The following is a 56,383-nucleotide window of genomic DNA, read 5'->3' as shown; positions in this document are numbered from 1 at the left end:
TGCGGGTCGAAAAAGAGCCTGGCGAACGGCATTCCAATGGCCAATATTCTCTTCCCGACTTCAATCCTGGGGATCATGGTGCTGCCGCTGATGATCTTCCATCAGATTCAGCTCATGGTGTGCGCAGTGCTGGCGAGGCGCTATAAGCGCCAGGCCGAAGCATTGCAGGCGCAGGAAAAAACCGCGCCTCCGAAGCTTAACGCGGACGCTTAAGGGGCTGGACCAGACCGGTCAGCCCCTCTGTTTTAATCAACAGGGTTAATGCCATCAGTTCGCCGAGATGCCCGGCAGGAAATTGATCCTTACGGGCAAACCACAGCAGATACTCTTCCGGCACATCAATTAATCGACGGCCTTTGTACTTGCCAAACGGCATTTCCGTATTGGCAATTTCAATAAGCTGCTCTTTATCCACGCGACTCTCCGAGCAGGCGCAGCATTTCGTCTTCATCGATTACCGCAATTCCCAGCTCCTGCGCTTTAGCGAGCTTAGAACCCGCAGCCTCCCCGGCGATAACCAGGTCGGTTTTCTTCGACACGCTGCCCGCAACCTTCGCGCCCAGCGCAACCAGCTGCGCTTTCGCATCATCACGAGAGAGCTGGCTCAGGCTACCGGTCAGAACAATCGTTTTTCCGGCGAACGGGCTATCAATCTCTTCAGCATTGACCACCACCGGCGCAGGCCAGCGGACGCCCTCTTTACGCAGCTGAGCGATAACTTCGCGGTTGCTCTCTTCGGCAAAGAAATTACGCACGTGCGTGGCGACGACAATCCCGACATCCGGCACTTTTTGCAGATCGTCAATCGAGGCCTGCTCAAGCGCCTCAATAGTGCCAAAGTGGGCCGCTAAACCGGCTGCCGTCGCCTCACCCACTTCACGGATCCCCAGCGCATAAAGAAAACGAGCGAAGGTGGTCTCTTTTGACTTCTCCAGGGCATCCACGATGTTCTGCGCTGATTTTGGCCCCATGCGATCGAGCCCGGTGAGTTTACCCGGCGTCAGCTGAAAGAGATCGGCTGGCGTGTGCACATACTCTTTTTCTACCAGCTGATCGATGATTTTATCGCCCATACCATCGACGTCCAGAGCGCGACGGGAGACAAAATGCTTGAGCGACTCTTTGCGCTGCGCGCCGCAGATCAATCCGCCGGTACAGCGCGTTACCACTTCGCCTTCAACGCGTTCGACGTCGGAGTGGCATACCGGACAATGGGTTGGGAACACGATTTCCCGCGTCTCTTCCGGGCGTTCTGAGAGCACAACGTTCACGACCTGGGGAATCACATCTCCGGCACGACGAATAACTACCTTATCGCCGATGCGCAGTCCCAGGCGCTCGATTTCATCGGCATTGTGGAGGGTCGCGTTGCTGACCAGTACTCCGGCGACGTGTACCGGCTCAAGACGCGCAACCGGCGTGATGGCGCCGGTTCGCCCGACCTGAAACTCAACGTCGCGCACGAAAGTCATCTGCTCCTGCGCCGGAAACTTAAACGCCACCGCCCAGCGCGGCGCGCGTGCTACGAAGCCAAGCTGTTCCTGTAACGCAAGCGAATCGACTTTGATCACCACTCCGTCGATATCAAATCCCAGATTCGGTCGATCTTCTTCCACCTTGCGATAGTAAGTAAGCACTTCCTCTGGCGTATGGCAGAGTTTTACGCGCTCGCTGACCGGCAGCCCCCAGAACTTAAACTGCTGCAAGCGTGCAGAGTGGCTGGCCGGCAGCTCGCCGCCTTCCAGCACGCCCACGCCATAGCAAAAGAAAGTGAGCGGACGCTTCGCGGTAATCCGCGGATCGAGCTGACGTAAAGAACCTGCTGCGGCGTTACGCGGGTTAGCAAAGACTTTCCCCCCGGTTCGCCGGGCCTCTTCATTAATTTTTTCGAACCCTGCCTGCGGCAGAAACACCTCTCCGCGAACCTCAAGCCGCTGCGGAATATTGTCGCCGCGTAGCTTCAGGGGGATCGCGCGGATGGTACGCACGTTGCAGGTAATATCTTCACCGGTCGTTCCATCTCCGCGGGTCGCCGCCTGTACCAGCAAGCCGTTCTCATAGAGGATACTGACCGCCAGGCCATCCAGCTTGAGCTCGCAGCAGTAGGTAAGATCATCACTATTTTTCAGACGGTCCTGCACCCGCTTGTTAAACGCGAGGAAACTCTCCTCATCAAAGACGTTATCGAGCGACAGCATCGGAACTTCATGGCGGATCTGGCTAAAGGAGGCTAGCGGTGCGGCGCCGACGCGCTGGGTGGGCGAGTCTGGGGTGATCAGCTCCGGGTGCTGAGCTTCCAGCTCGCGCAGTTCACGCATTAACCGGTCGTATTCCGCATCAGGAATTTCCGGCGTATCCATGACGTGGTAGAGATATTCATGATGGCGAAGCGTGGTTCGCAGTTCAGTCAGTTTTTGTTCGTTCGATTCCATATCACACCATCAATGATAAAAAACCCCCGACGGGCGGGGGTTCAGGATAAGTAGATTAAACGCAAAAAGCGGGATCAGGCGTTCGCCTCTTTTACTTCACGAATGCGATCCTGATATTCACGCAGTTTTTGCGGCGTCATCATACGACGCTGGTCGTCCAGCACCACGCCACCGACTTCATCGGCGATGTACTGCGCGGACTGCAGCATCAGCTTAAAGTTTTGCAGTTCATCGCCAAAGGACGGAACCTGCATAAAGATAGTCACCCCAGGGGTCATCATATCCGCCATGCTGTCCGGATTAAAGGTGCCAGGTTTGACCATATTCGCCAGACTGAAAAGCACCTGGCCGCTACCGTCCGGGCTCAGGTGACGATGGAAAATATTCATATCGCCAAATTTGAAGCCCGCCTGCTGGATACTGTTGATGAGCAGCTCGCCGTTAAGCTGCGAGCCATGATGCGCGGCGACGTTCATCACGATGACCGTCTCCTTGCGCTCTTTAGGCTGCGGCGCTGCCGGCTGCGGCTCAGGGGCCGGAGGTTCAGGCGTCGGCTGCGGCTGCGGAGCGGCAACAGGCTGCTGTTGAACCGGCTGCTGCACATGCTGCTGTGGCTGCGGCGATTGCTGTGGCTGCGTTTGCGGCGGCTGCTGGGGCTGCACGGGCTGTGTCACCGGCTGCTGCGTCGGCGCGGCATAATGCGGTTGCTGAACCGGAGCCTGAGGGTGAACCGGCTGCTGATGCGGCTGCTGCGCTGCACGGGCAGGCTCTTCCGGGCGCACAGGCTGCTGCGCCTGACGCTCATAAGGAGGCTGATACTGGTGCTGCGGCGGCTGACGAGGTGCTTCATGCTCCCCATGAACGCCGTTCGGCGCATGACTCACCCGATGAACCCGGACTTCACCAACGCCTTCAACATCGTCATCAAAGTCGTCGCCTTCCGACTCTTCATCGTCGCGAGACTTCATACGTTTCAGTGGGCGATCGCGAAACATCGAGGAACGTTCTTTACGGCTGGTCCAAAAACCGTGCACCAGTAAAGCGATTATGGCGATCGCGCCAACAATGATTAATATCAGACGCAAATCCTGCATCATTATATTCTCTGTTGTTCTAACACCTTGCCACCACGGCAAACATTTACTCACTAAGAGTATTTGCCGATTACATCAAGTGCAAGTGCGTCTGGGGCTTTCACTACATAAAGATGAACTAAATCGTGCTTTTTGCTGTTTTTTCGAACATTTCCTAACTGGTTATTGTCGGCTAACCCGATAAAATAGCCCGACATTCAGCCTGGATGTTAAAAAAGGAGTATCACCTGACTATGGTTTCATCATCCGTAACGACCCCGCGCAGTGGCGTCTACTATTTTTCGCAGGGTTGGAAGCTGATCGGGCTGCCGGGGATCCGTCGATACGTCTTCCTCCCTCTACTCGTCAACATCGTGCTGATGGGTGGCGCATTCTGGTGGTTGTTCACGCGACTGGATAGCTGGATCCCTTCTTTGATGAGCCATGTTCCTGAATGGCTGCAATGGCTTAACTATCTGCTGTGGCCCATCGTCGTCATTTCTATTCTGCTGGTGTTCGGCTACTTCTTCTCGACTATCGCCAACTGGATTGCCGCGCCCTTTAGCGGCCTTCTGGCCGAGCAGCTTGAGGCGCGTCTGACTGGCGCGACGCCGCCGGACGTCGGAATTTTCGGTATCCTGAAAGATGTGCCGCGCATCATGAAGCGCGAGTGGCAGAAGTTTGCCTGGTATCTGCCGCGGGCGATCGTCCTTTTGCTTCTCTATTTTATTCCCGGTTTCGGCCAGACCGTCGCCCCGGTGCTGTGGTTCCTGTTCAGCGCCTGGATGCTGGCGATTCAATACTGCGATTATCCTTTTGATAACCATAAAGTGCCGTTTAAAACCATGCGCCAGGCGCTACGCACCCGCAAAGTCACCAACATGCAGTTTGGCGCTCTGACCAGCCTGTTTACCATGATCCCGGTGCTCAACCTCGTGATCCTGCCCGTCGCAATTTGCGGCGCGACGGCGATGTGGGTTGATTGCTACCGTGACAAACACGCGATGTGGAAATAGCGCTATCTTGTTCGGAGCGGCTTATGCCGCTCCTTATTACTTCTGGCTTGCCATTATTTCCCTTCCGAATATAGATATGCTAAATCCTTACTTCCGCATATTCTTTAAGCGGGTATGCTGAAGCCGTACTCCCAAATTTCATACAGTTAAGGACAGGCCATGAGTAAGATTTTTGAAGACAACTCCCTGACTATCGGCCATACGCCGCTGGTACGACTGAACCGCATCGGTAACGGGCGCATCCTGGCAAAGGTAGAATCACGTAACCCGAGCTTTAGCGTAAAATGCCGTATCGGTGCCAATATGATTTGGGATGCCGAAAAACGCGGCGTGCTGAAACCCGGCGTTGAGCTGGTAGAACCTACCAGCGGTAATACTGGTATCGCGCTGGCCTACGTGGCGGCGGCGCGCGGTTACAAATTGACGCTGACGATGCCCGAGACGATGAGCATCGAACGCCGTAAACTGCTGAAGGCGCTGGGTGCCAATCTGGTTCTGACCGAAGGCGCAAAAGGCATGAAGGGCGCCATCCAGAAGGCCGAAGAGATCGTCGCCAGCAATCCGGAGAAATTCCTGCTGCTGCAGCAGTTTAGCAACCCGGCCAACCCGGAAATTCACGAAAAAACCACCGGCCCGGAAATCTGGGAAGATACTGATGGTCAGGTCGATGTCTTTATCTCCGGCGTCGGTACCGGCGGTACGCTGACCGGCGTGAGCCGCTATATCAAAGGCACCAAAGGTAAAAAAGATCTGATTACCGTTGCCGTAGAACCTACCGATTCCCCGGTTATCGCCCAGGCGCTGGCAGGCGAAGAGCTTAAGCCCGGCCCGCATAAAATTCAGGGTATTGGCGCAGGCTTCATTCCCGGCAACCTGGATTTGAAACTGGTTGATAAAGTGGTAGCGATCACCAACGAGGAGGCGATCTCCACCGCACGCCGTCTGATGGAAGAGGAAGGCATTCTGGCTGGTATCTCTTCCGGCGCCGCCGTTGCCGCTGCGCTGAAGCTGCAGGAGGATGAATCCTTTACCAACAAGAATATTGTGGTTATCCTACCCTCTTCAGGTGAGCGCTATTTAAGCACTGCATTGTTTGCGGATCTGTTCACAGAGAAAGAACTGCAACAGTAATGCCAGCTTGTTAATATCGTGTAAAAAAGCACCTTTTCAGGTGCTTTTTTGTGGCGTACATCAAACTTTTACCCCTCCTGGCATTGATTCACTTCGTTGGGTCTGGTATTTAACCAGCACATTTATTTCGATGCGCGAAATTATTCCGATTGGGATTTCCATAAGCTGAATCGATTTTATGATTTGGTTCAAGTCTTCCTTTAGCGGCATAATGTTTAATGACGTGGTAGACGTTAACGGCCTGAAGGTTTCCACAGCGATTCTCAGCTGCTGGTGCCGAAGCCGGACACGTAATGCCGGCGCTAACGATACAGGCTAAAGTTTGGCCGTTAGGCTAAACTTTAGGTCCACAACACTAAACCTATAAGTTGGGGAAATATAATGTTCCAGCAAGAAGTTACTATTACCGCTCCGAACGGTCTGCACACCCGCCCTGCTGCTCAGTTTGTTAAAGAAGCAAAAGGCTTCACTTCTGAGATCACTGTAACCTCCAACGGCAAAAGCGCCAGCGCCAAAAGCCTGTTCAAACTGCAGACTCTGGGCCTGACCCAGGGTACCGTTGTAACTCTCTCTGCCGAAGGCGAAGATGAGCAAAAAGCAGTTGAGCATCTGGTTAAACTGATGGCTGAACTCGAGTAAGTTCACGGGTTCTTTTTAATATCAGTCACAAGTAAGGTAGGGTTATGATTTCAGGCATTTTAGCATCCCCGGGTATCGCTTTCGGCAAGGCTCTTCTGCTGAAAGAAGATGAAATTGTCATCGACCGGAAGAAAATTTCTGCCGATAAGGTTGATCAGGAAGTTGAACGTTTTCTGAACGGCCGCACCAAGGCCTCCGCCCAGCTGGAGGTCATCAAAACCAAAGCTGGTGAAACTTTCGGTGAAGAAAAAGAAGCCATCTTCGAAGGGCACATCATGCTGCTGGAAGATGAGGAGCTTGAGCAGGAAATCATAGCCCTGATTAAAGATAAGCACATGACTGCCGATGCGGCAGCCAATGAAGTTATCGAAGGTCAGGCTACTGCCCTGGAAGAACTGGACGATGAATACCTGAAAGAGCGTGCTGCTGACGTACGCGACATCGGTAAGCGCCTGCTGCGCAACATTCTCGGCCTGGCCATCATCGATCTTAGCGCAATTCAGGATGAAGTTATCCTGGTTGCCGCAGACCTCACCCCGTCTGAAACCGCACAGTTGAACCTGAACAAGGTGCTGGGCTTTATCACCGACGCGGGCGGCCGTACTTCCCACACCTCCATCATGGCGCGTTCTCTGGAACTGCCGGCCATCGTGGGCACCGGTAGCGTCACAAGCCAGGTGAAAAACGGCGATTATCTGATTCTCGACGCTGTAAATAACCAGGTTCTGGTTAACCCGAGCGACCAGCAGATCGAAGAGCTGCGTAACCTGCAGGCTCAGGTTGCTGAAGAGAAAGCTGAACTGGCTAAGCTGAAAGACCTGCCGGCAATTACGCTGGACGGCCATCAGGTTGAAGTTTGCGCCAATATCGGTACCGTACGCGACGTTGAAGGTGCCGAGCGTAACGGCGCAGAAGGCGTTGGTTTATATCGTACTGAATTCCTGTTCATGGACCGTGATTCGCTGCCAACTGAAGAAGAACAGTTCGCGGCTTATAAAGCGGTTGCCGAAGCATGCGGCTCTCAGGCCGTTATTGTTCGTACCATGGACATCGGCGGCGACAAAGAGCTGCCGTACATGAACTTCCCGAAAGAAGAGAACCCGTTCCTCGGCTGGCGCGCCGTGCGTATCGCCATGGATCGCAAAGAAATTCTGCGCGACCAGGTACGTGCCATCCTGCGCGCCTCTGCTTTCGGTAAACTGCGCATCATGTTCCCGATGATCATCTCTGTTGAAGAAGTGCGTGCACTGAAAAAAGAGATCGAAATCTACAAGCAGGAACTGCGCGACGAAGGTAAAGCATTTGACGAAGCAATCGAGATTGGCGTAATGGTGGAAACCCCTGCCGCTGCGACTATTGCACGTCACTTAGCCAAAGAAGTTGATTTCTTTAGTATCGGTACCAATGATTTAACGCAGTATACTCTGGCAGTTGACCGTGGTAATGATATGATTTCACATCTTTACCAGCCAATGTCCCCGTCTGTGCTGACGCTGATTAAGCAAGTTATTGATGCTTCTCATGCTGAAGGCAAATGGACCGGCATGTGCGGTGAGCTTGCGGGCGATGAACGTGCTACACTTCTGTTGCTGGGTATGGGTCTGGACGAGTTCTCTATGAGCGCCATTTCCATCCCGCGCATTAAGAAGATTATTCGTAACACGAACTTCGAAGATGCGAAGGTATTAGCAGAGCAGGCTCTTGCTCAACCGACAACGGACGAGTTAATGACGCTGGTTAACAAGTTCATTGAAGAAAAAACAATCTGCTAATTCACGAGATGCGCGGCCCAAATTACTGCTTAGGAGAAGATCATGGGTTTGTTCGATAAATTGAAATCTCTGGTTTCTGATGACAAAAAAGACACCGGAACTATTGAGATTGTTGCCCCGCTCTCTGGCGAGATCGTCAACATCGAAGACGTGCCGGATGTAGTGTTTGCGGAAAAAATTGTGGGTGATGGCATTGCTATCAAACCTACTGGCAACAAAATGGTTGCGCCGGTAGATGGTACCATCGGTAAAATTTTTGAAACCAACCATGCGTTTTCAATCGAATCTGATAGCGGCATCGAGCTGTTCGTTCACTTCGGTATTGATACCGTTGAACTGAAAGGCGAAGGCTTCAAACGTATCGCTGAAGAAGGCCAGCGTGTGAAAGTCGGCGACCCGGTTATCGAATTCGATCTGCCGCTGCTGGAAGAGAAAGCCAAGTCTACCCTGACTCCGGTTGTTATCTCTAACATGGACGAGATCAAAGAGCTGATCAAACTGTCCGGTAGCGTAACCGTGGGTGAAACTCCGGTTATCCGCATCAAGAAGTAATTCTTGCCGCAGAAGAATGGCGCCTCTCAGGGCGCCATTTTTTTATCTCGCCGCTTTGAATGGCCGATAGCACTTCTCCCGCGAAAGTATTTTCATCCCCTCAGGGCCGCTTTCCAGAATCCGCTTCTCGCTGTCAGAAACCTGTAAATCACACTGATATCCGCCAACGGCGCCAAATAGCGACCCCACTTCGCAAACATCCTCCAGCGCTTCGCTGCCGGTCGTCTCAAAATGGCCGACGACTCTTCCCTGCTGACGAACCACTAAACGATAGCTCTTCATATCCCCTCCCCTGACGGCGGAAGAATAAGCTCGTCGCAGCCCTGTTCATCGGTCCAGGTCATTACCGCCAGCACCCGCTGCGCGGCGGCATGAGCGGCATCACCCAGCGGTATTCCGCACACCAGGCCGCTCGCCAGCTCGGCGCAAAAAAGATCGCCCGTTCCCTTAAGGTCGGTTTCTACGCGCGGATGTTCGATCACCTCGACCGACTCTGCGCTAACCACCAGCACGTTGATCGTGGCGCTATCCGCTCCCGGCGCGCTGGTAATAACGACCCATTTCAACGAATCAGAGAGCAGGCTGCGGGCGGCGATAATCGCCTCCTGCTGATTATGGCAAGGCAGTCCGCTTAGCGTCTCCAGCTCAAACAGATTAGGCGTGATTCCCTGCGCCAAGGGGAGCAAATGAGTACGATAGGCTTCCGGAATCTCGGCCTTAACATAAATACCGCTATCCACATCGCCAATGACGGGATCAACGAGAATACACAGCTCGGGATGATGCTCGCGAATGCGCTGCAGCCATTGCGCAAGGCGCTTAATCTGCACCGCGCTTCCCATATAGCCGGTCGTGACCGCCCGCAACTCGCGCAGGGCGTCACGCTCCTCCAGCGCCTTTAAATAACCGGCAAACCACTCTTCCGGGATGACGCCGCCATAGTAGGTGTCATAGTGCGGAGTATTGCTGAACAGCACCGTCGGTACCGCGATAACCCGCAGGCCGTGCTGCTTTATCGCCGGTATCGCAATACTGTTTCCTACGCTGCCGTAGACCACCTGCGACTGCACGGCCACGATATCGACCTGTAGTGCCCGACTTTTATCGTTGAAGAGCACCGATTGTATTTCATCCTGCTGGCCCATCCTTTCTCCCCCCGCTGGACAGCGGGTCATACTCTGATTATCATTCGTCCTATGCTAAATTTCATTTTGTCATAGGTCAATAATGATCGTTGGAAAAACTGCCAGTGAGATCTTCGATAATATCCGCCATCTGGTGCAAAGCGGCGTACTCAAACCTGGCGATGTTTTGCCGCCGGTACGCGAACTGGCTGGCAAGCTGTCGGTTAACCGCAATACGGTCGCCGCCGCCTATAAGCGACTGGTGACCTCCGGTCTGGCCATTAGCCAGGGGCGTAACGGTACGGCCATTAAGACGCATAATACGCTTCCCGCCCTTGAAGGTGGCGATCCCTCTTCGCCGCTAAAAGATATCTCCAGCGGCAACCCCGATCCCACGCGCCTGGCGAACGTCAAAAACTACCTCAGCGCTATCGCCGCCGCTCCACGCCTGTACGGCGATGCGGCGGTTGACCCACGGCTGGCCGCGTGGGCCCATGCCTGGATGAGCAAAGATTCAGGCGTGGACGCGGAGATTAACCTCGCCAGCGGCGCTATTGATGCGCTCGAACGTCTGCTGTGCGCCCTGCTGCTGCCGGGCGATAGCGTGGCTATCGAAGATCCCTGCTTTCTCAGCAGCATTAATATGCTGCGCTATGCCGGCTTTACCCCCTCGCCGGTGCCGGTCGACGCTGAAGGCATGCAGCCTGATGCCCTTGAGGAGGCGCTGCGCAACGGCGCCCGGGCGGTGATCATCACCCCGCGAGCGCATAATCCGACGGGCTGTAGCCTTAGCGAGCCCCGCGCCCGGGCGATACGCGATATCCTGGCCCGCTATCCGCAGGTTCTGGTGATTATTGATGACCATTTCGCCCTGCTCTCCTCAACGCCCTGGCACTCTCCGCTGGCCGCCGAAAGCCGGCGCTGGGCGCTGGTACGCTCGCTGTCGAAAACCCTTGGGCCGGACATGCGTCTGGCTATCGTTGCCAGCGATTGCGAAACGTCGGCGGCGCTGCGCCTGAGGCTTAATTCCGGTAGCCAGTGGGTCAGCCATCTGCTGCAGGATCTGGTCATCGCCTGCCTTAACGATGACGCATTTATGGCATCGCTGACGGAGAGTCGTCGCCACTATCGTCGGCAACATGAAAAGCTGATCGCCGCGCTCGCTCGCTGCGGAATAACCTACCTGACGCCAGGAGACGGCCTGAACTTTTGGTTTCCGCTGGAGGAACCAAGCCAGCCGGTAGCGCTTCGCCTGGCGCATGCTGGCTGGCTGGTCCGCGAAGGCGAAACGTTCGGAATTCGCGCCCCTTCACACGGGCTGCGGCTGTCACTTGCTACGCTCAGCGATGAAGAAATTAATAAGCTCGCCAGTGACTTATGTCAGATATTACAACAACAGTGACGGGAGTTAACGCTCTGCAGATCCACTTTATCGTCCATGAAGTCTTTGAAGCGCCGGGAGCTTATCTGCACTGGGCGCAGGCGCGCGGTTACGATACCAGCTGGTCGCGGGTTTATGCCGGGGATGCGCTACCGGAAAATGCTAACGCCTTTGATATGCTGGTAGTGCTGGGCGGCCCGCAATCTCCGCGTACCACCCTAGCCGAATGCCCATATTTTGATACCCACGCCGAGCAGCGTTTGATTGCGCAGGCCATTGCCGCCGGGCGGATCGTGGTGGGGATTTGTCTCGGTTCGCAGCTTATCGGCGAAGCGCTGGGCGCGCCGGTCATGCAAAGTCCGGAAAAAGAGATTGGCCACTTTCCGATAACGCTCACCACCGCCGGCCTGCAGGACGGCAAACTGGCCCATTTTGGCCCGTCGCTGGTCGTGGGCCACTGGCATAACGATATGCCTGGCCTGACGCCGGAAGCGGAGGTGCTGGCCTCCAGCGAAGGCTGCCCGCGGCAAATTGTGAAATATCGCGATCGGGTTTATGGCTTCCAGTGCCATATGGAATTTGACGCTGAGGTCATCGAACTGCTGATCGCCCATTCACAGCAGGAGCTCAGCGCCGCCAGAGGCAGACGCTTCATCCGCAGCGAACAGGAGATGCGCGCCTGGGATTACCGCGAAATGAATCAGAAGCTGTGGACATTCCTTGATAAGCTGACGGAAAAGTAAGCAAAATGCTTTTATTAAAGCCCGATAATTTAAGGATCGCCTGAAATGCACAATCCCAATCCGCAGCTTAAAGCCGCCATTGAAGCCTGCGATCGCGCTATCTCCCAGGAAGATTACGCGACGTTGATGGAGTATTACGCCGCCGACGCCGCGCTGGTGGTCAAACCGGGCATGGTCGTCAAGGGGAAAGAAAATATCCGTAAAGCGTTTATCGCCATTGCCGACTATTTCCAGCACCGGCTGGTGGTAACGCAGGGGAAAATGGAGATTATTGAAGGCGGCGGCAATGCGCTGGTGATCATGGAGACCCGGCTGGATATCCCGACAGCGGAAGCCGGGATAACTCAGGTTACGCGCCGCGCAACCTACGTCTTTCGGCAGCAGGGCGAGCGCTGGCTGTGTACCGTTGATAACTCTTACGGTACGGATCTGCTCGACGCGCCCGAAGTTTAAATTCCCGCGCCCTGGGTAAAGTGCTCTTCGCCAAATACGCCGGTCGAAAGGTAGCGATCGCCGCGATCGCAAACGATCGCTACCACTACCGCGCCAGGATTTTCACGGGCAATGCGTAGCGCGCCCGCCACCGCGCCGCCTGAACTCACGCCGCAGAAAATCCCTTCCTGCACCGCCAGCATCCGCATGGTGTTTTCCGCGTCCTGTTGATGAATATCCAGCACCGCATCCACCAGCTGCGCATTAAAAATCCCCGGCATATATTCGGCAGGCCAGCGGCGAATGCCGGGAATACTGCTGCCCTCTTCCGGCTGCAGCCCCACGATGCTCACCGCTTTAGCCTGTTCGCGCAGAAAGCGGGAAACGCCGGTAATGGTGCCGGTGGTGCCCATGCTGGAGACAAAATGGGTTATCCGCCCTTCTGTCTGCCGCCAGATTTCCGGTCCGGTAGTGGTGTAGTGGGCATAGGGATTATCCGGATTGTTGAACTGGTCCAGCAGCTTGCCTTCACCGCGCTGGGCCATCGCCAGCGCCAGATCGCGAGCCCCTTCCATTCCCTGCTCTTTGGTGACCAGGATCAGCTCCGCCCCATAGGCGCGCATGGCCGCACGTCGCTCCTGGCTCATATTATCTGGCATCAGCAGCTTCATCTGATAGCCTTTAAGCGCGGCGATCATCGCCAGCGCAATGCCGGTATTGCCGCTGGTTGCTTCAATCAATACATCGCCGGGCTTAATTTCGCCGCGCTTTTCCGCTTCGACAATCATCGAAAGCGCGGCGCGATCTTTTACCGAACCGGCCGGGTTATTCCCTTCCAGTTTAACCCAGATTTCGCTGCCGTTATCTGGTCCCAGACGCTGTAGCTTCACCAGAGGCGTGTTGCCGATTGTTTGTTCTAATGTATTCACGGTTTTGCCCAATAAAAAGGCCGGGAAGCGTTTACCCGGCCTGCAAACATCCCCGGATGGCGACGCAAGCGTCTTATCCGGGCTACCCAATCCTGCCGTTGCGAAAACGGCGATAAACATGCGGATTAAGCTATCAGGCCGATTCGGCCAGAGCAAGCTCCTCGCGCGGCTCAATACGCTCACGACCGTTGTACAGGCGGGCATTCTGCAAGCCGACAAACAGGCGTTCCCCGCGATACGGCGCCTCTTCGCCCTGATACACCACGGTGAGCGGTTCGTCATACCACCCGAGAGGCTGCACAACTAATTGGGTGTAGTGGCCTTTCGGGCTCGCTTCCAGCACCTGTACCGGCAACGGTGAATCCAGGCTGGTGCGCCGGCTGATATCCACTTCCCACGGCCGCAGGAACAGATCCACCGGCCCCTGATACGCCGGGGTATAGCCTAACGGCCAGCGATGCGCGCCCACGTGAAACTGTCCGCCGCGAATGGTGCCTTTCAGGCGGTTCACTTCGCCCATAAATTCCAGTACAAAGCGGGTTGCCGGCTCGCGCCATACCCGATCGGGCGCATCCGCCTGTTCAATATTGCCCTGGCTCATCACCACCACGCGATCCGCGACTTCGGTCGCCTCTTCCTGATCGTGGGTAACGAATACGCTGGTAAACTTTAGCTCTTCATGCAGCTGACGCAGCCAGCGTCTCAGTTCTTTACGTACCTGGGCATCCAGCGCGCCGAAGGGCTCATCCAGCAGCAGAATTTGCGGTTCGACCGCCAGCGCGCGCGCTAACGCGACGCGCTGCTTCTGTCCGCCGGAAAGCTGGGCCGGATAGCGATCGGCCAGATGCGCCAGCTGAACCATCTCCAGCAGTTTGGTAACTTTCGCTTTGATCCCGGCGGCATTTGGCCGTTCACGCTTAGGCAGCACCGTCAGGCCGAAGGCAATGTTGTCGAACACCGTCATATGACGAAACAACGCATAGTGCTGAAAAACAAAGCCAACTTTACGGTCGCGAGCGTGCACCCGGCTGACGTCGGTACCGTGAAAACGAATGTGCCCGCTGGACTGATTCTCCAGCCCGGCAATGATGCGCAGCAGCGTGGTTTTCCCGGAGCCTGACGGCCCCAACAGCGCGACCATCTGTCCGGAAGGGATATCCAGTGAGATATCATTCAGCACCTGGGTGCGACCAAAAGACTTCTTAATATTGGCAATCTCAATGCTCATGATTTCCCTCCAGTTGCGCGCGTTTTTCCTGATTGGCCAAACGCCATTGCACCATACTCTTCAAAAACAGGGTCAAAATAGCCATTAACGTCAGCAGAGCCGCGGCGGTAAACGAACCAACGGTATTGTAGTCCTGCTCCAGTAGTTCTATTTGCAGCGGCAGCGACAAGGTTTCGCCGCGGATAGAGCCGGAAACAACCGATACGGCGCCGAATTCGCCGATCGCGCGGGCGTTAGTCAGCACCACGCCATACAGCAGCGCCCAGCGGATGTTTGGCAGCGTCACCCGACGGAACATCTGCCAGCCCGACGCGCCGAGCAGAATCGCCGCTTCATCCTCATTACTGCCCTGGCTCATCATCACCGGCACCAGCTCGCGAACCACAAACGGACAGGTCACAAAAATGGTCGCCAGCACCATACCGGGCCAGGCAAACATAATCTGTAGGTTATGCTCATCCAGCCAGCCGCCAAGCGGGCCATTAGAGCCATAAAACAGCAGATAAACCAGCCCCGCCACCACCGGCGAGACGGCAAACGGAATATCCAGCAACGTCAGCAGCAGCTGGCGGCCGGGAAAGTTAAAACGCGTCACCAGCCATGCCAGCAGCGTGCCAAACACCAGATTCACCGGCACGGTAATTAAGGCGATCATCACCGTCAGCCAGATGGCGTGCAGCATGTCCGGATCGGCCAGGTTATGCAGCACCGGCATCAGACCTTTGCTGAAAGCCTGCACGAAGATATAGACCATCGGTACAATCAGGATAAAGGCGGAAACCAGCATCCCGATACCGATCAAAAACCATTTCCCCCAGTTAATGCGGGGGGCGTCATAACGCTTTAATTGAGCAACGATCGCCATTAATGACCTACCACGCGTCGACCAAAGCGACTTTGCAGGGTGTTGATTGAGAACAGCAGCAGTAACGATGCCGCGAGGATCACCGAAGCAATCGCGCTGGCGGCAGGGTAATCAAACTCCTGCAAACGAATAAAAATCATCAGCGAGGTCACTTCCGTTTTCCACGCGATGTTACCGGCGATAAAAATAACCGCGCCGAACTCTCCCAGGCTGCGGGTAAACGACAGCGCGACGCCGGCCATCAGCGCAGGTGAAAGCTCCGGCAGCACCACTTTGCGAAAGCTCTGCCAGCGCGTCGCGCCCAGGGTTTCCGCCGCCTCTTCATATTCCGGCCCCAGCTCTTCCAGTACCGGCTGCACCGTACGAACCACAAACGGAATACTGGTAAAGGCCATCGCCACGGCGATACCCAGCCAGGTATAGGTCACTTTAATATCAAGCTTCGCCAGCCATTCACCGTAAAAGCCGTTGACGGAGAACAGCGAGGCCAGCGTCAGGCCCGCCACCGCCGTCGGTAGCGCAAACGGCAGATCCATCAGCGCGTCCAGCAACGTGCGCCCCGGAAAGCGGTAGCGCGTGAGGATCCACGCCATCAGCAGGCCAAATACGCCGTTAAAGATCGACGCCACAAAGGCCGACAGCAGGGTGACTTTATAAGCGGCTACCACCTGCGGGTTGCTGATCACATCCCAGTATTGACTCCAGGTCATTTCCGCGAGCTGCATCACCAGCGCGCTCAGCGGCAGCAGCAGAATTAAGCACACGAACAGCAGGCTGGTGCCGAGGCTCAGGGTAAAGCCCGGCAGCACGCGCTTTGAGGCAACAGCAAACATTACTTACGCCCCGCCGCCAGCAGTTTGTCCAGCTCACCGCCGCTGGCAAAGTGGGTTTTCATCACTTCCGGCCAGGAGCCAAACTGGTCCTCCACGCGGAACAGCTCGGTCTGCGGGAATTTATCTTTCAGCGAATCCATCACCTTCGGGTTGTTCACGCGATAGTAATAGTCGGTGATGATCGTCTGCGCCTGCGGGCTGTAGAGCCAGTTCAGATAGGCTTTCGCCGCTTTCTCCGTTCCGTTAGCCTGAACGTTTTTATCTACCCAGGCCACCGGGAATTCGGCCAGGATATTGGTCTTCGGGATAACCACTTCAAATCCCTGATCTTCGTACTGTTTACGGATGTTGTTCACTTCCGATTCGAAGCTGATCAGCACATCGCCCAGACCGCGCTCGGCGAAGGTCGTGGTAGCCCCGCGACCGCCGGTATCAAACACTTCGACGTTTTTCAGGAACTGGGTCATGAACTGCTCGGTTTTCGCTTTATCGCCGCCGTCAGCCTTGTCCGCCGCGCCCCACGCCGCTAAATAAGTGTAACGCGCGTTGCCGGAGGTTTTTGGGTTCGGGAAAATCAGCTTCACGTCGGAACGCACGAGGTCATTCCAGTCGTGGATATTCTTCGGGTTGCCTTTACGCACCAGGAAGCCCATGGTGGAGTAAAACGGCGAGCTGTTATTCGGCAGACGGCTTTGCCAGTCGGCGGGAATCAGTTTGCCTTTGTCGTGCAGAATCTGTACGTCGGTCACCTGATTGTAGGTCACCACGTCGGCCTTAAGCCCCTGCAGAATCGCCAGCGCCTGTTTTGATGACCCGGCATGAGATTGTTTAATCGTCAGCTTATCGCCGCCGTTATCTTTCGCCCACTGCTGTTCAAACTGCGGGTTAAGGGCGGCAAACAGCTCGCGGGAAACATCGTAGGAGCTGTTCAGCAGTTCCGTCGCCTGCGCCTGCGCAACCAGCAGCACAGAAGCAGCCAGCGCCAGATATCCTTTTTTCAGTGATTTAACGGCCATTGCGCACCCTTATCAATATGATGATTTTCTGCTGATCATCATATTTATAACGGCTATGAAAGGAGTAACGGTTTTATATACCGTTTGGCGATTTGGAAGTCGAAAAGAGAATAAGAGAATGGCAAAGCTTATCTGAATCACGCATCCATAACCGGAAAACGGGCGACGCTTGCCGACCGCGCCGAACGGTTCCCTCTCCCTGCGGGGAGAGGGTGAGGAGGAGATCTTACAGCGCCAGCAGCCTATCCAGGGACGGCGCGAAGTAGTATCCGCCGGTCACCGGTTTGGTAAAACGCAGCATCGCGTCGCGCTTACCGTCGGTATCACCGAACATACTCAGCAGCTGCTGTTCAATATTGTGCAGACGCGCGCAGTAGGCGCAAAAGTAGAGGCCGTGAGTACCGCTGGCGGTACCGTAAGGCAGGCTCTGACGCACAATCTTCAACCCTTTCCCTTCTTCTTTTAAATCCACGCGGCTCAGGTGAGAGGTTTCCGGACGAGCATCGCCGTCAATCTCTTCGTTGGCCTCTTTGGTACGGCCGATCATCATCTCCTGATCGGGAACGCTCATGCGGTTAAGCTGCTTGAGGTTGTGCTCCCAGCGTTGCACGAATACGTAGCTGCCGCCCGCATCCACGCCATCCTGAATCACCGCCACTTCACGACGAGTCTCTTCCCCCGCCGGGTTTTCGGTACCGTCAACAAAACCGCTGAGGTCGCGCTCTTCAATCCAGCGGAAGCCGTGAATCTCCTCTTTGACCTCAATCGCGGCGCCAAAAGCGGACATGGCCGCCTGAGCGACGGAGAAGTTCAGCTCATGCTGCGCGGACAGGATATGAATCAGCACATCATATTGGGTCGACGGAGCCAGACCTTTACCGTAGCCCGGGAACGCTTTTAACTCTTCGGCCCCTACGCCGCCGCTCAGATGGCGCCAGACGTGATGACCGAAAGCGACAACTGCTCCCAGCTTAGCTTCCGGATATTTTGTCTGAAAGGTGGCTAACTTATCGGCAAACACTCTGCTGGCTTCGCGCAGTGCGTCCACATCGCCTTTGACATTCGCTTCAATCCAAATCGCCGCACGGCAATGTTCCGGCAAAATGCCGCTCTGAACCTGAGACATCGCTCCTCCTGAAATAGTACAGCCACAACGCTGTGGCTTTTAAGGCGCTATTGTACCCGCTTTTTCAGGACGTCGAATCACTTCAGATCAAATTAGCGACGCCAGATAATTTTGCTCACCTTCCAGTTTTTCAGCGTGTCATCCGAAGGCATTAACTCCTCAGGGCCGCTCCAGTTACCGGTAAAGGCATAGCTAATATGCTGGCTGCCCTCGGCCTTACACTCCACCACCGCACCGTTATCGTTGCTGCCTTTCTGACAGTTGCCAAACGCTTTGCTGTAAATATCGCTAAACGGGGTCCCGATTTTCACGCCGCTGGCGGCTTTGATGTTGCTATCCCGCACGTCGATACGGCTAATAGTCCCGCTCTCGCCGTTAATGGTCAGCGCAACCTTGTCATCTTTTAACGCTTCGAAGTAGCGCACAATATTGCCGTTAGCCGTTTTCATGCCGCTGCGCAGGCGGTAGCTGCTGCCGAGCGCATCGCCGATCGCCTGCTCGTTCAGCGGCGTTGTCGCCGTCAGGTTGCCTACGCCCTGTTCGGTTACTTGCGTAGAGGAACCAAACCAGTTCCACGGATAAGCCGACGACCAGTTAACCGAGCTCATCGTCGAGCAGCCGGTTAACGCCAGCGGTAATGCGCAGAGAAGTAAACGTCGCGATTTCATGACTCAGTCCTTTCTGATTAATTCAACGCAAGTTGGAGTGCGCGATCGGCAAAAAGTGCCGTTAAACCTGCTCTTCGCGAAAACAGGCTTTCAACCGACGGTTGCTTAACAGCCACCAGAGCGCATAAAGATCCGCCGCCAGCAGGGAGATGGTCACCGCCGAGGGCGATTCTCCGCTCAGCCACAGCAGCGGCTGCCAGACCAGCAGCAGGCTCTGAGAAAGCACCAGAAGCCAGCGCATCATCGGCCAGAGGCGAGGAAAACGCTGACGATGACCGCTGATGAGAAATGCCAGTACCGCCGGGATGCCGGGCAGCAATCCCAGCCAAAAATTATCGTGATCCGGATAAAACAGATTCAGCAGCGCGTCACCCTGCTGCCGCGACGCGCCGGCCATCAGAAACAGCACCCACGTCCGCGCCTGAAGCAGCAGCACGCACCAAAAAAGGAACGGCAAGCGCAGGCGGCCGTGGGTATCAAAATCGGCGGGGATAAACTCAGTATTCTTCATCTTCAATTAAGCGTTTGCCGAGGCAAAGCACGTCCGAATGCTCATAGCCAAGGCGTTCGTACATCCCCTGAACCACATCATTATCTTCGCGGATCATAATGTTTATTTTCGGGCAGCCGCGGGCAATCAGCTTTTTCTCCAGCCGATTAAGCAGCGCGTTAGCAATACCGCGACCGCGATATTCCGGATGCACGCCGAGATAATAAGCAGAGCCGCGGTGACCGTCGTAACCGCCCATCACCGTACCAACCACTTCACCGTTAACTTCGGCCACCAGAAACAGGCTGGCGTCGTGGTTCAGCTTACGCTCAATATCCATTTCCGGATCGTTCCATGGCCGCAGGAGATCGCAGCGCTCCCACAGGGTAATAACCTCTTCGAAATCTTGTTGGCGAAAAACGCGTATCTCCATGGTATTGCCCACCATTAACGGTTAAAAACAGAGATTATGGCGCGATTGTGCCCGCTAGCCAATATCAGGCGCAATGAGCCGCAAAAAATGGCATAATATGACTTTGTCATGTATTGAAATGAAAAGTAAAACAATTCTTATTTTGAATGGTCGTATCAAAAAACACGATACGATATAACATTAGTCACCACTTGTTTGCAATTCAGGCCGAATGAGCACTTTTAAACCATTAAAAATACTTGCTTCGCGCCGCCAGGTGCTGAAAGCCGGGCTGGCAGCAATGACGCTTTCAGGGATCGCCTCTCAGGCCAGCGCGAAAGAACAACAGCCATTGAAAACATCCAATGGGCACAGCAAACCCGTAGCGAAGAAAAAAGGCGCCAGGCGCGTCGTGATGCTCGACCCGGGCCATGGCGGTATTGATACCGGCGCTATCGGCCATAACGGTTCAAAAGAGAAGCACGTCGTGCTGGCTATCGCCAAAAACGTGCGCAGCATCCTGCGCAACAACGGTATCGATGCGCGTCTTACGCGCAGCGGCGATACCTTTATTCCACTCTATGACCGCGTGGAGATCGCCCATAAGCACGGCGCCGATCTCTTTATGTCGATTCACGCCGATGGCTTCACCAACCCGAGCGCCGCCGGCGCCTCCGTTTTCGCCCTCTCCAACCGCGGCGCCAGTAGCGCCATGGCGAAGTATCTCTCGGATCGCGAAAACCGGGCGGATGAAGTGGCCGGCAAGAAAACGACCGATAAAGACCATCTGTTGCAGCAAGTGCTGTTCGATCTGGTGCAAACGGACACCATCAAGAACAGCCTGACGCTCGGCTCACATATCCTGAAAAAGATTAAGCCGGTGCATAAGCTGCACAGCCGCAATACCGAACAGGCTGCGTTCGTCGTACTGAAGTCGCCATCAATTCCGTCGGTGCTGGTGGAGACGTCGTTTATTACCAACCCGAACGAAGAAAAACTGCTGGGCACCACCGCGTTCCGGCAGAAAATCGCCACGGCAATAGCCAACGGCATTATCAGCTATTTCCACTGGTTCGATAACCAGAAAGCCCACTCGAAGAGACGTTAATGAAACCCGACGCGTACCAGGTAAAAGCTTTCCTTCTTCAGCTCCAGGATGATATCTGCCAAAAGCTTAGCGCCGTTGACGGTAGCGAATTTATCGAGGATAGCTGGCAGCGGGAAGGCGGCGGCGGCGGACGCAGCCGGGTGCTGCGCAATGGCGGTATCTTTGAGCAGGCTGGCGTGAATTTTTCCCACGTGCACGGTGATGCAATGCCGGCTTCCGCAACCGCGCATCGTCCTGAACTGGCAGGCCGCAGCTTCGAAGCGATGGGCGTCTCGCTGGTCGTACACCCACGCAGCCCGTACATCCCTACCAGCCACGCCAACGTGCGCTTTTTTATCGCGGAAAAAGCGGGTGCCGATCCGGTATGGTGGTTCGGCGGCGGCTTTGATTTAACCCCCTACTACGGTTTTGAAGAAGATGCCGTTCACTGGCATCGTACCGCCCGCGATCTTTGCCAGCCCTTCGGTGAAGAGGTTTATCCGCGCTATAAAAAGTGGTGTGACGACTACTTTTTCCTCAAGCATCGTAACGAGCAGCGCGGCATCGGCGGTCTGTTTTTCGATGATTTGAATACCCCGAACTTTGACCATTGTTTCGACTTTATGCAGGCGGTGGGCAACGGCTTCACCGAGGCGTATCTGCCGATTGTCGAGCGGCGTAAAGAGAGAGTCTGGGGCGAGCGCGAGCGCGATTTCCAGCTCTACCGTCGCGGGCGCTACGTGGAGTTCAACCTGGTGTGGGATCGCGGTACCCTGTTTGGTCTGCAAACCGGCGGCCGTACCGAGTCCATTCTGATGTCGATGCCGCCGCTGGTGCGCTGGGAATACGACTACCGGCCGGAAGCGGGCAGCCCGGAGGCCGCGCTAAGCGAGTTTATTCAGGTACGTGATTGGGTTTAAAGTTGCCAGATGGTGCGATCCGTAGGCCAGATACGGCGCTGTTTTGCCTGATGGCGCTACGCTTATCAGGCCTACGATGACGGCACGATTCGCCAGCCGGTAAATAACGCGTAATCAAACCCACTGCCGCATCCGCTGATGCAGCGTCAACGACGGTTTCTCGGCGAACAGTTGTTGATAATCGGTGGCGAACTGGCCCAGATGCCAAAAGCCCCACTGCATCGCGGCATCTTTCACCGTTGCGCTCTGCGACCACGGGCTAATCAGCTCCCGGCGCACCGCGTTCAAACGAATGCGCTTCAGCCAGGCGTTCGGCCCGATCCCCAGAATCGCGTGAAAGGCATTTTGCAGCGTGCGGCGGCTAACGTGCAGCTGCTGACACAGATCGAGAACCGTCAGCGGCTCCGACATATTCTCCAGCACGTACTCCCGCGCCCGGGAAAGCAGCCGCCGGTAGCTCTGATGGCTGATGCTCTCGGCGGTGACCATCGGCTGCGCCTCCTCCAGCATCGCCCCCATCGCCAGCAGGAGATTATCGCCCAATACCTTGCGCACAGCGGGCTGATGAAGGTTTTCCGGATTCTCGCTAAACGTCGCCAGCGCCTGCTGCACAAAGCCCCATAGCGCTGCCTTGTGCTCCTCTTTGACCTTCAGCGCCGACTGGTTACGCAGCATATGCAGCACCCGCTCCGGGTGATGCAGGAAGCTGGCCTGACGGGAAATGACATCCTCTGAGATAACCACTCCCAGAATGGTGTAATCATCCGGCGTGCTGAGTTCGAACTCGGTGCCGCCGGGTCGGGTGGCGATCTCGGCGCTGCCGAGACACTGCGATCCTATAAACCCCTGCTCGCCGCGGGTTGTCGGGATGCCGAACCAAAAAGAGTTCGGCCATACCAGGCAGGACTGACGCAGCGCCAGACCGGTATACTCGCGAAAAACCTGGATATCATCGAGCAGGATTTCGGTAAATTCACCGTGAAATTTCCCCGGATGCAGCTGATCGTAAATCTGCTGCCAGGCGGTAATCGTCAGGGCATGTTCATAGACATCGGTGGTCCGCCGCTGGTGGACGTTATCCACCTCGACCATCGGCGTCAATTTAACGTCTTCGGGTAATGCTTCATGATAAAGATGGTGCAGGCTGGCCGGTGTTTTCTTTTTCATGATCTTATCAACCGGGAGCGCTCTCGCGTTCCCGGCACCTCCGACTGGTTAATTTTTTAGACGATAGCGACTACTGCGTTTACGCAACGATCCGGTAGAAAACAGCTGTTCCAGCGCCTTTCTGGCTTCGTCAAGCGACCAGCCAAAATGGGCGGCCACCTCCCCTGCCGTCATTCCCTGACGCGTCGATGCCAGTAGCGCCAGTAAAGGCTCAGAGGACTCCGCTATCACCGGTGGCTGCGGGGCTTCCGGCTGCGGCTGAAAGCCGCCGATCAGCCGCTGGGTGTCCTCTTCCGGGCGTCCTATCTCCCGACGGCTAACAACGCGCCCCGTACGCTGCGCCGCAGCGCTTCCGGCATCCAGTGCCGCCCGGCACGCCGCCAGGTCGCCTTCCACCACGAGGGTTAACCTGCCGGGGTCGAGAACCTCATGGCTGAGCAGCCGCACGTTGGCCGCCTTCAGCATCGCATCCGCCGCATCAACGGCGGCGACCATGCCGTCAACTTCCAGTAATCCCAGGGCGTTGATCATCGCTTCCCCCTTACGCGCGCTGGATTGGATGACGGGCAATATCCAGAACGGCATCGGTAAAGGCATTGCAGGCGGCCTTACAGGCGGCCTGGCTCCCCGTCAAGAAGGCGGCCGAATAGTTGGTTTCCGACGGCGGCGGCACGTAGGTCACCAGCTGCACGTCGGCCGATTTCATCGCCGCGTCAATGCCGAAAGTGGCCTCCAGCGGCGGCGCCACCAGATAGGCGATCGGATCGCCCAGCGCGATGCCTGAAGAAGACGAGAGATAAGAGCCGGTACGCGACACCACGTGCGCCAGGAACGCCGTATCTTCGGCATCGTTGGCCCACTGAAACGCCGCTCCGCTTTCGATATGCGCCATCATCGCGTCCAGGCCAGCGCGAACTTCCGCCGGGTTCGGGCCGCCCAGCATAATCAGCACTTCCCCTGCGGTTGGCGACGGGCCGTGAGCTGCGCCAGCGTAGAGGGAGCGACCGTAAACCACTTCAACCATCGCCTGTTTTGTCGCTTCGTCAGCGGCAATATAGGTCACATCATCCGAATCCGCCGTGATAAGTCCGAGGCTACGTATATGCGGCGGTAATTTAAGCTCGCGGGCAAAGCCGTCATTTACCGAAGCAATCACGCGCATGGCCGTCACCGAAGGGCGAATTAAATCTAATGCAGGCATGATGCCTCCTTAACGAGTCATATTGATGCCGGAAGCTTTCTGCTCCAGCATGCGTTTGGCCAAATCGACGATCACCGCTGCAGCTTCTACCGGCGGCGTGCCGCCCTGGTGAATATTGGAAATACAGGTCCGGTCCGCTTCGACGGTGGTTGCCACGCGCGGCGAATACACGGCGTAACAGGAGAGGCTCTCGGACTGCCCCAGCCCGGGACGCTCGCCTACCAGCAGGATGACCACCTTCGCGCCGAGGATTTCGCCAATCTGATCTTCAATTTTGACCCGTCCGTAGCGGACGAAGAACGGCGTACCGACCTTCAGCCCGGCCTGCTTCAGCCCCGACAGCAGCGGCGGCAGGATCTCTTCATAGTTGACGGTAATCGCGTCCGTAGAGAGGCCATCGGATACCACCACCTGAACGTCAGGATTCGCCACGCACTGCGCCTTCAGCGCGTCAATCGCTTCCGGACTCAGGCGACGGCCCATATCCGGGCGCGTAAGGTAGAGGTTCTTGTCGCTAATCTCGGAACGCACCTCGAGCAATCCCTGGTTTTTCACCCACTCTTCCGGAACCTCTTTCAGCACCGTATCCTTAGAGCGCGAATGGTCGGCGAGGAAGCGCAGCAGCGCGAGGGTGCGCGGACGCGGGCCGGCGCGGCCGGTGCAAACGCGCGCCGCCGTGCTGCGTTTCAGTTCGGCCAGCACTTCCGCGCGATGCGGCTGCTGCACGCCAATCCAGCCTTTAGCCTCTGGCGATCCTAAATCCAGCGCGCAGCTCTCCGCCGCGACCTCACACTGGCTCGCGCACTTCGTCGCCGCAGCCTGAGGCGCCGCTGCGGCCGTCTGCGGTTGTCCCATTGACGCCATCACGCTACGTACAATTTCTTCAATCTGCTTTTGATCCATCATGTGTCATCCCCGCGTCATCAAAAGAACAGTGACGGATCGCCCGCCCGTTGGGTCAGACGACCGTTTGCCATAATGCCCATGGTTTCCAGCCAGCGTTCGAACTCCGGAGACGGCCGTAGATTCAGCAGCTGACGGACGGTGGCGGTATCGTGAAACGCGGTGGTCTGATAGTTGAGCATGATGTCGTCGCCGAGCGGCATGCCCATGATGTAGTTGCAACCGGCGGTGGCGAGCAGAATCATCAGGTTCTCATTGAGATTCTGATCGGCGTCAGCATGGTTGGTGTAGCAGCAGTCGCAGCCCATCGAGATGCCGCTCAGCTTGCCCATAAAGTGATCTTCGAGACCGGCGCGAATAATCTGCCGGTCGTTATAGAGGTACTCCGGCCCGATAAAGCCCACCACCGTATTGACGAGGAACGGATCGTAGTGCCGCGCCAGGCCATAGTTGCGCGCCTCCATCGTCACCTGATCGGCGCCGAAGTTCGCGCCAGCCGACAGCGCCGAGCCCTGCCCAGTTTCAAAGTAGAGGCAGTTTTCTCCGGCGATACGGTTGAACTCGGCGCCGACCGCCCGCGCTTCATCGAGCATCGCCAGCTCCACGCCGAACTCTTTTAACCCCTTTTCGCTGCCGCAGATGCTCTGGAAAATAAGCCCTCCCGGCGCGCCGCGGCGGATCGCTTCAATCTGGGTAGTAACGTGCGCCAGCACGCAGCCCTGAGTCGGGATATTAAACTTGTCGATAACGCCGTAGACGGTATCGAGGACGCGGGTCAGGTTCTCCACGTCATCGGTCACCGGGTTAACGCCGATCACCGCATCGCCCGCGCCGAACGAGAGCCCTTCGTAGATTTGCGCCGCAATGCTCTGCACGTCATCGCGGGTATCGTTCGGCTGCAGGCGACAGCTAAAGGTGCCCGGCAGGCCGATGGTGGTGTTGGCTTTTTTAATCACCGGCATTTTCTTTGCGCCGTAAATCAGGTCGGCGTTGGAACAGACCTTCGCCACCGCCGCCACCACTTCTGAGGTCAGCCCTTTGCGCACAAACGCAATATCGTCGCTGGTGACTTCATCGTTGAGCACGTATTCGCGCAGGTCGCTGATGGTCCAGTTTTTAATCCGCTGATAAGCGGTTTCGTTGACATCGTCCTGAATCAGGCGCGTCACGCAGTCCTCTTCATAAGGAATCACCGGGCTATTACGAATATCGGCGACCGTCATATCGGAGAGCACCTGCTTCGCCGCTACGCGCTGCTGCGAACTTTCTGCCGCCACGCCCGCCAGCACATCCCCCGAACGCAGTTCGTTGGCTTTAGCCAGCACCTCTTTTACATCCTTAAACTGATAAACATTGCCGAACAATGTGGTCTTTAATTTCATAAGTCGTTCCCTCAGGAAGGAAATGCGAGTGATTTCACCGTCACCGGCACAACCGATCCGCCAAAAAGAGGCGTACCAATGTCGATATAGTCCCCCGCCCGTACGCTCACCTCATCGATGACCGCCAGCGGGAGTTGTTGCAGCTGCGGGCGCAGCAGCATGCCCAGCGCTTTGCCAAAGTCCTGCTCGGCCACCACCAGCAGGGGATGCGGATTGGGAAAGCGCGCGACAAAAGCCAGTAGCGCGTCAATCACCACCAGTAGGGCGGCGTAGCGCACCGGCAACGAAGCAGGAAGCGCCAGCACGTAAGCATCCGATCCCGGATCCAGATCGAGCTGCAGCAGCGCCTGCTGCCAGGCGCTCAGCAGATCGGATTCATCAAGCGGGATCGCCACCGGCAGATTGCGCAGCGGGAGCTGAACCCCTTCCAGCCAGATGGTGCTGCCGGAAAGGGAGAGCGTATGCGCGCCGGCGCCAATCACCGTGGCGCGCACGGTTTGCGCCGGAAACTGCACGTTCATCTCCCGCAGCCGCGGATGCTCGTGCAGCGCCGTGGCCAGCAGCGGTCCGATATCCGCAAAACAGAACGGGTCGGCAGGCTGGTTGCGGTAGCACTCGCCCACTCCGCCGGAAAGGGTAATCACCTCGGGTACCGCGCCTGCGGGCAGCAGGCCGGTTTGCATCAGCCGTTGCGCCAGCGGAGAGAGCGTGCCGTCGATAACTTCGACGATCAGATCCGCCATCCGACGCGCTACCTGCGCTAACTGCGAAGCACTCAACGCGCGCGCATCGGCGCCTGCGCCAAAAACCTCATCGACGATCATTTGCCCCGGCTGATGGGCATAAACCACGCGTCCCTGGCCGTCGGTCTCCAGCAAGCGTCCGCCAACGTTCAGGCAGGCGGTGGCGCTGACTTTTCCCGCTTCAAATAGCGCGTAATTTGAGGTACCGCCGCCGATATCAATGTTCAGCACCCGGCACATCCGCTGTTCAGAAAGGGTTTGCGCCCCGGCGCCGTGACCGGCAATCACCGATTCCAGATGCGGCCCGGCGCTGGCCACCACAAAGTCACCCAGCGACTGCGAGAGCGCCATCACCGCCGCCCTTGCGTTGCGGGTTTTCGCGCTTTCGCCTGTGATAATGATCGCCCCGGAGTCCACCGATTCTGGGGCAACCTCTGCGGCCTGATACTGCGCCAGAATCAGCGCCTTGAGTTCGTCCTCCTTCAGACCGCCCTGTTTATCAACCGGGGTAAAGAAGACCGGGCTTTGCCAGCTAATTTCGCGTTTGATGAATTCGTAGCGCGGCACCTGCGACACCGCCGCACGGTTAACCAGCTCAAGGCGGGAGAAGATCACCTGAGTGGTGGTGGTGCCGATATCGATGCCGACGCTCAGCAGCTGGCGAGTTTTCACGATTGCGCCTCCGCTTCGGTGGTCGCCGCCGCCGGTGCGTTTTCATCTTTCGGCACCAGCAGCATCGCCACGCCAATGGCGGTAACGCCGCCGATCAGCTTGCCGACGATCATCGGGAAGATCATGGCGTTCATGTTGGCGGCGGCGAAGCCTAAATGGTCGCCCAGCGCGAAAGCGGCGGAGACGGAGAACGCGCAGTTAATGACTTTGCCGCGAGTATCCATCTGTTTCATCATGCCGAACATCGGGATGTTGTTGGCCAGCGTCGCCACCATGCCTCCGGCGGCCATGTTATTGATTTTCAGCAGATTACCGACACGCATCAGCGGCTTTTCAAACCAGCGGGTCAGCAGCAGCACCATCGGATAAGCGCCGAGCAGCACGCAGGATATCGAGCCAATGACTTCAATGGCGCGCATCACCTCGCCGGGCTGGTCGCCGGGAGCCATAAAGATCGGATCAAGCCCCGGGATCAGATCCCAGCCCAGCAGGAACTTGATGACCGCTGCCGCCAGGCCGATGGTGATCAGCGCCACCAGAAATTTGGCGAAGATCTGGAAGCCGTTGATCATTTTTTCCGGAATAAACTTCAGCCCCAGTGCGACCAGCACCGCGACGATAAGCACTGGGATCATATTCATCAGGATCAGCGCGAAGGTAAACTCTACCGGCTGACCGTTAATCTCCACGCCGGAGTACATGGCCACCAGGCCGCCGGCGATACAGCCAATCGGAATCGTAACGATCCCGGCCAGCACGCCCAGCGCCAGGTAGCGGCGGTCAGAGGGTTCGATGATGCCGAGCGCGACCGGAATGGAGAACACCAGCGTCGGCCCCATCATCGCCCCGAGGATCAGGCCGGAATAGAGCCACGCCGCCACGTCGCCGCCCGCCAGCTCTTTGGCGAGGAAGAAACCGCCCATATCGCAGGCCAGTAGCGTGCCGGCAAACATCGACGGGTTCGCGCCGAGCATTTCATACAGCGGAATAATCACCGGCCCGAGCAGGTGCGCCAGTACCGGCGCCAGCGCGGTCATCCCGACCATCGCCAGGCCCAGCGCCCCCATCGCCATAAACCCCTCTTCGAACTGGCCGCCGGAGCCCTCAATGCTTTTACCAAACTTGCCGAGAAAGCGCGCCGAGCCGCCAAACTGCGACAGGATCCTGTCCACGGCGGCAATCAGCATAAAGAACATCATGATGTACATGATGATTTCGTTAATTCCCATAGCCCTTACTCCCTGTCATTCGTTATGTGTAAAGACGTCCCATGGGCATACAACCAACGCCAGGACGGTAGCCCGGACAGACGCGCAGCGTCGCCTCCGGGATAATCAGCCGGGGTTAACGCCGCATCAGTGCGCCGCCGCGTATAGATCGATAATCTGCTCCCGGCTGGCGGTGCGTGGATTAGTGCGCAGACAAATGTCCTCCTGCGCCGCCTGCGCCCATGCGCTGAAATGTTCGGCCATCGCGCCGGCATCCGAGAGTCGTTTGCTCAGACCCACTTCAGCAATCAGCTCGCGTACGGCGGCGATAGCCTCACGATCGTCGGTTTTCTTGCCGGTTAACGCCCGACCGATTTGGCTGAAACGCTCGCGGCGCACCATACGGTTAAACGCCATCACCGTCGGCAGCAGCATGGCGTTGGCCTGGCCGTGCGGAATATGCAGCGCTGCGCCAGGCTGATGCGCCATCGCATGACATAAGCCCAGACCCGCGCTGGAAAAGGCCATCCCCGCCATACAGGAAGCCAGCAGCATACTTTCGCGCGCGGCAAGATCCTGGCCGTAGCCAACGGCCTTCGGCAGCGACCGGCCGATCATCGCTATCGCGCCAATCGCCAGGCTGTCGGTGAAGGGCGTCGCGTTGAGCGCGCTGTATGCCTCAACGGCGTGGGTCAGCGCGTCAATCCCGGTCATTGCCGTCACCTGTGGCGGAACGCCTTCGGTCAGGGCGGCGTCGAGAATCGCCACGTCCGGCATGAGCGAGGCATGGGCCAGCACTTGCTTACGCCCGCTGACTGCATCGATAATCACCGTCACGTTGGTGGTTTCCGAGCCGGTTCCGGCGGTGGTCGGCACCGCAATCAGCGGCAGACGCGGGCGCAGTACGCTGCTTTCCGTCATCGCGCTTAACGTCTGCTCCGGGTTGGTGACTAACAGCGCGACCGCTTTCGCCGCGTCCAGCACCGAACCGCCGCCAAAGGCCACCACGCCGTCGCACTTCGACTCGCGCAGCTGCGCCACCGCCGCGCAGACGTCGGTAATGCACGGTTCTCCCGGCGGACAGGGCCAGACGGTCATCGTCACCCCTTTCATTGCCAGGCTGCGAGCAAGCCCGGCGGTCATTCCCGCCTGATGCAGGAAACTATCGACCATCACCAGCAGATGGCTTAGGCCCCTCGCTTGCGCCTCCTGTCCGCAGGCGCTCAGCGCGCCGAGGCCGCACAGCGTTACCGGCGGCACGCTGAAGGTTTTCACCCGCTGCAGATTCAGGGTATCGAACGCCTGAAAGAGCGCCGTCTGCAGTTCAGCTTGCATAGATTCCCTCCGCTTTCTCTCTCCCGCTGCTGGCTATCGCCAGCGGGGTCATAAACAGGCTGTGCTGCGGTAAATGCACCCGTAATTCCGGGAAGCGTTTGCGAAACAACGCGTCCACGCCCGGCTGCATACAGGAGCCGCCCGCCAGCCATAAATCGGCAATGCCATGTCCTTCAATATGGTGAGCAACGATCTCCGCCATTTTTTCGTACACCGGCTTCACCACCGGCCAGATCTTCTGCGCGTTGCTGCGCTTGTACTGCTCCGCCTCTTCCAGCGGGATGCGACGATTTCCGGCGAGGGTCAGAGAGATATGGTGGCCACCGGTCGCTTCATCGGCGGAGTAGGTCACCAGACCCTGCTTAACGATGGCGATGCCGGTGGTACCGCCGCCAATATCCACCACGCCGGCGTTATCAAGCTGCAGCAGATCCGCCACCGCGGTCGGTTCATCCAGCACGTGGCTAACTTCCAGGCCGGCAGATTCGAGTACGTTGATCGAAATACGCGGGTCGGTACCCGGCGGAAAAGAGGTCGCCGCATGGGTGAAGCGGCAGCCGAGCTGCTGTTCAAGAACGTCGAGATGGCGGCGCACGAGGGTAACGGCGCCGAAGAAATCCCAGACGATGCCGTCGCGCACGACGTCAGCCCAGTCCAGGCACACTGCAACCGGCTGGCCATCGCCATCGACCACCATCGACACGACATCGCAGGTGCCTAAATCCACGCCCAGCCACAGCGGCGAACCGCTGTTCGCAGGCGTCTGGTTACACAGGGCCGCGGCTTTTTGTAGCCTGGGAGTGAGCCAACGTTGTTCGTCGTGCGCCATCTCTTTCACTCCTTATACGATGCGGAACGCATCCACCAGCACGCAGCGACGCAGACGGACAAAGGTACGTGCGCTGGTCACCCCCTCCCCGGTCGGCGTGGTGATGGTCATGGTGGTCCAGCCCTCTCCCCCCAGTCCGAGCCCAGCAATGCACGGCCCGTTTTTGACGAAAATGCTGGTATCAATGGCATTGGCCATCTGATTCATGTTGTCGATATTGCGCGAGTGCATCGCCGCCGTATGGTGGCAGCCGCCTTCCAGCTGCACCGCCAGCGCAATAGCGTCATCGACGCTGGCCACCCGTACGACAGGGAGTACCGGCATCATCAGTTCAGTCACGGCAAACGGATGGCTGGCCGGCGTTTCAACAAACAGCAGGCGCGTCTGCGGCGGAACGCTCAGGCCGATGGCGGCGGCAATCTTGCTCGCGTCACGTCCCACCCAGTCACGGCTGACCGTACCTTTGCCGCGCTCATCGATATTCTTCAGCAGCACCGGCTGAAGCTGCTCGGCCTGGGCCGCGCTGAGCTTCACCGCCTGCTGGCCTTCCATCAGGCGCATCAGCTCGTCGGCGACGCTATCGACGACAATCAGCACCTTTTCGTCAGCGCAGATAATGTTGTTATCAAACGAGGCGCCTTTGACGATGGACTGCGCGGCGCGCGCCAGATCGGCCGTTTCGTCGACCACTACCGGCGGGTTACCGGCCCCGGCGGCAATCAGACGTTTATTGGTATGCTTGCGTGCGGACTCCACCACCGCTTCGCCGCCGGTGACCACCAGCAGACCAATGCCGGGGTACTTAAACAGCCGCTGGGCCGTTTCGATATCCGGGTTCGCCACGGTGACCAGCAGATTGGCCGGACCGCCCGCGGCAATTACCGCCTGGTTGAGCAGCATAATCGCCCGCTGAGAGACTCTTTTCGCCGCCGGATGCGGGGCGAACACCACGCTGTTGCCCGCGGCAATCAGGCTGATAGCGTTATTAATCACCGTTGCCGCCGGGTTGGTGGAGGGCGTGACCGAGGCCACCACGCCCCACGGCGCGTTTTCAATCAACGTCAGGCCGTTATCGCCGGTCAGCACCTGCGGGGAGAGACATTCGACGCCCGGCGTGCCGCGCGCCTGGGCCACGTTTTTGGCAAATTTATCTTCAACGCGTCCCATGCCGGTTTCGCTGACGGCAAGCTCCGCTAATTCTCTGGCATGTTTTTCGCCTGCCTCACGAATGGCGTGAATCGCCAGCTGGCGCATCGCCACGCTTTTCAGCCCCTGCTGAGCCACCTTTGCCGCCGCGACGGCGTCATCAAGGGAGGCAAAGACGCCCATCTCATGAACGGCGCTGTCCGGCTGGCTGCTGTCCTTCATTTTCAGCAGTACGGCTTTCACCACCTGTTCAATATCCTGTTGGTTCATGATGTTCAGTCCTATTTATGGAAAATCACCTGGCCGCCGGCCACCGCTTCATCGACGATACCGATGACGCACAAATCCACAGGAGACGCGTCGCTGCGGTGTGCCTGTCGCGCCGAGCTGCCGCTGACCAGCAGCACCCATTCGCCGGGCCCTGCGCCGATGCTGTCGATGGCGACGGCGCACTGTCCGTCGGGCTTGCCCGCAGCATCAATCATCTCCACCATCAGCAGCTTGTCGTGCGCCAGCCCCTGATGGCGGACGGTGCAGACAATTTGTCCCGTGACGACTGCCAGTTTCATACCCGCCTCCCTGGATTGCGTGGTGAGTCATGGGCCGGATAAGCGCAGCGCCATCAGGCAATGGCGCGCGTTAATGCCGAAGGACAACCCCGGCGCGCCTTATCCGGCTAACCATCAGATGTTGCTGTCGCCTTTGAAACTGATGGGGAACACCTCCTCCAGATCGCCGTGCGGACGCGGAATCACGTGCACCGAGACCAGCTCGCCGATACGCTGCGCCGCAGCGGCGCCGGCATCGGTAGCGGCCTTGCACGCCGCCACGTCGCCGCGCACCATCGCGGTGACCAGTCCGCCGCCAATCTGCTTCACGCCAACCAGCTTCACGCGCGCGGCTTTTACCATCGCATCAGAGGCCTCAATCAGCGCAACCAGGCCCCGGGTTTCAATCATTCCTAATGCTTCCATTGTGTTTTCCTCTTGCGTAAGGGGGTCCAGAACGGGACCGTTCATTCAACCTGCATGGGTAAGCGGCAATCGCTGCTTACGTCACTCCGGCGCGGCACGGCTGCCACTAACGCCAGTTCGATAATTTCCTGCACGCTACAGCCTCGGGAGAGGTCATGGAGCGGTGCGGCCAGCCCCTGAATCAGCGGCCCGATCGCACGATAGCCGCCCAGACGCTGGGCGATTTTGTAGCCGATGTTGCCCGCCTCCAGCGATGGAAAAACCATCACATTGGCCCGTCCCTGCAGCGGACTGTCGGGCGCTTTTTGCGCGGCGACCTCCGGCACGAAGGCGGCGTCAAACTGCAGTTCGCCATCCACCATCAGCTGCGGAGCGCGCTGACGCACGATCTCTGTGGCCTGCTGTACGTTGGCGACGTTGGGGTGGCGGGCGCTGCCGTTGCTGGAAAACGACAGCATCGCCACCCGCGGCTCCTCGCCGGTAATCGCCTGCCATGTCTCAGCGCTGGCGATAGCGATATCCGCCAGTTGCGCCGCCGTCGGCTGCGGCACCACGCTGCAGTCGGCAAATCCCAGCGCCGGTCCGACGTACTGCGGCAGCATCAGAAAGATCGACGACAGCGTTTTGCAGCCAGGCTGAAGGCCAATAATGCGCAATCCGGCGCGCAGTACGTTCGCCGTCGAGGAGAGATTGCCGGCAATACACACGTCGGCCTTTCCGGCGCTGACCATGGCGGCGGCGAACATCAGCGGGTCGTTGAGTTTTTCCTCCGCGTCCGGCGGCGTTTTTTCCCCGGCCCGATCCAGCCAGCGCCGGGCAAAGGCGGCGCGCATTTGCCGGTTGCTGTACGGATCGACAATCTGCATTCCGTCCATCGGCAACCGGTGGCTGAGGGCGAACTGGCGCAGAGCAAAAGGGCTGGCGATCAAAATCGGCTTTGCCAGCCCCTGCTGCTGCAGGTAGTGCGCCGCTTTAAGAACGCGAATGTCCAGGGCATCCGGAAACACCACCCGGGCGGGCGAACGCAAAGCCAGTTGACGAGCGCGTTGAATAATCATTGCTCCCCTCCCAGGCGTTGTTGGATCTGGCTGACGGTTAGCGGATGGTTTGCCACGCATAAAATCATCATCACGTAGACGGTGCTGGAGAGGCGGTTGAGCGCCTGCAGAATGTCCGGACGTAAGACCTCAAAGCTGCGGGTAATAAAGACCTGGGCGGCGATCGTTTCCGTCTCCCGAACCCGGGTGCGCAGCAGATTGAGCAAGGCGGCATCGCGGCCGTGAGAGGCTTCAGGCACCAGATGATCGTGGCCGAGATAGCGCAGCGGCTGGTGGGAAAGGCGATGCAGCTCATCCTCATTCAGGCCGACGATGGACTGCGCCGCCAGCGGTTCATCCATAGCGTCGGCGCGCATAATATTGCCCAGACGCGAGCGGATATCCGCCAGCCAGGGCTGCCATGGCTCCGCCAGTTCAATTTGCAGCCATACCGCCAGGGCGATGGTGGCGTCGAGCGCGGCGCGAAAGCCCAGGCGCGGATCGCTTTTAGCGACCATTTTGTCCGCCGTCAGATGGGTCAGGGTGTCCGGTTTTTTTTCGACCGGCTGGCGGCACAGTTCGCAGCAGGCCTGCGGATGTGTGTCGCTGCTGGTTAAACCGTGTACCGGCTGCGGCTGCTGCGCGTCGTCATCGACAAACAGGCTTCCCTGCTCATCGAGAAACTTAATGCGCAGACGGCGGCTCTCCAGCAGTTCCCGGGCCGAAGGCGTCAGACGAGCGTCGGCGGGCAGATGAATTTCTGCCCCTTCGCTGAGCGTATGGTTCGCTCTGAGCCAGGCTTCGGTAATAAAATCTTTCATAGCGATTGCCAGTTCGCAGGCCAGGCGACGTACAGGAAGCGCACGGTCGATGGCGTGCCGAATTCAATGCTGGAGCCTTTCGGGATAAACATCACATCGCCGGCTTTGGCCACCATGGTTTCACCTTCATGGCGTACGTGGAGTTCTCCCTCCAGCACCATGTCGACTTCGTCATAGTTCAGCGTCCATGGGAAAAAGGCGTTTTCCCACTGCATAAATCCGGCGGCCATACTGCTACCGTCCTGCTCGGTGACTAAATCCGTTAAGCCGACGCAGTGCGGTTCCGCGCCGTCGAAGCGGCCAAATTTCACGCTGCTGCCGTCAATGACTTTGACGCCGCCTTTGCCGGTGACCGCCTTAAAGCTGGGCTGCATATCGCCCAGCGCCAGCGACTGTTTTTCTTGCATCACCTTGTCCATCAGCTGCGCGACCAGGCTTTCGGTAAACTGCCCTTCCGGCAGCTGGGCAATAATGGTTTCGCGAATGCGCTGGCTTTCGGTTTTGCCCTCCTCCACCGGTACCGCCGCTTCTGGCGCGGACTCATCGCACTCTTTGATGGCGACGCCCAGCAGCTCCGCGACTTCGCGAGCTTCCGGGGTGATGATGCTGGCGCGCAGCACAACCGATATTTCCTCTTCACCTCGCGCGTGGGCCGCACGAATATCGTTAGCTGTGATTAGTTTCTTCACCTGCCCCTTCCTCCTTTTGGCTGAGCTCACTCAAGTAATTCACCAGCTGCTCTACGCTTTGCGGGTCGTGAGCGTTGAGCGCGAAAATTGGCTCCTGAAACCCCATCTCGTACAGCAGTTGCCGCACCGCGGCGACGTTAGCGTCCGGCATGTCCGTTTTGCTAATCGCGGCGATATGGCGTTTATTCGCCCCAATATCCAGTAACCCGGCGGGTAGACGACTTTCGGTATCATTTGCCGCGTGGACATAAATCAGCGTATCGACATCCTGCAGCGTGGTAATTAATGCGTGATACCAGCGAGGATGACTAAAATATTCTCCTGGGGTGTCGATATCGCCTTTTTCATTAAATTCCACGGCCTGCGTTTTTCTCGCGAGGGAATAATTCCCGTGCAGCGCATTAAATAGCGTTGTTTTTCCCGCGCCCACCGTACCGACAAATGCAATACGCTTCATCGCAGCCTCTAATTAGCTTTTAGTTAACTCGCAGAGGGTGTAATTTAATAATCGACCAAGCCCGCTAACCGTCTGAATCAGCGCCTCTTCAACCGCTCCCACTGAGCCGTAAATCACCAGCGCGCCGCTAAACCTGTCGAGAAAACCGATATGCACATCGGCGGCTTTCATCGCTAAATCACCGGCGATCATGGCGGTTTCGCCAGGGGTTAAGGTCATAATGCCGATAGCGCCGGATTCGGGAACGCCGATCTTTTTCGCCAGTTCTGCCCCAGGGTGCGCAATCAGGTGCGCCAGCGTCACCTGCTTGCCGGGGACAAACTCCTGAATGATGCGTTCTTTATCCATAACTCACCGCTCCGCTAAAACTTGCGCTTATCGTGACAAGTTTCCGCTGGAGTAAATAACAAAATTCGGCAAGTTGATTTGAAAAGTGAGATAGATCACTTATAAACAGAAATAAAAAAGCGCGGGAGAATTCCCGCGCCTGAATTAATTAAATGATTATTACAGCGGCTGAGTTTGCGCTTCAACAACCGCCAGCGCGACCATATTCACGATACGCCGTACCGACGCAATTGGCGTCAGGATATGTACCGGCTTTGCGACACCCATTAGCACAGGCCCCACGGTCACGCCTTCCGAGCTGGAAACGCGAAGTAAGTTGTAACTAATACGGGCCGCTTCCATATTCGGCATCACCAGGATATTGGCTGAACCTTTCAGCGGGCTGTCCGGCATCCGCTCATTGCGAATGCTTTCCACCAGCGCGGCATCGCCGTGCATTTCGCCATCGATCATCAAATCCGGCGCCTGCGTCTTCACCAGCTCCAGCGCCTGGCGCATTTTGCTGGCGGACGGGCAGTCCGAAGAACCAAAGTTCGAGTGCGAAAGCAGCGCTACCCGCGGCTCAATCCCGAATCGACGAACGGTTTCTGCCGCCATCAGGGTGATTTCGGCAATTTGCTCCGGCGACGGATCGTGGTTAACGTAGGTGTCAGCGATAAAGGTGTTGCCGCTCGGCAGCAGCAGCGCGTTCATCGCCCCTGCCGCATGAACCCCTTCGCGGTAGCCAAACAGCGGCTGTATTACGCTGTAGTGTTCGTGATAATCGCCAATGGTGCCGCAGATCAACGCATCGGCTTCGCCGCGCTGCACCATGATCGCGCCGATGACCGTGGTATTGCTGATCACCGCCCGCTGCGCCTGCTCCTGGGTGATCCCGCGGCGCTTCATCAGGTTGTAATATTCGTTCCAGTACTCTTTAAAGCGCGGATCGGATTCGTTATTCACGATCTCAAAATCAACTCCGGCTTTGATCTGCAGCCCCAGCTTCTGAATACGCATCTCAATGACGCCAGGCCGGCCGATAAGGATCGGTTTCGCCAGCCCCAGGGAGACCAGTTCCTGAGTCGCGTGCAGCACGCGGGTATCTTCGCCTTCCGCCAGCACCACCCGCTTCGGCTCTTTGCGCGCCTGCGAGAAAATCGGCTTCATAAACAGATTCGTTTTGTAGACAAACTCGCTGAGCTTCTCGATGTAGGCATCAAAATCGGCGATTGGGCGCGTCGCGACGCCGGAGTCCATCGCCGCTTTCGCCACCGCCGGAGCAATCTTGACGATCAGCCGCGGGTCGAAAGGCTTCGGAATGATATATTCCGCACCGAAGCTCAGGTCCTGATCGCCGTAGGCGGAGGCCACCACTTCGCTCTGTTCTGCGTGAGCCAGTTCGGCAATCGCATGCACCGCCGCCAGTTTCATCTCTTCGTTAATCGCCGTTGCGCCGACGTCCAGCGCGCCGCGGAAGATGAACGGGAAGCACAGCACGTTGTTCACCTGGTTCGGATAGTCGGAGCGGCCGGTGCAGATAATAGCATCGGAGCGCACCTCTTTCGCCAGCGGCGGCAGAATTTCCGGCTCAGGGTTAGCCAGCGCCAGAATCATCGGCGCGCGGGCCATCTTTTTAACCATTTCCTGGGTCAGCACTTTCGGGCCCGAGCAGCCGAGGAAAATATCCGCCCCGTCAATCACATCATCCAGCGTACGTTTGCCGCTGTCTTCTACCGCATAGGCCGCTTTCGTCTCCGCCATATTCGGCTCACGGCCCTTATAGATAACCCCTTTCGAGTCGCAGACCACAATGTTGTGTTTCTGCATTCCCAGCGCCACCAGCAGGTTCATACAGGCAATCGCCGCCGCGCCCGCGCCTGATACGACCATCCGCACGTCGGAGATATTTTTCTCCACCACCCGCAGACCGTTCAGAATCGCCGCGGTACTGATAATCGCCGTCCCGTGCTGATCGTCATGGAAGACCGGAATATTCATGCGCTCGCGCAGCTTCTGCTCAATGTAGAAGCACTCCGGCGCTTTGATATCTTCGAGGTTGATACCGCCGAAGGTCGGCTCCAGCGCTGCAACGACGTTGATAAATTTGTCCGGGTCAAGCTCATCGACTTCAATATCGAATACATCGATACCGGCGAATTTTTTAAACAGAACGCCTTTACCTTCCATTACCGGCTTACCGGCCAGCGCGCCGATATTGCCCAGTCCCAGCACCGCCGTGCCGTTGGACACCACCGCCACAAGGTTGCCGCGGGCGGTATATTTATAGGCTGCCAGCGGATCCTTCTCGATTTCCAGACAGGGGGCGGCGACACCCGGCGAGTAGGCCAGAGCCAGATCGCGTTGGGTAGCAAGCGGTTTTGTTGGGGAGACCTGGATTTTTCCGGGGACCGGGAATTCGTGGAAATCAAGGGCGCTTTGTTTTAACTGCTCATCCATTTTATCGTTCCTTTCACGTATCGATCGTAGGGGGTGAAACGTAATGGCGTACCTGGTGTTCACCCTAAAGGGCTACCTAGTATCTCGCCTGACGGCTTCGTAAACTTTGAACACCGCCATACTCTCGCCATAACAAAGTTATGTTTGTTATCGATTTATAATGTTTATGTAACTTAGATTCGGAGGCAATGATAGCCCCGTCTGCTATGCTTTTTAGTTATGCAACTCATCACCCTCTCTATCCTAAACCAATAAAAACTCATGCAACTCATTGTTTCAGGAGCACATTATGTCCCGTAGAGAACTAGCCAACGCCATCCGCGCCCTGAGTATGGATGCAGTACAGAAAGCCAACTCCGGCCACCCTGGCGCGCCAATGGGTATGGCCGATATCGCCGAGGTGCTGTGGAACGATTTCCTTAAGCACAATCCTGAAGACCCAAAATGGTACGATCGCGACCGCTTTATTCTCTCCAACGGTCACGCATCAATGCTGCTCTACAGCCTGCTGCATCTGACGGGCTACGACCTGCCCATCGAAGAGATAAAAAACTTCCGTCAGCTGCATTCAAAAACCCCGGGTCACCCGGAGATTGGCTATACGCCGGGAGTGGAAACCACCACCGGTCCGCTGGGGCAAGGACTGGCAAATGCCGTGGGTCTGGCTATCGCCGAGCGCACGCTGGCGGCGCAGTTTAACCAGCCGGAACACGAAATTGTCGATCACTTCACCTACGTATTTATGGGCGATGGCTGCCTGATGGAGGGGATTTCTCATGAAGTGTGTTCCCTGGCGGGGACGTTAGGACTGGGCAAGCTGATCGGTTTCTACGACCACAACGGCATTTCCATCGATGGTGAAACGAAGGGCTGGTTTACCGATGACACGGCAAAACGCTTTGAGGCCTATCACTGGCATGTGGTGCATGAAATTGACGGCCACGACCCCGAAGCCGTGAAGAAAGCGATTCTGGAAGCCCAGAGCGTGAAGGACAAACCCTCGCTGATTATCTGCCGTACGGTGATAGGCTTCGGTTCGCCGAATAAAGCCGGGAAAGAAGAGGCCCACGGCGCCGCACTGGGGGAACAGGAAGTGGCGCTGGCGCGTCAGAAACTCGGCTGGCATCACCCGGCGTTTGAGATCCCGAAAGAGATTTACCGGGCCTGGGATGCGCGTGAAAAAGGGCAAAAGGCGCAGAAAAGCTGGCAGGAGAAGTTTGCTGCGTATCAGCAGGCCCATCCGCAGCTGGCGGCGGAGTTTACGCGGCGCATGAGCGGCGGACTGCCTGAGTCGTGGGATGAAACGACGCAGAAGTATATCGCCGATCTGCAGGCTAACCCGGCGAAAATCGCCACCCGTAAGGCTTCGCAAAATGCCCTCGATGCCTACGGCCCGCACCTGCCGGAACTGCTGGGCGGCTCCGCCGACCTCGCGCCCAGCAACCTGACCATCTGGAAAGGGTCAACTTCGCTGAAAGAGGATCCGGCGGGTAACTATATCCACTACGGCGTTCGTGAATTCGGGATGACGGCCATCGCCAACGGCATCGCGCATCACGGCGGGTTTGTGCCCTATACCGCCACCTTCCTCATGTTCGTCGAATATGCCCGCAACGCGGCGCGTATGGCGGCGCTGATGAAAGCGCGGCAAATCATGGTCTATACCCACGACTCCATCGGTCTCGGCGAAGATGGCCCGACGCACCAGGCGGTCGAACAGCTGGCCAGCCTGCGCCTGACGCCAAATTTCAGCACCTGGCGACCGTGCGATCAGGTAGAAGCCGCGGTGGCGTGGAAGCTGGCGGTAGAGCGCCATAGCGGACCGACGGCGCTGATCCTCTCCAGGCAAAATCTGGCGCAAATGGCGCGCACGCCGGAGCAGGTACAGAATATCGCCCGCGGCGGCTACGTGCTGAAGGACGCAGGCGGCAAGCCGGACCTGATCCTGATAGCCACCGGTTCGGAAGTCGAGATAACCGTGCTGGCGGCGGAGAAGCTGCTGGCCAAAGGGGTGAACGTGCGCGTGGTTTCGCTGCCATCGACCGATGTCTTTGATGCGCAGGATGAGGCGTATCGGGAATCCGTCCTGCCCTCGGACGTCAGCGCCCGCATCGCCGTCGAAGCCGGCATCGCCGACTACTGGTATAAATACGTGGGGCTAAAAGGAAAAATCGTCGGTATGACCGGCTATGGCGAATCCGCGCCGGCCGATAAGCTCTTCCCTTACTTCGGCTTTACCGTTGAGCATATCGTCAGCGTAGCGAATGAGCTACAGAACGGGTAACCCATAGCGTGGGCCAGGCGTCTGGCCCCTGCCAGTTATCGCACTGCGGCTGCTGCGCGTAGCGTACCAGGCTAAACCGCTGGCCGTCATAACGCCAGCGCGTTTGGATACCGCAATCGCCGGGTGCGCGCCCTTTATCGAGGGTCACCAGTTCCTGATGCCGATCGTCGTAGCTGGCGTTCACCAGCTCGACGTCACGCGGCGCATCGCCGGGTGGCTGGAAGGGCAGCGTGAGTCGTACCGGGTGAGCAATATATGGCCGCTGGCGCGAAACCAGCCAGGCCAGCCAAATGGTATTGTAGGCGCCCGCTTCGCAGCTGGTCATCAGCAGGACCTTCTCGTCGGTCAGCGCGGACACCCGTACCTCGCGGCGAAACGGATCCAGCGAACAGGCGCTGCTGTTCATGCGCTCATTGCCATAATCCATCAGATCGTTAAGTTCATCGCGGCTCAGGGGCGACTGCGCCCCCTCCATTTTCACCACCGATCGCAGCGCCGGCGCAGGCGGTACGCTGAGCGGCGGCTCTTCTCCCTTGCCGACCCATGCGGTCTCGCTCCCCACCCGCTTTTGCCGGCTATCAATAAACAGCAGGGCGGCTTTGAGCCCCTGCAGAGAAACAGTCTGGAGACCCTTTTCAAGCGTGATGGTCTGCGCGTTTTGCACTTGCTGCAGGAATGCGTCAATGGTGACGTTATCGTCAGTTTTCAGCAGTTTGTCGGCAATCTGCCAGTGTGTATCGCTCAAGGCCAGGGGTTTGCCATCGAGCTGAAGCCGGGGCGCTATCGGCGCCAGCGCCGCCACCGGGTTACCCACGCCTCCCAGCTCAATACGCAGGCTGGCGCTGGTTGCCGCTCCGGCGCTGCGGGTAAGGGTCATCACCAGGCCGTGGTGTAGCCCGACGTTGCGGGCTACGCAGAAGTTCTGATTGTTGCAGGTCACCTGCCAGTCGCTGAAGAGCTGTTGCGCCGGCGCCGCCCGCACCAGCGATGCCGGCAGCAAACCGCAAAGCAGAAACAAAATAACCCGATACCACATGAGCGGCACAACCCCGATGAACACGCCATAAACAGCGGCTATGTTCGCCAGCGGCGAGGTTTGACTCAATCGGATTTATCAGAGATCCCCGTTCATCAGCCCGGAGTTTTGCAAATATTGCAGCAGGATCACCGCTTTGCCGTCGCGGATTTCCCCGTTGGCCATCATTTCCAGCGCCCGATGATAAGGGAGCTCCAGCACCTCGATCTCTTCATCATCAACGCCGCCACCGTCGTTGGCCCGCTGGGTATCGTTATATTCGGCAATAAAGAAATGGATAAGCTCGGTGACGCCGCCGGGCGACATAAACAGTTCAAACAGTTTGCGCACTTCGCCGACTTCGAAGCCGGTCTCTTCAATGGCTTCTTTACGCACGCACGCCTCCGGCTCGTCGCTATCCAGCAGCCCGGCGCAGGTTTCGATCAACATCCCGTCTTCGTTGCCGTTTACCCAGGTCGCGATGCGGAACTGGCGAACCAGCACGACGGTCTGCTTATGGCGGTTATACAGCAAGATGGTCGCACCGTTGCCGCGATCGTAGACTTCGCGTTTATGGCGAACCACGCTGCCGTCGCTGCGCGTCAGCTCATAGGTCATGTTGCGCAAAACGAACCAGTTTTCGGAGAGGATTTTATCTTTGATAATGTTGATATTGAGTGACATACGGGCCCCACAGCGTGAAATAACGATGTCATACTACGCTGCGGAACCCGCTTTGTCGTTAGTGAAGCGAAATCGGTTTAACCTCGAGGAAGTCCATGATCCCCTGCGCCGCGTGGCGGCCTTCCGCCATTGCAGTTACCACCAGATCGGCGCCGCGCACCGCATCGCCGCCGGCAAACACCTTACGATGAGTGGTCTGGTAACGATAGCGACTTTCCACATTGGCCTTAATTCGGCCGCGGCTGTCGAGCTTCACGCCCACCGATTCCAGCCACGGCATGCCGTGCGGATGGAAACCGAAGGCCATAATCACCGCATCGGCGGGCATCACGAACTCGCTTCCGGGGATTGGCGAAGGGCTGCGGCGTCCCTGTGCATCCGGCGCGCCAAGCTGGGTTCGCAGGAAGCGCACGCCGTTGACGTGCCCCTCTTCGTTCAGCTCCAGGGTGACCGGCTGGACGTTAAATTCAAATAATGCCCCCTCTTCGCGCGCGTTTTTCACCTCTTTCTTCGAACCGGGCATGTTGGCTTCATCGCGACGATAGGCGCAGGTGACCTGCTTTGCGCCGTGGCGCAGCGCGGTGCGCACGCAGTCCATCGCCGTATCGCCGCCGCCGAGTACCACGACGTTCAGCCCCTCGGTATTGACGTAAGGCTCTTCCGGCAGCTCCAGCAGCCCCATAACCTGTTTAGTATTCGCGATCAGAAACGGCAGCGCATCGTAAACGCCGGGCGCGTCTTCATTCGGCAGATCCGCTTTCATGGAGCGATAGGTACCTGCGCCAATAAATACCGCATCATATTCATCAAGCAGCGTCGTCAGCGGAATATCCTTGCCTATTTCGCAGTTCAGCTCAAAGCGTACGCCCATTTGGGTGAAGATTTCACGCCGCCGGGCAAGCAGGGATTTATCCAGCTTGAAGGCCGGAATGCCAAAGGTCAGCAGGCCGCCGATTTCCGGATGGCGGTCAAACACCACCGGGCTTACGCCGTTGCGCACCAGCCGGTCGGCGCAGGCGAGACCGGCTGGACCGGCGCCGATAATCGCCACCCGCTTACCGCTGTTCACGACCTGCGAAAGATCCGGCCGCCAGCCGTTGGCCAGCGCCTGGTCGGAGATATAGCGTTCAATGTTGCCGATAGTCACCGAACCGTGCTCATCGCGCAGCGTGCAGGCCCCTTCGCACAGGCGGTCCTGCGGGCAGACGCGACCGGTTATTTCCGGCAGGCAGTTGGTCTGATGAGAAAGCTCAACGGCGGCGGCGATATCCCCCTCTTTCACCCGCTCAATCCACTGCGGAATATGGTTGTGCAACGGGCAGGTCCATTCACAAATGCTGTTTTCGCCGCATTTCAGGCAGCGTTCCGCCTCGTGATTGGCCTGTCCGGCGCTGAACGGAAGATAAATTTCGGCAAAATTAGCCTTACGCGCTGCGGCGGATAGCTTGTCGGGCTCGCCGCGCGGCGGCGTCGCGGCCATCTGTGCGACTTTCCCGGCGGAGCAAGATGCCATCGGTGCGCCGGGGTGACCCAGACGCGCCGCGCGCTGACGCCGCTGTTTCGCCAGATTCATCAGCGTGCTGTCCGTCGCCAGCTCCAGCGCCCCGGCCGGGCAGTTTTGCACGCAGGCAGGCCCCTCTTCGCGACCGTTACACAAATCGCACTTATGCGCCGTCGCTTTGACTCTGCCCTCCTGTACCGGCGTCAGGACGATTTGCATCACGCCAAACGGGCAGGCAACCATACAGGATTTACAGCCGATGCATTTTTCCTGATTCACCTGGACGCTGCCGTTAAGCTGGCTGATGGCGTCATTTGGACAACTGCGTGCGCACGGCGCGCCTTCACAGTGGTGACAGGTTACTGCGTTACGCTTTTGCTCATTTTTGATAACCGTAATGCGCGGCAAAAAACGCTGCGGGGTCAATACATGCTGCTCATCGTTATGCGCCATGACGCAGGCAACTTCACAAGCCTTGCATCCGATGCACTTATGACTATCGCTTAAAATAAAGTGGTTCATGACATCCTTCAGTCTTATTGGTGAATAACCCCTCAATTCGCATGACTATCTATTACCCGACAAGGCGGGGCTGGAACAATGTGCAATTGCACAGGTCGCCGATTTTTTGGTAATAACCCGAGTTGGATCAATTTTTTTGACTTAAATGAAATTACGTTTTATTTAGCTAAGTGATAATAGGCCGCGTCTGCGGCGACGGGCAGAAAGGATGACGTCGGTAGGGGGAGAAGGACGGTTCTTTACGCTGCCATAAAAGGCACACGATAAATTACACTATCTCCTTATTTTCTCCACGATTGCCTGCGCCCTTGCCGCTAGAGTGTCACAGGCTCTGCAATAACAAAAAAATGTGCAAAATGAGGTCCTAATTCTGATGGCGAATTTTTTTATCGATCGCCCCATTTTTGCGTGGGTTCTGGCAATCCTGTTATGCCTGACCGGTACGCTCGCAATTTTGTCGCTTCCCGTTGAGCAATATCCCGAACTTGCCCCTCCTAACGTCAGGATCGCAGCAAACTATCCCGGGGCCTCGGCACAAACGCTGGAAAATACCGTTACCCAGGTTATCGAGCAGAATATGACCGGCCTCGACAACCTGATGTACATGTCATCCCAGAGCAGCGGCACCGGGCAAGCCACCGTGACGCTAAGCTTTACCGCCGGTACCGATCCGGACGAAGCCGTCCAGCAGGTGCAGAACCAGCTGCAGTCGGCGATGCGTAAACTCCCGCAGGCCGTCCAGAACCAGGGCGTGACGGTGCGTAAAACCGGGGACACCAACATCCTGACGATTGCTTTCGTCTCTACCGATGGCAGCATGGATAAACAGGATATCGCCGACTACGTCGCCAGTAACATTCAGGACCCGCTCAGCCGGGTAAACGGCGTCGGCGACATTGACGCCTATGGTTCCCAGTATTCGATGCGTATCTGGCTCGATCCGGCCAAACTCAACAGTTTTCAGATGACGGCAAAAGACGTCACCGATGCCATCTCTTCACAGAACGCGCAGATTGCCGTCGGCCAGCTGGGCGGTACGCCTTCGGTAGATAAACAGGCGCTCAACGCGACAATTAATTCGCAATCGCTGTTACAAACCCCGGAACAGTTCCGCAATATCACCCTTCGGGTTAATCAGGACGGCTCGGAAGTTACCCTTGGCGACGTCGCGACCGTGGAAATGGGAGCGGAGAAATACGATTACCTCAGCCGCTACAACCGCCAGGCGGCTTCCGGGCTGGGGGTTAAGCTGGCCTCTGGCGCAAACGAAATGGCGACCGCCGAACGCGTCATCAGCCGTCTGAACGAGCTGTCGCAATACTTCCCGCATGGTCTGGAATATAAAGTCGCTTACGAAACCACCTCATTCGTTAAGGCGTCGATTACCGACGTGGTGAAAACGCTGCTCGAAGCCATCGCGCTGGTGTTCCTCGTCATGTATCTGTTCTTGCAGAACTTCCGCGCGACATTAATCCCAACCATCGCCGTTCCGGTGGTGCTAATGGGGACTTTCGCCGTCCTCTACGCCTGCGGCTACAGCATCAACACCTTGACCATGTTTGCGGTGGTGCTGGCGATAGGCCTGCTGGTGGACGACGCCATCGTGGTGGTGGAAAACGTCGAGCGTATCATGAGCGAGGAGGGCCTCTCGCCGCGTGAAGCGACGCGAAAATCGATGGGGCAAATTCAGGGTGCGCTGGTCGGTATCGCCATGGTCCTATCGGCAGTATTCGTGCCAATGGCCTTCTTCGGCGGCACCACCGGCGCGATCTATCGTCAGTTCTCGATCACCATCGTCTCGGCAATGGTGCTGTCGGTTCTGGTGGCGATGATCCTTACCCCGGCGCTGTGCGCCACGCTGCTCACACCGGTGCATAAAGGCGAAACCCACGGGCAACGGGGTTTCTTTGGCTGGTTTAACCGCACGTTTAACCGCAACGCCAGCCGCTACGAAACCGCCGTCGGCAAAATTCTTCACCGTTCGCTGCGCTGGATAATGATCTACGTCCTGCTGCTGGGGGGGATGGTGTTTCTGTTCCTGCATCTGCCAACGTCATTCCTGCCGCTGGAAGACCGCGGCATGTTTACCACGTCGGTGCAATTGCCCAGCGGTTCGACCCAGCAGCAAACCCTGAAGGTGGTCCAGCAGGCGGAAGACTATTTCCTGAAAAACGAAAAACAAAACGTCGAATCGGTGTTCGCCACCATCGGCTCCGGCCCCGGCGGCAACGGACAGAACGTAGCGCGTATGTTCGTTCGCCTAAAGGACTGGGACCAACGCGATCCTACAACCGGTTCCTCTTTCGCTATCATCGAACGCGCGACCAAAGCGTTTAACAAAATAAAAGAAGCTCGCGTCTTTGCCAGCAGCCCGCCGGCCATCAGCGGCCTGGGCAGTTCCGCCGGTTTCGATATGGAACTGGAAGACCATGCGGGCAACGGACACGAAGCGCTGATGGCCGCTCGCGATACCCTACTGGAGCTGGCCGCTAAAAATAACCAGCTGACCCGCGTTCGCCACAACGGCCTTGACGATAGCCCGCAGCTACAGGTGGATATCGATCAGCGCAAAGCCCAGGCGCTGGGCGTCTCCATCGATGATATCAACGACACCCTCCAGACCGCGTGGGGGTCAAGCTACGTCAACGACTTTATGGACCGCGGCCGCGTGAAGAAGGTCTATGTTCAGGCGGCCGCGCCGTATCGCATGCTGCCGGACGACATTAATCTGTGGTACGTACGCAACAGCAGCGGCACGATGGTGCCCTTCTCCGCTTTCGCTACCTCCCGCTGGGAGACCGGTTCGCCGCGTCTGGAGCGCTACAACGGCTATTCAGCGGTAGAAATCGTCGGTGAAGCCGCGCCGGGCGTCAGTACCGGTACCGCGATGACAATTATGGAAGAGCTGGCCCGCCAGCTGCCAAACGGCTTTGGCCTTGAATGGACGGCGATGTCGTATCAGGAGCGCCTCTCCGGCGCGCAGGCTCCGGCGCTGTACGCCATTTCGCTGCTGGTCGTGTTCCTGTGCCTGGCGGCGCTGTACGAAAGCTGGTCGGTGCCGTTCTCGGTGATGCTGGTGGTGCCGCTGGGGGTCATCGGCGCCCTGCTGGCGACCTGGATGCGCGGTCTGGAAAACGATGTCTACTTCCAGGTGGGACTGCTGACGGTGATCGGTCTGTCGGCGAAGAACGCCATTCTCATCGTCGAATTTGCCAATGAGCTGAATCAGAAAGGCGAGGACCTGCTTACCGCCACGCTCTCCGCCTGTCGCCAGCGTCTGCGGCCGATCCTGATGACCTCGCTGGCGTTTATCTTCGGCGTGCTGCCGATGGCCACCAGTACCGGTGCGGGTTCCGGCAGTCAGCATGCCGTTGGCACCGGGGTCATGGGCGGGATGATTTCAGCCACGGTGCTGGCAATCTTCTTCGTACCGCTGTTTTTCGTGCTGGTGCGTCGTCGCTTCCCGCTCAAGGAACGGCCGCTATAATCAGGATGCGCCCTGGCGATATGTCGCCGGGGCCAAATAACAGAAAAGGCGACCGGATGTGTCGCCTTCTTGATGTGGTCGCTTCAACTGCATTATTATTCTGCCTGTGAAATCGCCATGCTTTTATTGCGGAAATCTATTTACGAAGCATGCCTTCGATAAAGTCTTTCCAGTTCCCCAGTTCATGTTCAATCATAATAGCCTCTCTTATTATTATGGGTGATTTTATGCAAATTCATTGATGGTTAAAAGCGCGTTTGCGCTATCGTTCTGATAACTCTAATTACCCCCTGCGGAATGATTTCTTTCGTTCGTAAGTACTATGACCCGATTCCGGGCATTTTAATGTGACCGACAGCAACAATTAGCAACATTTGTTCATCAGCCAGAAGCGCCTGGCGCCGCCTTATGGCCAGCACTGGTCGCGGCCAATCGCTCAAAAAAAAGCCAGAATGTAACGTTAAATATCTCTGGCGGGGAAAAAACGATATTTATTAATGTAATTCACGTATTATTTATTCAGGGTTTATATATTCGGAAGATTCTTAGCTAATCGTTTAATTCAACGGAAAAGGTTTAATCATGCTCACCATGTACGGGATAAAAAACTGCGACACCATTAAAAAGGCCCGCCGCTGGCTGGAAGCCCATCAGATAGAATATCGCTTTCATGATTATCGTGTCGATGGCCTGGATCGCAATTTATTAGACACCTTTATTGCCGAGCTCGGCTGGGAAGCGCTGCTCAATACTCGCGGTACGACCTGGCGCAAGCTGGACGAAACGGTTCGCACCGGTATCAATAACGCCGACGCTGCGGCGAAACTGATGCTGGAAATGCCGGCAATCATCAAACGCCCATTGCTCTGCGCGCCCGGTCAGCCTATGCTGCTGGGTTTCAGTGAATCAAGTTATCAGCAGTTTAACGAGGTGTAGTCTATGTCTTGCCCGGTCATTGAGCTGGTTCAGCAGCTTATTCGCCGCCCTTCCCTCAGCCCCGATGATGCGGGATGCCAGGCGTTAATGATTGAACGTCTGCGTGCGATTGGCTTTACCGTTGAACCGATGGATTTCGGAGATACCCAAAACTTCTGGGCCTGGCGCGGGCGCGGGGAAACGTTAGCGTTTGCCGGCCATACCGATGTCGTTCCGTCGGGCGACGCCGATCGCTGGATTAATCCCCCCTTTGAACCCACCATTCGCGACGGCATGCTGTTTGGCCGCGGCGCCGCAGATATGAAAGGCTCGCTCGCGGCGATGGTGGTCGCGGCAGAACGCTTTGTGGCTCAGTATCCGAATCATAAAGGTCGTCTGGCCTTCCTGATCACTTCAGATGAAGAGGCCAGCGCCAAAAACGGTACCGTAAAGGTTGTTGAAGCACTGATGGCGCGCAATGAGCGCCTGGATTATTGCCTGGTCGGCGAACCTTCCAGCACCGAAGTCGTCGGCGATGTCGTCAAAAACGGCCGTCGCGGCTCGCTGACCTGCAACCTGACCATTCACGGCGTGCAGGGGCACGTGGCCTATCCGCATCTCGCCGATAACCCGGTTCACCGCGCCGCCCCGATGCTGGCGGAGCTGGTGAACATCGAATGGGATAAGGGCAACGAATTCTTTCCGCCGACCAGTATGCAAATCGCTAACGTGCAGTCCGGGACCGGCAGCAACAACGTCATTCCCGGCGACATGTTCGTCCAGTTCAACTTCCGCTTTAGCACCGAGCTGACCGATGAAATGATTAAAGCGCGCGTCGTGGCGCTGCTGGAGAAATACGAACTGCGCTACAGCGTGGACTGGTGGCTCTCGGGGCAGCCGTTCCTGACCAGCCGCGGTAAGCTGGTTGATGCGGTGGTTAACGCTATTGAGCACTATAATGAAATAAAACCGCAGCTGCTGACTAACGGCGGCACGTCCGACGGGCGCTTTATCGCGCGTATGGGCGCGCAGGTGGTTGAACTGGGGCCAGTGAATGCCACCATTCATAAAATAAACGAGTGTGTGAATGCCGCCGACCTCCAGCTACTGGCGCGGATGTATCAACGCATTATGGAGCAGCTGGTCGCCTGACGGCATCAATAGAGAAGAGGTAAGCGCATGGATTGGCTATCGAAGTACTGGTGGGTCCTGGTGTTGGTATTTTTGGTGGGCGTGATGATCAACGTGATTAAAGATCTTACCCGCGTTGATCATAAAAAATTTCTCAACAATAAACCGGATCTGCCGCCGCACCGCGACTTCAATGATAAGTGGGATGACGATGACGACTGGCCGAAGAACGACCCGTCAAAGAAGAAGTAACATCTTTTTTTGTTAGGTTTTCCCGGTAGCGCATCGCTGAGGAGGCTACGGGCTTACAGTCAGTCTGTGGGTCAAGTAACCCGGACAGATGCGCAGCATCGCCTCCGGGAAATGATTCCACTCTGCTCCCTTTCCCCGGGGGCGGCGCTTAACGCGCCTTGCCCGGGCTACGGATTTACAGCCCATCTGCGGGCCGGTAGCCCTAACAGGTGCGCAGCATCGCCTCCGGGAAATGATTCCACTCTGCGCTCTTATCCCGTGGGCGGCGCTTAACGCGCCTTGCCCGGGCTACAGATTTACAGCCCGTCTGCGGGCCGGTAGCCCGGACAGGCGCAACGCGCCGCCTCCGGGTTTATTATTTATAGCAGTTCAATAATATCGCTGTCTTTCGGCGTGCTGCCGCTGAGCGCTTCGTCGAAATAGTGCTTCGGTACGGTAAAGCGCAGATGATCGAGAGCAAACTGCATGCTGCGATCGTCAATCGCGTGCCCCAGATCCTCAACGATATCCAGCGTCACATCCCCGCCGGCCTGCTGCAGCGCCTCCTGCCCCGCAACCGCCCACGCCAGATCGATAACCCGATCTTCACCGCCGTGGATCAGGTGAATCGTGGTCGCGGTCGTCGCCGTCTCGGGCAGAGTCGCATAGCGGCCGTTGAAGGCAATCACCCGCGATGCCAGACCCGGTTCGGCTTTAATGCTTTCCAGCGACATAATCGCCCCCTGCGAGAAGCCGATCAGCGCCGTCGCCTGCGGGCTGACGCCGCTCTGTTGTTGCCAGTAGCGCACCGTTTCAATAAAGGTCGGCATAATCGCATCTACGCGCTGCTGGCGATTTTCTTCGCTGACGCCCTGGACAGAAAACCACTGGCGTCCCGGAGCCGGGCCGCACGGCTCCGCGCCGCCGATGCTGACGATAAGCGCATCGGGAAAGAGCGGCGCAAACCAGCTACCGATTTGCCCCATGGCCACCGGGTTATCGCCGACGCCATGAAACAGCAGCAGCAGTTGCTGTGCAGGTGTTGCGGGGCTTTGAACGATAAAATGATCGTGTTTCATGGCTTTCTCCTTAATGTCTGCAAGGAAGTTTACGCCGCGGAGGGAATATGACCATGCCATTTAACTGATGAAGTTAGTTAAAAAATTGCAACATCTGAACCTGCCGGCGCAGGTCGTTGGCGCGGTTTTCATCCAGGCTGAGCAGCGCCTGCGCAGCCTCTTCGCGCAGCCTGGCCAGCAGCGCTTTCCGTCCGGATAAACCTAACGTTCGGCAAAGCGCGGTCTCATCCTGCTGCTGCAGGCGGGCCCGCAGCGCCGGAAGCGGCAGCACCACCAGCATAAGCAGGCGATTGAGGCTACCCGCCGAGGTCAGCAGCGGACGATGGGCAAAAGCAAAACCCGCTACCTCCAGCCAGTCTTCTTCAGTAAGAATAGTCGCTTTCAGCGCCGTCAGCGGCACAGGTTCATCTCGCCACTCGCGCAGCCAGAATTCGTCGCGCTGCAGCCGTTGGGCTTCTTCGCTTGCCAGGCAATGTCCCGCTTCGCTGAGAGGATAGAGCGCCATCGCGGTGTAACAGCCACTGCTGGCTTCCCGATGCGTGCCCAGCCGCACCAGCGTAAAACCGCAGCTTTGCCAGAAACGCCAAAGTTCGGGAGTATAGCCAAAACTGACTGAGAGATAATCCCGGTCCGCAGCCTGAGCCGCCGCCCGGGCCACCAGCCGCTGCCCCAGCCTCTCGCGCTGGCGAGCCGGATGCACGGCAATACGGCTGATGCGCAGGCCCGTCAACGTGGCCGCCAATGGGCTACCGCCATGCGCCGCCAGCGACTGCGCCACCAGATTTCCGCGCGGACGCCGATAGCCGGCCCATACCGCCCGGCTAAGCGACTGCTCAAGACCGCCCTCCTCCACCAGCCACAACGCCCCGGCGATGCGCTCGCCGCTATGGGCGCAGGTAAAATGCTGTCCTGGCGCATCCAGCATGCGCCGGAGATCCAGCGGCGACGTGCGATAGTGGGCCCCGGAGAGCAGCTGATACATCGCTTCCGGTAACGCAGGCTGCCGCCGCCAGCACTGCTGGCTGACGTTCTCCAGCGCGATATCGCCGCCTGGCGCATGCTGGAAAGTCTCATCATTGAACAGCAGCAACTGTGCAATTGACGCTTCCAGCGGACAGCCGCTAGCCCAGCGGATGGGCGTCGTGAGGCTAAACTGCCTTAGGTGCGCGAAGCTGGCGCAAAATTTAAGTAAAAAACCGCGTCCGGTCCCTTCGTATCCCTGAACGGTGGTGATCAGCAGCGTTCTCGGGAAACGGGAAACAAGCTGGCGCAGCAGCGGCCCGGGGATGGCGGCAGCCTCGTCGACTATCAGCCATCCCGCTTGACGTCCGGACGCCAGTAATGCATCGGGCGCCATAAAGTTAACGCTCTCCCCGGCGAAAGCCGCCATCACCTCCGTCGCTCCGCGCGCCGGCGCGGTAACGATGGCGTCACCTTTTAGCTGGCGGAGAAGCATTCCCGCGAGAGCGGACTTCCCTCGCCCGCGTTCGGCGGTCAACGCGGCAATACCGGGGGGGAAATCGGCCAATTCGGCAAGAACGGCGGCCTGCTCCGCCTGCGGATGACCATCGGCGAAATGCCATCGCGGGCGCTCGGGAAATACGGGTACGACCCGTTCATGGCCCTGCCGCCAGAGAATGGACGCTTTATCCGCAACAATCTGTTGGCAAAAACGATAAACAAAGTTCGGCGTGGGTATGGGATCGGGAGCGTCGCTCCAGCGCCGGGAATCCGCATCAGGACGGGCCGGCCATTGGGCGAAGTCGGGGGTGAGCAATACCAGCCAGCTACCGGCGCGTAGCGTACCGGCTAACGCGGCGAAAGCAGCAACATCAAAGCCCGCGCGGGCATCGAAAAAGGCGTGCTGGTATTCGCGGCCCAACAGCGATCTCAGATCTGCAGGCGGGACGTACGGCGCAGGCATCGGCTGTGGGCCAACCCACAGTCCGTCTCCGGCCAGCGCTGTGCGTATTTGTTGCGCCTGAAGCTGAGTCCAGGCATCGTCGCCGCTGAGAACCAGCAGACGACGAATGCCTTCGCGCGCCATCTGCGCCGTCAGACGACGCAGTTCATCCATGACAGAAGAGCATTACAGCGCATTGCCGAAGGTGTTGCACTGCGCCGGGTCGCCGCTATCGAAGCCGCGTTTAAACCAGGTATAGCGCTGCTGCGACGTTCCATGGGTAAAGCTGTCCGGCACCACCCGCCCCTGGCTCTGCTGCTGCAGGCGATCGTCGCCAATCGCCTCTGCGGCATTCAGCGCTTCCTGGAGGTCGCCGGTCTCCATGTAGTCCTGCTTCTGCATGTTGTAGCCCCAGACGCCAGCGAAGCAGTCCGCCTGTAGTTCCATTTTTACCGACAGGCGATTCGCTTCCGCCTGCGAAGCGTTTTGCTGTAGCTGACGCACTTTCGATTCAATACCCAGCAGCTTTTGTACGTGGTGGCCAACCTCGTGGGCGATAACGTAGCCCTGTGCGAAATCGCCGCCGGCGCCAAGCTTGTTTCTCATCTCATCGTAGAATGACAGGTCGATATACACCGTGCTGTCCGCCGGGCAGTAAAAAGGCCCCATAACGGACTGACCGGTACCGCAGGCGGTCCGCGTCGCGCCGCGGTACATCACCAGTTTGGGCTGCGGATACTGGCGGCCCATATCTTTAAATATTGCTCCCCAGGTATCTTCCGTGTCCGCCAGAATCACCTTAGTGAATTTTGCGGCTTCTTCATCCTGCGGGCTGATGGAGCGTTGGGTGGTGGTTTGCTGCGGAGATACCGGCTCGCCGGTCAGCATGCCAGTTAAATCGACGCCGTAATAGCCCGCCACCAGAACAATAATCAGCAGCACAATGCCGCCTTTGCCGCTGGGGAGACGAAAACCGCCCCCGCCGCCCATTGGCGAACCAGATTGACTACGACGATCTTCAACATTGTCGCTCTCGCGACGTCCTTGCCAGCGCATAAGCACCTCAATTCATCATATTAACCAATGAATAAGATCGTAGGCGGTTCAGCGAAGGATTACCACAGGAAACAGCAAGAAGAGCGCCAGAAGAAGAAAACTTCTCCTGGCGTAGGGGATTAGTCGAGCTTCACGCCCAGGCGATGAGCGACTTCTTCGTAGGCTTCAATCAGGCCGCCGAGGCTCTGGCGGAAACGGTCTTTGTCCATTTTATCCATGGTCTTTTTATCCCACAGACGGCTGCCGTCCGGAGAAAACTCATCCCCAAGCACCACTTCGCCTTTGAACAGACCAAATTCCAGCTTGAAGTCCACCAGGATCAGGCCCGCATCGTCAAACAGCTTTTTCAGCACATCGTTAGCTTTGTAGGTCAGCTCCTGCATACGCGCCAGGTTCTCTTTGCTCACCCAGCCAAAGGTTTCGCAGTAGGATTCGTTGACCATCGGATCGTGCATGGCGTCGTTCTTCAGGAACAGGTCGAACAGCGGCGGGTTCAGCTCGATGCCCTCTTCAATCCCTAAGCGTTTCACCAGCGAACCGGCAGCGCGGTTACGCACCACGCACTCCACCGGCACCATATCCAGCTTTTTAACCAGACACTCGGTATCGGACAACAGCGCTTCCATCTGGGTCGGGATACCCGCTTCCGCCAGCTTGCTCATAATGAAATGGTTGAACTTGTTGTTCACCATGCCTTTACGATCGAACTGCTCAATGCGAGCGCCGTCCCCTGCTGACGTATCGTTACGGAATTCGAGTATCAACAGATCCGGGTTTTCGGTGCTGTATACCGTCTTCGCCTTACCACGATACAACTCAGCTTGCTTTTGCATCTTTGTCACTCCAGTGATGATTAACGATAAAAATTTGTGCTTTTCTGCCGACGCACACGTTTGCGTCACTATACATTAAAAAGGGCCGGATTGCTCCAGCCCTGTTAATTACTTACTTAATGCGGCCTGGAATACGGCAACCAGGGCATCATTTTGCGACTGCGTCAGAGTATGGCCTTTCGGGTCGATGAACTGCAGACTGCTGCGGTTATCGAGGTCCCCGACCTGCAGTTTATAATCGCCGGACACCAGCTGTGGGTCGCGAGCACCCAGATCGGTCCAGCCGCTGTCGGAAAGCGGTTTATAGGTCACGGACAAGTTACCCTGAGAGCGAGAACTATCAGTTACCTTCATACCCACTTTTTCCAGCGCGCCCGGCAGGCGTTGCCATACCAGATTAAACGGTGCGCGAACGATCAGCATCGGCAGGCCGGTATCATCAGCCCCGCTCTGCACGTCGAAGGTTGCCCCGGCATTTTTCTGCGCGGCGTTCTGCGCGCTGGTCGCGTTCAGATCCAGACC

Annotated in this window: 56 protein-coding genes and 1 pseudogene (2 of these 57 only partly in view); 16 read left to right on the top strand and 41 right to left on the bottom strand. The window is 57.5% G+C overall.

The genetic code is table 11. The features are described 5' to 3' along the window. Positions 1 to 213, top strand: partial view of a bile acid:sodium symporter family protein gene (locus ABLV12_RS19525; protein WP_064398173.1) — the 3' portion only. The gene continues 798 nt to the left of window position 1, outside the view; only the last 213 of its 1,011 coding nucleotides appear in the window; its start codon lies beyond the left edge, outside the window; the stop codon is at positions 211 to 213. On the opposite strand, the gene ABLV12_RS19520 is transcribed toward ABLV12_RS19525, so the two are convergent. The 3 genes from ABLV12_RS19520 to zipA form a co-directional block, all read right to left on the bottom strand. Beyond that, positions 197 to 415, bottom strand: coding sequence for a DUF3820 family protein (locus tag ABLV12_RS19520; protein ID WP_004104331.1), 219 nt, complete (start codon positions 413 to 415; stop codon positions 197 to 199). The two genes, ABLV12_RS19525 and ABLV12_RS19520, sit on opposite strands and share 17 nt — an antisense overlap. Beyond that, positions 408 to 2,432 carry an NAD-dependent DNA ligase LigA gene (gene ligA, locus ABLV12_RS19515; RefSeq protein WP_064398171.1) on the bottom strand — a complete coding sequence of 675 codons (2,025 nt, stop codon included), beginning with the start codon at positions 2,430 to 2,432 and terminating at the stop codon, positions 408 to 410. Before ligA ends, ABLV12_RS19520 begins: the two co-directional genes overlap by 8 nt. Positions 2,433 to 2,506: 74 nt before the next feature. After that, on the bottom strand, positions 2,507 to 3,529 hold the full coding sequence (zipA, locus tag ABLV12_RS19510; RefSeq protein WP_348867236.1) for a cell division protein ZipA: 1,023 nt from the start codon (positions 3,527 to 3,529) through the stop codon (positions 2,507 to 2,509). A gap of 230 nt (positions 3,530 to 3,759) precedes the next feature. Here zipA and cysZ point away from each other — a divergent pair, with 230 nt between their 5' ends. The 5 genes from cysZ (at position 3,760) to crr (ending at position 8,615) form a co-directional block, all read left to right on the top strand. Then, positions 3,760 to 4,521 (top strand): sulfate transporter CysZ, encoded by a 762-nt coding sequence (gene cysZ / locus ABLV12_RS19505; RefSeq protein ID WP_004104334.1) that lies wholly within the window; start codon positions 3,760 to 3,762, stop codon positions 4,519 to 4,521. A 159-nt stretch (positions 4,522 to 4,680) separates the two neighbouring features. Further along, positions 4,681 to 5,652: a cysteine synthase A gene (gene cysK, locus ABLV12_RS19500; protein WP_004104335.1), complete on the top strand. Its 972-nt coding sequence runs from the start codon at positions 4,681 to 4,683 to the stop codon at positions 5,650 to 5,652. 381 nt (positions 5,653 to 6,033) lie between these two features. Continuing rightward, positions 6,034 to 6,291, top strand: coding sequence for a phosphocarrier protein Hpr (gene ptsH, locus ABLV12_RS19495; RefSeq protein WP_002913505.1), 258 nt, complete (start codon positions 6,034 to 6,036; stop codon positions 6,289 to 6,291). Between the two features lie 44 nt (positions 6,292 to 6,335). Next, complete coding sequence (ptsI, locus tag ABLV12_RS19490) at positions 6,336 to 8,063, top strand: phosphoenolpyruvate-protein phosphotransferase PtsI (RefSeq protein WP_004104336.1); 1,728 nt, start codon at positions 6,336 to 6,338, stop codon at positions 8,061 to 8,063. Positions 8,064 to 8,105: 42 nt separating this feature from the next. Further along, on the top strand, positions 8,106 to 8,615 hold the full coding sequence (gene crr, locus ABLV12_RS19485) for a PTS glucose transporter subunit IIA (protein ID WP_000522253.1): 510 nt from the start codon (positions 8,106 to 8,108) through the stop codon (positions 8,613 to 8,615). A gap of 42 nt (positions 8,616 to 8,657) precedes the next feature. Here crr and ABLV12_RS19480 read toward each other — a convergent pair whose 3' ends face one another. Both ABLV12_RS19480 and pdxK read right to left on the bottom strand, forming a co-directional pair. Continuing rightward, positions 8,658 to 8,897, bottom strand: coding sequence for a hypothetical protein (locus ABLV12_RS19480; protein ID WP_004104337.1), 240 nt, complete (start codon positions 8,895 to 8,897; stop codon positions 8,658 to 8,660). Continuing rightward, positions 8,894 to 9,760 (bottom strand): pyridoxine/pyridoxal/pyridoxamine kinase, encoded by an 867-nt coding sequence (pdxK, locus tag ABLV12_RS19475; RefSeq protein ID WP_004114329.1) that lies wholly within the window; start codon positions 9,758 to 9,760, stop codon positions 8,894 to 8,896. The genes ABLV12_RS19480 and pdxK overlap by 4 nt, the downstream gene beginning before the upstream one ends. Positions 9,761 to 9,842: 82 nt before the next feature. Here pdxK and ptsJ point away from each other — a divergent pair, with 82 nt between their 5' ends. From ptsJ to ABLV12_RS19460, 3 genes are read left to right on the top strand one after another with little or no spacing between them, the layout of a single operon-like run. Next, the gene (gene ptsJ / locus ABLV12_RS19470) at positions 9,843 to 11,141 is read left to right on the top strand and encodes a transcriptional regulator PtsJ (protein ID WP_064398165.1); all 1,299 of its coding nucleotides are present in this window, start codon (positions 9,843 to 9,845) and stop codon (positions 11,139 to 11,141) included. Positions 11,142 to 11,155: 14 nt separating this feature from the next. Beyond that, positions 11,156 to 11,863 (top strand): type 1 glutamine amidotransferase, encoded by a 708-nt coding sequence (locus ABLV12_RS19465; protein ID WP_004104342.1) that lies wholly within the window; start codon positions 11,156 to 11,158, stop codon positions 11,861 to 11,863. A 45-nt stretch (positions 11,864 to 11,908) separates the two neighbouring features. After that, positions 11,909 to 12,316 carry a nuclear transport factor 2 family protein gene (locus tag ABLV12_RS19460; protein WP_064398162.1) on the top strand — a complete coding sequence of 136 codons (408 nt, stop codon included), beginning with the start codon at positions 11,909 to 11,911 and terminating at the stop codon, positions 12,314 to 12,316. Here ABLV12_RS19460 and cysM read toward each other — a convergent pair. From cysM to ABLV12_RS19415, 9 genes are all read right to left on the bottom strand, one after another. Further along, entirely contained in the window at positions 12,313 to 13,224 is a 912-nt protein-coding gene (cysM, locus tag ABLV12_RS19455; protein ID WP_026056015.1) for a cysteine synthase CysM, read from the bottom strand. The two genes, ABLV12_RS19460 and cysM, sit on opposite strands and share 4 nt — an antisense overlap. A gap of 133 nt (positions 13,225 to 13,357) precedes the next feature. Beyond that, positions 13,358 to 14,452 (bottom strand): sulfate/thiosulfate ABC transporter ATP-binding protein CysA, encoded by a 1,095-nt coding sequence (cysA, locus tag ABLV12_RS19450; RefSeq protein WP_004104347.1) that lies wholly within the window; start codon positions 14,450 to 14,452, stop codon positions 13,358 to 13,360. Next, positions 14,442 to 15,317, bottom strand: coding sequence for a sulfate/thiosulfate ABC transporter permease CysW (gene cysW, locus ABLV12_RS19445; RefSeq protein ID WP_004104348.1), 876 nt, complete (start codon positions 15,315 to 15,317; stop codon positions 14,442 to 14,444). The genes cysA and cysW overlap by 11 nt, the downstream gene beginning before the upstream one ends. Continuing rightward, positions 15,317 to 16,150 (bottom strand): sulfate/thiosulfate ABC transporter permease CysT, encoded by an 834-nt coding sequence (gene cysT / locus ABLV12_RS19440; protein WP_004104350.1) that lies wholly within the window; start codon positions 16,148 to 16,150, stop codon positions 15,317 to 15,319. The genes cysW and cysT overlap by 1 nt, the downstream gene beginning before the upstream one ends. Next, positions 16,150 to 17,166 (bottom strand): thiosulfate/sulfate ABC transporter substrate-binding protein CysP, encoded by a 1,017-nt coding sequence (gene cysP, locus ABLV12_RS19435; RefSeq protein ID WP_004104352.1) that lies wholly within the window; start codon positions 17,164 to 17,166, stop codon positions 16,150 to 16,152. Before cysP ends, cysT begins: the two co-directional genes overlap by 1 nt. Before the next feature lie 226 nt (positions 17,167 to 17,392). Then, on the bottom strand, positions 17,393 to 18,292 hold the full coding sequence (locus ABLV12_RS19430; protein WP_004114340.1) for a Dyp-type peroxidase: 900 nt from the start codon (positions 18,290 to 18,292) through the stop codon (positions 17,393 to 17,395). Between the two features lie 92 nt (positions 18,293 to 18,384). After that, complete coding sequence (locus ABLV12_RS19425) at positions 18,385 to 18,960, bottom strand: RpoE-regulated lipoprotein (protein WP_004104355.1); 576 nt, start codon at positions 18,958 to 18,960, stop codon at positions 18,385 to 18,387. Positions 18,961 to 19,021: 61 nt separating this feature from the next. Further along, a complete protein-coding gene (locus ABLV12_RS19420) occupies positions 19,022 to 19,471 on the bottom strand; it encodes a DUF2919 domain-containing protein (protein WP_004104358.1) in 450 nt (149 codons plus the stop codon). Continuing rightward, entirely contained in the window at positions 19,458 to 19,883 is a 426-nt protein-coding gene (locus ABLV12_RS19415) for a GNAT family acetyltransferase (protein ID WP_004104360.1), read from the bottom strand. Before ABLV12_RS19415 ends, ABLV12_RS19420 begins: the two co-directional genes overlap by 14 nt. Before the next feature lie 211 nt (positions 19,884 to 20,094). Here ABLV12_RS19415 and amiA point away from each other — a divergent pair, with 211 nt between their 5' ends. Both amiA and hemF read left to right on the top strand, forming a co-directional pair. Beyond that, positions 20,095 to 20,970, top strand: coding sequence for an N-acetylmuramoyl-L-alanine amidase AmiA (gene amiA / locus ABLV12_RS19410; protein WP_004104362.1), 876 nt, complete (start codon positions 20,095 to 20,097; stop codon positions 20,968 to 20,970). Further along, positions 20,970 to 21,869 carry an oxygen-dependent coproporphyrinogen oxidase gene (gene hemF, locus ABLV12_RS19405; protein ID WP_064398156.1) on the top strand — a complete coding sequence of 300 codons (900 nt, stop codon included), beginning with the start codon at positions 20,970 to 20,972 and terminating at the stop codon, positions 21,867 to 21,869. The genes amiA and hemF overlap by 1 nt, the downstream gene beginning before the upstream one ends. A 114-nt stretch (positions 21,870 to 21,983) precedes the next feature. Here the strand turns inward: hemF and eutR are convergent, their stop codons facing one another. The 18 genes from eutR to maeB all read right to left on the bottom strand — a co-directional run bounded on the left by eutR (position 21,984) and on the right by maeB (position 39,220). Continuing rightward, positions 21,984 to 23,036, bottom strand: coding sequence for an HTH-type transcriptional regulator EutR (gene eutR, locus ABLV12_RS19400; RefSeq protein WP_348867235.1), 1,053 nt, complete (start codon positions 23,034 to 23,036; stop codon positions 21,984 to 21,986). Positions 23,037 to 23,084: 48 nt separating this feature from the next. Further along, a complete protein-coding gene (eutK, locus tag ABLV12_RS19395; RefSeq protein ID WP_016809547.1) occupies positions 23,085 to 23,567 on the bottom strand; it encodes an ethanolamine utilization microcompartment protein EutK in 483 nt (160 codons plus the stop codon). A gap of 10 nt (positions 23,568 to 23,577) precedes the next feature. Next, entirely contained in the window at positions 23,578 to 24,237 is a 660-nt protein-coding gene (gene eutL / locus ABLV12_RS19390) for an ethanolamine utilization microcompartment protein EutL (protein WP_004104369.1), read from the bottom strand. A 9-nt stretch (positions 24,238 to 24,246) separates the two neighbouring features. Further along, entirely contained in the window at positions 24,247 to 25,140 is an 894-nt protein-coding gene (eutC, locus tag ABLV12_RS19385) for an ethanolamine ammonia-lyase subunit EutC (protein ID WP_026056014.1), read from the bottom strand. A 20-nt stretch (positions 25,141 to 25,160) separates the two neighbouring features. Continuing rightward, positions 25,161 to 26,522 (bottom strand): ethanolamine ammonia-lyase subunit alpha, encoded by a 1,362-nt coding sequence (gene eutB / locus ABLV12_RS19380; protein ID WP_348867234.1) that lies wholly within the window; start codon positions 26,520 to 26,522, stop codon positions 25,161 to 25,163. Positions 26,523 to 26,533: 11 nt separating this feature from the next. Next, a complete protein-coding gene (gene eutA, locus ABLV12_RS19375) occupies positions 26,534 to 27,937 on the bottom strand; it encodes an ethanolamine ammonia-lyase reactivating factor EutA (RefSeq protein WP_023329897.1) in 1,404 nt (467 codons plus the stop codon). Beyond that, on the bottom strand, positions 27,934 to 29,166 hold the full coding sequence (eutH, locus tag ABLV12_RS19370; protein WP_004114356.1) for an ethanolamine utilization protein EutH: 1,233 nt from the start codon (positions 29,164 to 29,166) through the stop codon (positions 27,934 to 27,936). Before eutH ends, eutA begins: the two co-directional genes overlap by 4 nt. Positions 29,167 to 29,292: 126 nt before the next feature. Beyond that, entirely contained in the window at positions 29,293 to 30,480 is a 1,188-nt protein-coding gene (gene eutG, locus ABLV12_RS19365) for an ethanolamine utilization ethanol dehydrogenase EutG (protein ID WP_160886112.1), read from the bottom strand. After that, positions 30,470 to 31,309 carry an ethanolamine utilization protein EutJ gene (eutJ, locus tag ABLV12_RS19360; RefSeq protein ID WP_160886114.1) on the bottom strand — a complete coding sequence of 280 codons (840 nt, stop codon included), beginning with the start codon at positions 31,307 to 31,309 and terminating at the stop codon, positions 30,470 to 30,472. The genes eutG and eutJ overlap by 11 nt, the downstream gene beginning before the upstream one ends. A 12-nt stretch (positions 31,310 to 31,321) precedes the next feature. Then, positions 31,322 to 32,725, bottom strand: coding sequence for an aldehyde dehydrogenase family protein (locus ABLV12_RS19355; RefSeq protein WP_004104384.1), 1,404 nt, complete (start codon positions 32,723 to 32,725; stop codon positions 31,322 to 31,324). Positions 32,726 to 32,736: 11 nt separating this feature from the next. Continuing rightward, positions 32,737 to 33,024, bottom strand: a complete 288-nt coding sequence (eutN, locus tag ABLV12_RS19350; RefSeq protein ID WP_004104386.1) for an ethanolamine utilization microcompartment protein EutN — start codon at positions 33,022 to 33,024, stop codon at positions 32,737 to 32,739. Positions 33,025 to 33,138: 114 nt separating this feature from the next. After that, positions 33,139 to 33,429: an ethanolamine utilization microcompartment protein EutM gene (gene eutM / locus ABLV12_RS19345; RefSeq protein ID WP_000387720.1), complete on the bottom strand. Its 291-nt coding sequence runs from the start codon at positions 33,427 to 33,429 to the stop codon at positions 33,139 to 33,141. 41 nt (positions 33,430 to 33,470) lie between these two features. Then, positions 33,471 to 34,487, bottom strand: a complete 1,017-nt coding sequence (gene pta, locus ABLV12_RS19340) for a phosphate acetyltransferase (protein ID WP_004104391.1) — start codon at positions 34,485 to 34,487, stop codon at positions 33,471 to 33,473. Continuing rightward, positions 34,484 to 35,287 (bottom strand): ethanolamine utilization cob(I)yrinic acid a,c-diamide adenosyltransferase EutT, encoded by an 804-nt coding sequence (eutT, locus tag ABLV12_RS19335; RefSeq protein ID WP_016809541.1) that lies wholly within the window; start codon positions 35,285 to 35,287, stop codon positions 34,484 to 34,486. The genes pta and eutT overlap by 4 nt, the downstream gene beginning before the upstream one ends. Next, positions 35,284 to 35,976: an ethanolamine utilization acetate kinase EutQ gene (eutQ, locus tag ABLV12_RS19330; protein ID WP_023321405.1), complete on the bottom strand. Its 693-nt coding sequence runs from the start codon at positions 35,974 to 35,976 to the stop codon at positions 35,284 to 35,286. The genes eutT and eutQ overlap by 4 nt, the downstream gene beginning before the upstream one ends. Then, positions 35,954 to 36,433 carry an ethanolamine utilization acetate kinase EutP gene (eutP, locus tag ABLV12_RS19325; protein ID WP_004114369.1) on the bottom strand — a complete coding sequence of 160 codons (480 nt, stop codon included), beginning with the start codon at positions 36,431 to 36,433 and terminating at the stop codon, positions 35,954 to 35,956. Before eutP ends, eutQ begins: the two co-directional genes overlap by 23 nt. A gap of 12 nt (positions 36,434 to 36,445) precedes the next feature. Next, the gene (gene eutS, locus ABLV12_RS19320) at positions 36,446 to 36,781 is read right to left on the bottom strand and encodes an ethanolamine utilization microcompartment protein EutS (protein ID WP_004104395.1); all 336 of its coding nucleotides are present in this window, start codon (positions 36,779 to 36,781) and stop codon (positions 36,446 to 36,448) included. A 159-nt stretch (positions 36,782 to 36,940) separates the two neighbouring features. After that, positions 36,941 to 39,220: an NADP-dependent oxaloacetate-decarboxylating malate dehydrogenase gene (maeB, locus tag ABLV12_RS19315; RefSeq protein WP_004104396.1), complete on the bottom strand. Its 2,280-nt coding sequence runs from the start codon at positions 39,218 to 39,220 to the stop codon at positions 36,941 to 36,943. 289 nt (positions 39,221 to 39,509) lie between these two features. On the opposite strand from maeB, the gene tkt reads away from it, so the two are divergent. Continuing rightward, positions 39,510 to 41,504, top strand: a complete 1,995-nt coding sequence (gene tkt / locus ABLV12_RS19310) for a transketolase (protein WP_195606208.1) — start codon at positions 39,510 to 39,512, stop codon at positions 41,502 to 41,504. On the opposite strand, the gene ABLV12_RS19305 is transcribed toward tkt, so the two are convergent. The 3 genes and pseudogenes from ABLV12_RS19305 to aegA form a co-directional block, all read right to left on the bottom strand. Continuing rightward, positions 41,473 to 42,540, bottom strand: a complete 1,068-nt coding sequence (locus tag ABLV12_RS19305; protein WP_160886160.1) for a DUF1176 domain-containing protein — start codon at positions 42,538 to 42,540, stop codon at positions 41,473 to 41,475. The genes tkt and ABLV12_RS19305 overlap by 32 nt on opposite strands. 65 nt (positions 42,541 to 42,605) lie before the next feature. Continuing rightward, positions 42,606 to 43,203: pseudogene (gene nudK, locus ABLV12_RS19300) on the bottom strand (GDP-mannose pyrophosphatase NudK). A 58-nt stretch (positions 43,204 to 43,261) separates the two neighbouring features. Then, on the bottom strand, positions 43,262 to 45,226 hold the full coding sequence (gene aegA, locus ABLV12_RS19295) for a formate-dependent uric acid utilization protein AegA (RefSeq protein ID WP_160886120.1): 1,965 nt from the start codon (positions 45,224 to 45,226) through the stop codon (positions 43,262 to 43,264). A gap of 373 nt (positions 45,227 to 45,599) precedes the next feature. On the opposite strand from aegA, the gene acrD reads away from it, so the two are divergent. Further along, positions 45,600 to 48,713, top strand: a complete 3,114-nt coding sequence (acrD, locus tag ABLV12_RS19290) for a multidrug efflux RND transporter permease AcrD (protein WP_064398149.1) — start codon at positions 45,600 to 45,602, stop codon at positions 48,711 to 48,713. 136 nt (positions 48,714 to 48,849) lie between these two features. Here acrD and ypfM read toward each other — a convergent pair whose 3' ends face one another. Continuing rightward, on the bottom strand, positions 48,850 to 48,909 hold the full coding sequence (gene ypfM, locus ABLV12_RS19285) for a protein YpfM (protein WP_100181659.1): 60 nt from the start codon (positions 48,907 to 48,909) through the stop codon (positions 48,850 to 48,852). Between the two features lie 386 nt (positions 48,910 to 49,295). Between ypfM and ABLV12_RS19280 the strand changes: the two genes are divergently transcribed. Genes ABLV12_RS19280 through ABLV12_RS19270 form a run of 3 tightly spaced genes read left to right on the top strand, consistent with a single transcriptional unit; the run spans position 49,296 to position 51,011 of the window. Next, a complete protein-coding gene (locus ABLV12_RS19280) occupies positions 49,296 to 49,649 on the top strand; it encodes an ArsC family reductase (protein ID WP_004104403.1) in 354 nt (117 codons plus the stop codon). 3 nt (positions 49,650 to 49,652) lie between these two features. After that, a complete protein-coding gene (gene dapE / locus ABLV12_RS19275; protein ID WP_348867233.1) occupies positions 49,653 to 50,780 on the top strand; it encodes a succinyl-diaminopimelate desuccinylase in 1,128 nt (375 codons plus the stop codon). A 27-nt stretch (positions 50,781 to 50,807) separates the two neighbouring features. After that, positions 50,808 to 51,011: a YpfN family protein gene (locus tag ABLV12_RS19270; protein WP_004104407.1), complete on the top strand. Its 204-nt coding sequence runs from the start codon at positions 50,808 to 50,810 to the stop codon at positions 51,009 to 51,011. Between the two features lie 359 nt (positions 51,012 to 51,370). Here ABLV12_RS19270 and ypfH read toward each other — a convergent pair whose 3' ends face one another. The 5 genes from ypfH to bamC all read right to left on the bottom strand — a co-directional run. After that, on the bottom strand, positions 51,371 to 52,069 hold the full coding sequence (gene ypfH / locus ABLV12_RS19265) for an esterase (protein WP_016809537.1): 699 nt from the start codon (positions 52,067 to 52,069) through the stop codon (positions 51,371 to 51,373). A 73-nt stretch (positions 52,070 to 52,142) separates the two neighbouring features. Beyond that, entirely contained in the window at positions 52,143 to 54,146 is a 2,004-nt protein-coding gene (locus ABLV12_RS19260) for a GNAT family N-acetyltransferase (protein WP_160886122.1), read from the bottom strand. 12 nt (positions 54,147 to 54,158) lie between these two features. Beyond that, positions 54,159 to 55,028 (bottom strand): neutral zinc metallopeptidase, encoded by an 870-nt coding sequence (locus ABLV12_RS19255; RefSeq protein WP_004104416.1) that lies wholly within the window; start codon positions 55,026 to 55,028, stop codon positions 54,159 to 54,161. A gap of 119 nt (positions 55,029 to 55,147) precedes the next feature. After that, positions 55,148 to 55,861: a phosphoribosylaminoimidazolesuccinocarboxamide synthase gene (gene purC / locus ABLV12_RS19250; RefSeq protein ID WP_004104417.1), complete on the bottom strand. Its 714-nt coding sequence runs from the start codon at positions 55,859 to 55,861 to the stop codon at positions 55,148 to 55,150. Positions 55,862 to 55,969: 108 nt separating this feature from the next. Then, on the bottom strand, positions 55,970 to 56,383 hold the end of the coding sequence (bamC, locus tag ABLV12_RS19245) for an outer membrane protein assembly factor BamC (RefSeq protein ID WP_004104418.1). It continues 621 nt past the right edge of the window; only the last 414 of its 1,035 coding nucleotides appear in the window; the start codon falls outside the window, past its right edge — the gene reads right to left on this strand; the stop codon is at positions 55,970 to 55,972.

The sequence above is a fragment of the Klebsiella sp. CN_Kp100 genome, from assembly GCF_040065315.1.
GTDB lineage: Bacteria > Pseudomonadota > Gammaproteobacteria > Enterobacterales > Enterobacteriaceae > Klebsiella > Klebsiella oxytoca.
Note: the sequence above shows the minus strand (reverse complement) of the source record. Positions and strands in the feature narration are given on the sequence as shown.

Excerpts from the sequence above, each read along its gene's own strand:
- ligA (WP_064398171.1), bottom strand. The coding sequence starts at position 2,432 with ATGGAATCGAACGAACAAAAACTGACTGAACTGCGAACCACGCTTCGC.
- zipA (WP_348867236.1), bottom strand. The coding sequence starts at position 3,529 with ATGATGCAGGATTTGCGTCTGATATTAATCATTGTTGGCGCGATCGCC.
- cysZ (WP_004104334.1), top strand. The coding sequence starts at position 3,760 with ATGGTTTCATCATCCGTAACGACCCCGCGCAGTGGCGTCTACTATTTT.
- cysK (WP_004104335.1), top strand. The coding sequence starts at position 4,681 with ATGAGTAAGATTTTTGAAGACAACTCCCTGACTATCGGCCATACGCCG.
- ptsH (WP_002913505.1), top strand. The coding sequence starts at position 6,034 with ATGTTCCAGCAAGAAGTTACTATTACCGCTCCGAACGGTCTGCACACC.
- ptsI (WP_004104336.1), top strand. The coding sequence starts at position 6,336 with ATGATTTCAGGCATTTTAGCATCCCCGGGTATCGCTTTCGGCAAGGCT.
- crr (WP_000522253.1), top strand. The coding sequence starts at position 8,106 with ATGGGTTTGTTCGATAAATTGAAATCTCTGGTTTCTGATGACAAAAAA.
- ABLV12_RS19480 (WP_004104337.1), bottom strand. The coding sequence starts at position 8,897 with ATGAAGAGCTATCGTTTAGTGGTTCGTCAGCAGGGAAGAGTCGTCGGC.
- pdxK (WP_004114329.1), bottom strand. The coding sequence starts at position 9,760 with ATGGGCCAGCAGGATGAAATACAATCGGTGCTCTTCAACGATAAAAGT.
- ptsJ (WP_064398165.1), top strand. The coding sequence starts at position 9,843 with ATGATCGTTGGAAAAACTGCCAGTGAGATCTTCGATAATATCCGCCAT.
- ABLV12_RS19460 (WP_064398162.1), top strand. The coding sequence starts at position 11,909 with ATGCACAATCCCAATCCGCAGCTTAAAGCCGCCATTGAAGCCTGCGAT.
- cysA (WP_004104347.1), bottom strand. The coding sequence starts at position 14,452 with ATGAGCATTGAGATTGCCAATATTAAGAAGTCTTTTGGTCGCACCCAG.
- cysW (WP_004104348.1), bottom strand. The coding sequence starts at position 15,317 with ATGGCGATCGTTGCTCAATTAAAGCGTTATGACGCCCCCCGCATTAAC.
- cysT (WP_004104350.1), bottom strand. The coding sequence starts at position 16,150 with ATGTTTGCTGTTGCCTCAAAGCGCGTGCTGCCGGGCTTTACCCTGAGC.
- cysP (WP_004104352.1), bottom strand. The coding sequence starts at position 17,166 with ATGGCCGTTAAATCACTGAAAAAAGGATATCTGGCGCTGGCTGCTTCT.
- ABLV12_RS19430 (WP_004114340.1), bottom strand. The coding sequence starts at position 18,292 with ATGTCTCAGGTTCAGAGCGGCATTTTGCCGGAACATTGCCGTGCGGCG.
- ABLV12_RS19425 (WP_004104355.1), bottom strand. The coding sequence starts at position 18,960 with ATGAAATCGCGACGTTTACTTCTCTGCGCATTACCGCTGGCGTTAACC.
- ABLV12_RS19420 (WP_004104358.1), bottom strand. The coding sequence starts at position 19,471 with ATGAAGAATACTGAGTTTATCCCCGCCGATTTTGATACCCACGGCCGC.
- ABLV12_RS19415 (WP_004104360.1), bottom strand. The coding sequence starts at position 19,883 with ATGGAGATACGCGTTTTTCGCCAACAAGATTTCGAAGAGGTTATTACC.
- amiA (WP_004104362.1), top strand. The coding sequence starts at position 20,095 with ATGAGCACTTTTAAACCATTAAAAATACTTGCTTCGCGCCGCCAGGTG.
- hemF (WP_064398156.1), top strand. The coding sequence starts at position 20,970 with ATGAAACCCGACGCGTACCAGGTAAAAGCTTTCCTTCTTCAGCTCCAG.
- eutR (WP_348867235.1), bottom strand. The coding sequence starts at position 23,036 with ATGAAAAAGAAAACACCGGCCAGCCTGCACCATCTTTATCATGAAGCA.
- eutK (WP_016809547.1), bottom strand. The coding sequence starts at position 23,567 with ATGATCAACGCCCTGGGATTACTGGAAGTTGACGGCATGGTCGCCGCC.
- eutL (WP_004104369.1), bottom strand. The coding sequence starts at position 24,237 with ATGCCTGCATTAGATTTAATTCGCCCTTCGGTGACGGCCATGCGCGTG.
- eutC (WP_026056014.1), bottom strand. The coding sequence starts at position 25,140 with ATGGATCAAAAGCAGATTGAAGAAATTGTACGTAGCGTGATGGCGTCA.
- eutB (WP_348867234.1), bottom strand. The coding sequence starts at position 26,522 with ATGAAATTAAAGACCACATTGTTCGGCAATGTTTATCAGTTTAAGGAT.
- eutH (WP_004114356.1), bottom strand. The coding sequence starts at position 29,166 with ATGGGAATTAACGAAATCATCATGTACATCATGATGTTCTTTATGCTG.
- eutG (WP_160886112.1), bottom strand. The coding sequence starts at position 30,480 with ATGCAAGCTGAACTGCAGACGGCGCTCTTTCAGGCGTTCGATACCCTG.
- eutJ (WP_160886114.1), bottom strand. The coding sequence starts at position 31,309 with ATGGCGCACGACGAACAACGTTGGCTCACTCCCAGGCTACAAAAAGCC.
- ABLV12_RS19355 (WP_004104384.1), bottom strand. The coding sequence starts at position 32,725 with ATGAACCAACAGGATATTGAACAGGTGGTGAAAGCCGTACTGCTGAAA.
- eutN (WP_004104386.1), bottom strand. The coding sequence starts at position 33,024 with ATGAAACTGGCAGTCGTCACGGGACAAATTGTCTGCACCGTCCGCCAT.
- eutM (WP_000387720.1), bottom strand. The coding sequence starts at position 33,429 with ATGGAAGCATTAGGAATGATTGAAACCCGGGGCCTGGTTGCGCTGATT.
- pta (WP_004104391.1), bottom strand. The coding sequence starts at position 34,487 with ATGATTATTCAACGCGCTCGTCAACTGGCTTTGCGTTCGCCCGCCCGG.
- eutT (WP_016809541.1), bottom strand. The coding sequence starts at position 35,287 with ATGAAAGATTTTATTACCGAAGCCTGGCTCAGAGCGAACCATACGCTC.
- eutP (WP_004114369.1), bottom strand. The coding sequence starts at position 36,433 with ATGAAGCGTATTGCATTTGTCGGTACGGTGGGCGCGGGAAAAACAACG.
- eutS (WP_004104395.1), bottom strand. The coding sequence starts at position 36,781 with ATGGATAAAGAACGCATCATTCAGGAGTTTGTCCCCGGCAAGCAGGTG.
- maeB (WP_004104396.1), bottom strand. The coding sequence starts at position 39,220 with ATGGATGAGCAGTTAAAACAAAGCGCCCTTGATTTCCACGAATTCCCG.
- tkt (WP_195606208.1), top strand. The coding sequence starts at position 39,510 with ATGTCCCGTAGAGAACTAGCCAACGCCATCCGCGCCCTGAGTATGGAT.
- ABLV12_RS19305 (WP_160886160.1), bottom strand. The coding sequence starts at position 42,540 with ATGTGGTATCGGGTTATTTTGTTTCTGCTTTGCGGTTTGCTGCCGGCA.
- aegA (WP_160886120.1), bottom strand. The coding sequence starts at position 45,226 with ATGAACCACTTTATTTTAAGCGATAGTCATAAGTGCATCGGATGCAAG.
- acrD (WP_064398149.1), top strand. The coding sequence starts at position 45,600 with ATGGCGAATTTTTTTATCGATCGCCCCATTTTTGCGTGGGTTCTGGCA.
- ABLV12_RS19280 (WP_004104403.1), top strand. The coding sequence starts at position 49,296 with ATGCTCACCATGTACGGGATAAAAAACTGCGACACCATTAAAAAGGCC.
- dapE (WP_348867233.1), top strand. The coding sequence starts at position 49,653 with ATGTCTTGCCCGGTCATTGAGCTGGTTCAGCAGCTTATTCGCCGCCCT.
- ABLV12_RS19270 (WP_004104407.1), top strand. The coding sequence starts at position 50,808 with ATGGATTGGCTATCGAAGTACTGGTGGGTCCTGGTGTTGGTATTTTTG.
- ypfH (WP_016809537.1), bottom strand. The coding sequence starts at position 52,069 with ATGAAACACGATCATTTTATCGTTCAAAGCCCCGCAACACCTGCACAG.
- ABLV12_RS19260 (WP_160886122.1), bottom strand. The coding sequence starts at position 54,146 with ATGGATGAACTGCGTCGTCTGACGGCGCAGATGGCGCGCGAAGGCATT.
- ABLV12_RS19255 (WP_004104416.1), bottom strand. The coding sequence starts at position 55,028 with ATGCGCTGGCAAGGACGTCGCGAGAGCGACAATGTTGAAGATCGTCGT.
- purC (WP_004104417.1), bottom strand. The coding sequence starts at position 55,861 with ATGCAAAAGCAAGCTGAGTTGTATCGTGGTAAGGCGAAGACGGTATAC.